Source organism: Pseudomonas thivervalensis (assembly GCF_001269655.1).
Lineage (GTDB): Bacteria > Pseudomonadota > Gammaproteobacteria > Pseudomonadales > Pseudomonadaceae > Aquipseudomonas > Aquipseudomonas thivervalensis.
Map to the genome: position 1 here is coordinate 228,420 of NZ_LHVE01000012.1, position 57,671 is coordinate 286,090.

Annotated in this window: 44 protein-coding genes, 1 tRNA gene and 2 pseudogenes (1 of these 47 only partly in view); 21 read left to right on the forward strand and 26 right to left on the reverse strand. The window is 62.9% G+C overall.

Annotation, left to right across the window (positions count from 1 at the left end; all coding sequences use genetic code 11):
* Window positions 1-195: 195 nt before the first annotated feature.
* Both gltX and uvrB read right to left on the reverse strand, forming a co-directional pair.
* Window positions 196-1,677, reverse strand: a complete 1,482-nt coding sequence (gene gltX / locus AD659_RS17440) for a glutamate--tRNA ligase (RefSeq protein WP_053123486.1) — start codon at window positions 1,675-1,677, stop codon at window positions 196-198.
* A 229-nt stretch (window positions 1,678-1,906) separates the two neighbouring features.
* Window positions 1,907-3,922 carry an excinuclease ABC subunit UvrB gene (gene uvrB / locus AD659_RS17445; RefSeq protein WP_053123488.1) on the reverse strand — a complete coding sequence of 672 codons (2,016 nt, stop codon included), beginning with the start codon at window positions 3,920-3,922 and terminating at the stop codon, window positions 1,907-1,909.
* A 332-nt stretch (window positions 3,923-4,254) separates the two neighbouring features.
* Here uvrB and AD659_RS17450 point away from each other — a divergent pair, with 332 nt between their 5' ends.
* Entirely contained in the window at window positions 4,255-5,451 is a 1,197-nt protein-coding gene (locus tag AD659_RS17450; RefSeq protein WP_053123490.1) for an amino acid aminotransferase, read from the forward strand.
* A 256-nt stretch (window positions 5,452-5,707) separates the two neighbouring features.
* On the opposite strand, the gene AD659_RS17455 is transcribed toward AD659_RS17450, so the two are convergent.
* Window positions 5,708-5,935 carry a hypothetical protein gene (locus AD659_RS17455; RefSeq protein WP_053123492.1) on the reverse strand — a complete coding sequence of 76 codons (228 nt, stop codon included), beginning with the start codon at window positions 5,933-5,935 and terminating at the stop codon, window positions 5,708-5,710.
* A gap of 235 nt (window positions 5,936-6,170) precedes the next feature.
* Here AD659_RS17455 and AD659_RS17460 point away from each other — a divergent pair.
* From AD659_RS17460 to AD659_RS17470, 3 genes are all read left to right on the forward strand, one after another.
* A tRNA-Asn gene (locus AD659_RS17460) sits at window positions 6,171-6,246 on the forward strand.
* A gap of 246 nt (window positions 6,247-6,492) precedes the next feature.
* Window positions 6,493-6,687 carry a hypothetical protein gene (locus tag AD659_RS17465; protein WP_003203896.1) on the forward strand — a complete coding sequence of 65 codons (195 nt, stop codon included), beginning with the start codon at window positions 6,493-6,495 and terminating at the stop codon, window positions 6,685-6,687.
* A gap of 89 nt (window positions 6,688-6,776) precedes the next feature.
* A complete protein-coding gene (locus AD659_RS17470; RefSeq protein WP_053123494.1) occupies window positions 6,777-6,959 on the forward strand; it encodes a hypothetical protein in 183 nt (60 codons plus the stop codon).
* On the opposite strand, the gene AD659_RS17475 is transcribed toward AD659_RS17470, so the two are convergent.
* The gene (locus tag AD659_RS17475) at window positions 6,956-8,017 is read right to left on the reverse strand and encodes an AI-2E family transporter (protein ID WP_053123496.1); all 1,062 of its coding nucleotides are present in this window, start codon (window positions 8,015-8,017) and stop codon (window positions 6,956-6,958) included. The two genes, AD659_RS17470 and AD659_RS17475, sit on opposite strands and share 4 nt — an antisense overlap.
* A 148-nt stretch (window positions 8,018-8,165) precedes the next feature.
* On the opposite strand from AD659_RS17475, the gene trhP reads away from it, so the two are divergent.
* Window positions 8,166-9,497 (forward strand): prephenate-dependent tRNA uridine(34) hydroxylase TrhP, encoded by a 1,332-nt coding sequence (gene trhP / locus AD659_RS17480; RefSeq protein ID WP_053123499.1) that lies wholly within the window; start codon window positions 8,166-8,168, stop codon window positions 9,495-9,497.
* A gap of 320 nt (window positions 9,498-9,817) precedes the next feature.
* On the opposite strand, the gene AD659_RS30560 is transcribed toward trhP, so the two are convergent.
* The 7 genes and pseudogenes from AD659_RS30560 to AD659_RS17510 all read right to left on the reverse strand — a co-directional run bounded on the left by AD659_RS30560 (window position 9,818) and on the right by AD659_RS17510 (window position 15,919).
* Window positions 9,818-10,639 (reverse strand): methyl-accepting chemotaxis protein, encoded by an 822-nt coding sequence (locus AD659_RS30560; protein ID WP_370873826.1) that lies wholly within the window; start codon window positions 10,637-10,639, stop codon window positions 9,818-9,820.
* Window positions 10,640-10,723: 84 nt separating this feature from the next.
* Window positions 10,724-11,497, reverse strand: a pseudogene (locus tag AD659_RS30565) (cache domain-containing protein); the annotation flags it as partial.
* A 227-nt stretch (window positions 11,498-11,724) separates the two neighbouring features.
* On the reverse strand, window positions 11,725-13,041 hold the full coding sequence (locus AD659_RS17490; RefSeq protein WP_162277314.1) for a Na+/H+ antiporter family protein: 1,317 nt from the start codon (window positions 13,039-13,041) through the stop codon (window positions 11,725-11,727).
* A gap of 280 nt (window positions 13,042-13,321) precedes the next feature.
* Window positions 13,322-14,635: a sensor histidine kinase gene (locus AD659_RS17495; protein WP_053123505.1), complete on the reverse strand. Its 1,314-nt coding sequence runs from the start codon at window positions 14,633-14,635 to the stop codon at window positions 13,322-13,324.
* Entirely contained in the window at window positions 14,632-15,300 is a 669-nt protein-coding gene (locus AD659_RS17500; protein ID WP_053123507.1) for a response regulator transcription factor, read from the reverse strand. Before AD659_RS17500 ends, AD659_RS17495 begins: the two co-directional genes overlap by 4 nt.
* Window positions 15,300-15,611 carry a PepSY domain-containing protein gene (locus AD659_RS17505; protein WP_053123509.1) on the reverse strand — a complete coding sequence of 104 codons (312 nt, stop codon included), beginning with the start codon at window positions 15,609-15,611 and terminating at the stop codon, window positions 15,300-15,302. The genes AD659_RS17500 and AD659_RS17505 overlap by 1 nt, the downstream gene beginning before the upstream one ends.
* Entirely contained in the window at window positions 15,611-15,919 is a 309-nt protein-coding gene (locus AD659_RS17510; RefSeq protein WP_053123511.1) for a PepSY domain-containing protein, read from the reverse strand. The genes AD659_RS17505 and AD659_RS17510 overlap by 1 nt, the downstream gene beginning before the upstream one ends.
* A gap of 227 nt (window positions 15,920-16,146) precedes the next feature.
* On the opposite strand from AD659_RS17510, the gene AD659_RS17515 reads away from it, so the two are divergent.
* The 5 genes from AD659_RS17515 (at window position 16,147) to codA (ending at window position 21,548) form a co-directional block, all read left to right on the forward strand.
* The gene (locus AD659_RS17515) at window positions 16,147-17,226 is read left to right on the forward strand and encodes a hypothetical protein (protein WP_053123513.1); all 1,080 of its coding nucleotides are present in this window, start codon (window positions 16,147-16,149) and stop codon (window positions 17,224-17,226) included.
* An 82-nt stretch (window positions 17,227-17,308) separates the two neighbouring features.
* Window positions 17,309-17,665: a 6-carboxytetrahydropterin synthase QueD gene (queD, locus tag AD659_RS17520; protein WP_053123515.1), complete on the forward strand. Its 357-nt coding sequence runs from the start codon at window positions 17,309-17,311 to the stop codon at window positions 17,663-17,665.
* Between the two features lie 247 nt (window positions 17,666-17,912).
* Window positions 17,913-18,740, forward strand: a complete 828-nt coding sequence (locus AD659_RS17525; protein WP_053123517.1) for an alpha/beta fold hydrolase — start codon at window positions 17,913-17,915, stop codon at window positions 18,738-18,740.
* A gap of 276 nt (window positions 18,741-19,016) precedes the next feature.
* The gene (gene codB / locus AD659_RS17530; RefSeq protein WP_053123519.1) at window positions 19,017-20,288 is read left to right on the forward strand and encodes a cytosine permease; all 1,272 of its coding nucleotides are present in this window, start codon (window positions 19,017-19,019) and stop codon (window positions 20,286-20,288) included.
* Between the two features lie 12 nt (window positions 20,289-20,300).
* On the forward strand, window positions 20,301-21,548 hold the full coding sequence (codA, locus tag AD659_RS17535; RefSeq protein ID WP_053123521.1) for a cytosine deaminase: 1,248 nt from the start codon (window positions 20,301-20,303) through the stop codon (window positions 21,546-21,548).
* 203 nt (window positions 21,549-21,751) lie between these two features.
* Here codA and AD659_RS17540 read toward each other — a convergent pair whose 3' ends face one another.
* Entirely contained in the window at window positions 21,752-22,744 is a 993-nt protein-coding gene (locus tag AD659_RS17540; RefSeq protein WP_053123523.1) for a DeoR family transcriptional regulator, read from the reverse strand.
* Window positions 22,745-22,927: 183 nt separating this feature from the next.
* On the opposite strand from AD659_RS17540, the gene AD659_RS17545 reads away from it, so the two are divergent.
* A complete protein-coding gene (locus AD659_RS17545; RefSeq protein ID WP_053123525.1) occupies window positions 22,928-24,079 on the forward strand; it encodes an MFS transporter in 1,152 nt (383 codons plus the stop codon).
* 247 nt (window positions 24,080-24,326) lie between these two features.
* Here the strand turns inward: AD659_RS17545 and AD659_RS17550 are convergent, their stop codons facing one another.
* The 4 genes from AD659_RS17550 to AD659_RS17565 form a co-directional block, all read right to left on the reverse strand.
* A complete protein-coding gene (locus tag AD659_RS17550; protein WP_053123526.1) occupies window positions 24,327-26,765 on the reverse strand; it encodes a TonB-dependent siderophore receptor in 2,439 nt (812 codons plus the stop codon).
* A gap of 97 nt (window positions 26,766-26,862) precedes the next feature.
* Window positions 26,863-27,846: a FecR family protein gene (locus AD659_RS17555; protein WP_053123528.1), complete on the reverse strand. Its 984-nt coding sequence runs from the start codon at window positions 27,844-27,846 to the stop codon at window positions 26,863-26,865.
* A 37-nt stretch (window positions 27,847-27,883) separates the two neighbouring features.
* Window positions 27,884-28,384, reverse strand: a complete 501-nt coding sequence (locus AD659_RS17560; protein WP_053123530.1) for a sigma-70 family RNA polymerase sigma factor — start codon at window positions 28,382-28,384, stop codon at window positions 27,884-27,886.
* A gap of 216 nt (window positions 28,385-28,600) precedes the next feature.
* Window positions 28,601-29,731, reverse strand: coding sequence for an MFS transporter (locus AD659_RS17565; RefSeq protein WP_053123532.1), 1,131 nt, complete (start codon window positions 29,729-29,731; stop codon window positions 28,601-28,603).
* Between the two features lie 95 nt (window positions 29,732-29,826).
* Between AD659_RS17565 and AD659_RS17570 the strand changes: the two genes are divergently transcribed.
* Complete coding sequence (locus tag AD659_RS17570; protein WP_053123534.1) at window positions 29,827-30,591, forward strand: AraC family transcriptional regulator; 765 nt, start codon at window positions 29,827-29,829, stop codon at window positions 30,589-30,591.
* Window positions 30,592-30,603: 12 nt separating this feature from the next.
* Here AD659_RS17570 and AD659_RS17575 read toward each other — a convergent pair whose 3' ends face one another.
* The 8 genes and pseudogenes from AD659_RS17575 to AD659_RS17610 all read right to left on the reverse strand — a co-directional run bounded on the left by AD659_RS17575 (window position 30,604) and on the right by AD659_RS17610 (window position 40,917).
* Window positions 30,604-31,044 carry a carboxymuconolactone decarboxylase family protein gene (locus tag AD659_RS17575; RefSeq protein ID WP_053123536.1) on the reverse strand — a complete coding sequence of 147 codons (441 nt, stop codon included), beginning with the start codon at window positions 31,042-31,044 and terminating at the stop codon, window positions 30,604-30,606.
* A gap of 326 nt (window positions 31,045-31,370) precedes the next feature.
* Window positions 31,371-32,813 (reverse strand): mechanosensitive ion channel family protein, encoded by a 1,443-nt coding sequence (locus AD659_RS17580; RefSeq protein ID WP_053123538.1) that lies wholly within the window; start codon window positions 32,811-32,813, stop codon window positions 31,371-31,373.
* A gap of 191 nt (window positions 32,814-33,004) precedes the next feature.
* Window positions 33,005-33,871: a pirin family protein gene (locus tag AD659_RS17585; protein WP_053123540.1), complete on the reverse strand. Its 867-nt coding sequence runs from the start codon at window positions 33,869-33,871 to the stop codon at window positions 33,005-33,007.
* A gap of 254 nt (window positions 33,872-34,125) precedes the next feature.
* Window positions 34,126-34,740, reverse strand: a complete 615-nt coding sequence (locus tag AD659_RS17590) for a response regulator transcription factor (protein WP_053123614.1) — start codon at window positions 34,738-34,740, stop codon at window positions 34,126-34,128.
* A gap of 114 nt (window positions 34,741-34,854) precedes the next feature.
* Window positions 34,855-35,290 (reverse strand): annotated as a pseudogene (locus AD659_RS17595) (response regulator).
* A 254-nt stretch (window positions 35,291-35,544) separates the two neighbouring features.
* Complete coding sequence (locus AD659_RS17600; RefSeq protein WP_053123616.1) at window positions 35,545-38,757, reverse strand: transporter substrate-binding domain-containing protein; 3,213 nt, start codon at window positions 38,755-38,757, stop codon at window positions 35,545-35,547.
* Window positions 38,758-38,953: 196 nt separating this feature from the next.
* Window positions 38,954-40,288: a lysine N(6)-hydroxylase/L-ornithine N(5)-oxygenase family protein gene (locus tag AD659_RS17605; RefSeq protein WP_053123544.1), complete on the reverse strand. Its 1,335-nt coding sequence runs from the start codon at window positions 40,286-40,288 to the stop codon at window positions 38,954-38,956.
* Between the two features lie 146 nt (window positions 40,289-40,434).
* Entirely contained in the window at window positions 40,435-40,917 is a 483-nt protein-coding gene (locus AD659_RS17610) for a sigma-70 family RNA polymerase sigma factor (protein WP_053123546.1), read from the reverse strand.
* Window positions 40,918-41,343: 426 nt separating this feature from the next.
* On the opposite strand from AD659_RS17610, the gene AD659_RS17615 reads away from it, so the two are divergent.
* From AD659_RS17615 to AD659_RS17630, 4 genes are all read left to right on the forward strand, one after another.
* On the forward strand, window positions 41,344-42,492 hold the full coding sequence (locus tag AD659_RS17615) for an efflux RND transporter periplasmic adaptor subunit (protein ID WP_053123548.1): 1,149 nt from the start codon (window positions 41,344-41,346) through the stop codon (window positions 42,490-42,492).
* Window positions 42,493-44,463, forward strand: coding sequence for a MacB family efflux pump subunit (locus tag AD659_RS17620; protein ID WP_053123550.1), 1,971 nt, complete (start codon window positions 42,493-42,495; stop codon window positions 44,461-44,463). It begins immediately after the preceding gene.
* A 10-nt stretch (window positions 44,464-44,473) separates the two neighbouring features.
* The gene (locus AD659_RS17625) at window positions 44,474-45,868 is read left to right on the forward strand and encodes an efflux transporter outer membrane subunit (RefSeq protein ID WP_053123552.1); all 1,395 of its coding nucleotides are present in this window, start codon (window positions 44,474-44,476) and stop codon (window positions 45,866-45,868) included.
* 491 nt (window positions 45,869-46,359) lie between these two features.
* Entirely contained in the window at window positions 46,360-46,686 is a 327-nt protein-coding gene (locus AD659_RS17630; RefSeq protein ID WP_053123554.1) for a DUF6124 family protein, read from the forward strand.
* A 320-nt stretch (window positions 46,687-47,006) separates the two neighbouring features.
* Here the strand turns inward: AD659_RS17630 and pvdP are convergent, their stop codons facing one another.
* The gene (gene pvdP / locus AD659_RS17635; RefSeq protein WP_053123556.1) at window positions 47,007-48,623 is read right to left on the reverse strand and encodes a pyoverdine maturation tyrosinase PvdP; all 1,617 of its coding nucleotides are present in this window, start codon (window positions 48,621-48,623) and stop codon (window positions 47,007-47,009) included.
* 247 nt (window positions 48,624-48,870) lie between these two features.
* On the opposite strand from pvdP, the gene pvdM reads away from it, so the two are divergent.
* The 5 genes from pvdM (at window position 48,871) to AD659_RS17665 (ending at window position 56,918) form a co-directional block, all read left to right on the forward strand.
* A complete protein-coding gene (pvdM, locus tag AD659_RS17640) occupies window positions 48,871-50,247 on the forward strand; it encodes a pyoverdine-tailoring dipeptidase-like protein PvdM (protein ID WP_053123558.1) in 1,377 nt (458 codons plus the stop codon).
* Entirely contained in the window at window positions 50,244-51,524 is a 1,281-nt protein-coding gene (gene pvdN, locus AD659_RS17645) for a pyoverdine-tailoring periplasmic protein PvdN (protein ID WP_053123560.1), read from the forward strand. The genes pvdM and pvdN overlap by 4 nt, the downstream gene beginning before the upstream one ends.
* A gap of 23 nt (window positions 51,525-51,547) precedes the next feature.
* Complete coding sequence (gene pvdO, locus AD659_RS17650; RefSeq protein WP_053123562.1) at window positions 51,548-52,423, forward strand: dihydropyoverdine dehydrogenase; 876 nt, start codon at window positions 51,548-51,550, stop codon at window positions 52,421-52,423.
* A 291-nt stretch (window positions 52,424-52,714) separates the two neighbouring features.
* Window positions 52,715-54,364, forward strand: a complete 1,650-nt coding sequence (locus AD659_RS17660) for a cyclic peptide export ABC transporter (protein WP_053123566.1) — start codon at window positions 52,715-52,717, stop codon at window positions 54,362-54,364.
* Between the two features lie 103 nt (window positions 54,365-54,467).
* On the forward strand, window positions 54,468-56,918 hold the full coding sequence (locus AD659_RS17665) for a TonB-dependent siderophore receptor (RefSeq protein WP_053123568.1): 2,451 nt from the start codon (window positions 54,468-54,470) through the stop codon (window positions 56,916-56,918).
* A gap of 268 nt (window positions 56,919-57,186) precedes the next feature.
* Here AD659_RS17665 and AD659_RS17670 read toward each other — a convergent pair whose 3' ends face one another.
* Window positions 57,187-57,671: the 3' portion of an alpha/beta hydrolase gene (locus tag AD659_RS17670; RefSeq protein ID WP_053123570.1), read on the reverse strand. The gene runs 478 nt beyond the window's last position; the window shows 485 of its 963 coding nt (coding positions 479-963); its start codon lies off the right edge, out of view — the gene reads right to left on this strand; its stop codon occupies window positions 57,187-57,189.

Here is a 57,671-nt window from a genome sequence, read left to right on the forward strand (position 1 = left end):
TTTTTGCCGGGATAACAATCACTTACCATCTTCCCCAATAAAACTGGGGCCTCGCCTGTTTCGTAGGAGCTGTGTAGGAGCTGACGAGTGCAACGAGGCTGCGATCTTTACCCAGCTAATTGAATCTCAAGCGAAAGATCAAAAGATCGCAGCCTCGCTTCGCTCGTCAGCTCCTACACAGCGCCTACAGGCTATTTAGGCGATCGCGCCCAGCAGTTTTTCCCACTCCTTGTTTTCCTTCTTCGACACGCCACCGAGCAGATCGATGGCCTGGCGCAGACGGAAACGGGTCAGGTCCGGGCCGAGGATTTCCATCGCATCGAGCACCGACACCGAGCTGGCCTGGCCGGTAATGGCGGCGAACATCAGCGGCATGGCGTCGCGCAATTTCAACTCCAGCGACTCGACCACGGCCTGGATGGTCGCGGTAATGCTGTCCTTCTCCCATTGACGCAGGCTTTCGAGCTTCCACAGGATCAACTGCATCAACTGGCGCACCTGATCGCCGGAGAGCTTCTTGGATTCGAACAGCTTCGCGTCCGGCGTCACACCACCGGCGAAGAAGAAGCCGGCCAGCGGGGCGATCTGGCTGAAGGTCTCGACCCTGCCCTGCACGTGGGGAGCGATCTTCATCATGTACTCGGGGTTAAACGCCCACTTCTGCACACGGGCAGCGAACTCTTCCACCGGCAGGTCCCGCAGCCATTGGCCGTTGAGCCACGACAACTTCTCGACGTCGAAGATCGGCCCACCCAGGGAGACGCGCGACAGATCGAAGTGCTCGACCATTTCCTGCAGCGAGAACTTCTCGCGCTCGTCCGGCATCGACCAGCCCATGCGGCCTAGGTAGTTGAGCATGGCCTCGGGCATGAAGCCCATGCGCTCGTAGAACGTCACCGAGGTCGGGTTCTTGCGCTTGGACAGCTTGCTCTTGTCCGGGTTACGCAGCAGCGGCATGTAGCACAACTGCGGTTGTTCCCAGCCGAAGTATTCGTAAAGCAGGATGAGTTTCGGTGCCGACGGTAGCCACTCTTCACCGCGCAGGACATGGGTGATGCCCATCAGGTGATCGTCGACCACGTTGGCCAGGAAGTACGTCGGCAATCCGTCGGTCTTCATCAGCACTTGCATGTCCATGCGGTCCCACGGGATCTCGACATCGCCACGCAGCATGTCCGGCACCACGCAGACGCCTTCGCTCGGCACCTTCATACGGATCACATGGGGTTCGCCAGCCGCCAGGCGACGGGCGACCTCTTCCTTGGACAGCAGCAGCGCCCGGCCGTCGTAGCGCGGGGTTTCACCGCGGGCCATTTGCTCGGCGCGCATCTGGTCCAGTTCTTCGGCGGTGCAGAAGCAAGGGAACGCATGCCCCATGTCCACCAACTGCTGGCAATACTGCTTGTAGATCTCGCCACGCTCGCTCTGGCGGTACGGACCGTGGGGACCGCCGACGTCCGGCCCTTCGCTCCAATCGATCCCCAACCAGCGCAGGGCGTCGAAGATCTGCTGTTCGGACTCGCGGGTCGAACGCAACTGGTCGGTGTCCTCGATCCGCAGGATGAACTCGCCGCCATGCTGCTTGGCAAAGCAATAGTTGAACAAAGCGATGTAGGCGGTGCCGACATGGGGATCGCCAGTGGGCGAAGGCGCGATGCGGGTGCGGACGGTGGTCATGGCATGTCTCGGAAAGAATATAAAAGCGAAGATCGAACAGGGGGCGAATGGTAACAGGCGATGGCGGGCGGGCTCCAGTGAGAGGCCGATTTGAGTAAAGCCTACCAGACCGAGTCGCCCTCATCGCGAGCAGGCTCGCTCCCACAGGAAACCGAGTTGTCTGGACTGGATGCGGTCCAATGTGGGGGCGAGCCTGCTCGCGATGGGGCCTTTGAAGCCACTGCAATACTCAGACAGTCAGCAACCGCTCCCGCAACTTGCCAATCTCATCACGCAACTGCGCCGCCGCTTCGAATTCCAGGTCTCGGGCCAGTTGGTACATCTTCTCTTCCAATTGCCGGATACGCTTGGTGATCTCACTTGGCGAGCGCAGTTCGGCCTCGTAGCGGGCGCTCTCTTCGGCGGCCTTGGCCATGCCCTTGCGCTTCTTGCTGCGCGAGCCGGGCACGGTGGCGCCTTCCATGATGTCGGCGACGTCCTTGAACACGCCCTTGGGGGTGATGCCATTGGCCAGGTTGAAGGCGATCTGCTTGTCGCGACGGCGCTCGGTCTCGCCGATGGCCCGCTCCATGGAGCCGGTGATGCGATCGGCATACAGGATCGCCCGGCCATTGAGGTTACGCGCCGCGCGACCGATGGTCTGGATCAACGAACGCTCGGAACGCAGGAAACCTTCCTTATCGGCGTCGAGAATCGCCACCAGCGACACTTCCGGCATGTCCAGGCCTTCACGCAGCAGGTTGATGCCCACCAGCACATCGAAGGTGCCCAGGCGCAGGTCGCGGATGATCTCGACCCGCTCCACCGTGTCGATGTCCGAGTGCAGGTATCGCACCCGCACGCCATGGTCGGCCAGATAATCGGTGAGGTCTTCGGCCATGCGTTTGGTCAGCGTGGTGACCAGCACCCGCTCCTCCACCGCCACGCGCTTGGTGATTTCCGAGAGCAGATCATCGACCTGGGTCAGCGCCGGACGCACCTCGACTTGCGGGTCGACCAGCCCGGTCGGCCGTACCACTTGCTCGACCACCCGCCCGGCATGCTCGGCCTCGTAGTTGCCGGGGGTGGCCGAGACAAAAATCGTCTGTGGGCTGACACTTTCCCATTCATCGAAGCGCATCGGCCGGTTGTCCAGGGCCGAGGGCAGGCGGAAGCCGTACTCCACCAGGGTTTCCTTGCGCGAACGGTCGCCTTTGTACATGGCGCCGACTTGGGGCACGCTGACGTGGGACTCGTCGATCACCAGCAAGGCATCGGCTGGCAGGTAGTCATACAACGTGGGCGGCGGCGCACCCGCCGGGCGACCCGACAGGTAGCGCGAGTAGTTTTCGATGCCGTTGCAGTAGCCCAGCTCCAGGATCATCTCCAGGTCGAAGCGGGTCCGTTGCTCCAGGCGTTGGGCTTCCACCAACTTGTTATTCGAACGCAGGTACTCCAGGCGCTCCTGCAACTCGACCTTGATCCCTTCGATGGCGTCCAGCAGGGTTTCCCGGGGCGTCACATAGTGGCTCTTGGGGTAGAAGGTGAAGCGTGGCAACTTGCGGATCACTTCGCCGGTCAGCGGGTCGAACGCCGAAATGCTCTCCACTTCATCGTCGAACAGTTCGATGCGGATCGCTTCCAGGTCCGATTCCGCCGGATAGATGTCGATCACATCGCCGCGCACCCGGAACGTCGCCCGGGCAAAGTCCATGTCGTTGCGGGTGTACTGCAAGTCCGCCAGGCGCCGGAGCAAGGCGCGCTGATCGAGTTTGTCGCCGCGGTCCACGTGCAGCACCATCTTCAGGTAGGTTTCCGGGCTGCCCAAGCCGTAGATACACGACACCGTGGTGACGATGATCGCGTCCTTGCGCTCGAGCAACGCCTTGGTCGCCGACAGTCGCATCTGTTCGATGTGGTCGTTGATCGAGGCGTCCTTCTCGATGAAGGTGTCCGACGACGGCACGTAGGCCTCGGGCTGGTAGTAGTCGTAGTAGGAAACGAAGTACTCGACGGCGTTATTCGGGAAAAACGCCTTGAACTCACCGTACAACTGCGCCGCCAGGGTCTTGTTCGGCGCCAGCACCAGGGTCGGGCGCTGCACCTGGGCGATCACGTTGGCGATGCTGAAGGTCTTGCCCGAGCCGGTCACACCGAGCAACGTCTGGTGCGCCAGCCCGGCCTCGATGCCTTCGACCATCAGGCGGATGGCTTCCGGCTGATCGCCGGCGGGCTGGAAGCGGGTGACTAGCTGGAATTCAGACATGACATAACCTCTGGATTCACCCCTGTCGGCCAGCCGACAGGAACGAGAAAGACCGAAACGACTGATGTCGCCCGAGGAAAAAGCTGGGATGCACACAATGTGGAGGTGAATGCCTTCGCTTTCAAGACGAACGTCCTACACGCCTTGCAGACTTTGACGCTGCGAAGGGACTAACGGTCGAAAAAAATCGAAAATACTTACGGTAAACACCGAATAGCCTGTCGCCGTGCCGGGTGATGGCCTCTATACTAGCTCCCCGTTTGTGCACCGCTCTAGTGCATTCGGCTGGAGCGCGACACGTCCCCTCATTCTCCATTCAGAGCCGCGCACTAATGAGCCTGTTTTCCGCTGTCGAATTGGCACCACGCGACCCCATCCTGGGCCTCAACGAAGCTTTCAACGCCGACACCCGTACCAATAAGGTCAACTTGGGCGTGGGTGTTTACTGCAACGAGGAAGGGCGTATTCCATTGTTGCGCGCCGTTGTCGAAGCCGAGACGATTCGCGTGGCTCAGCACGTTTCCCGTGGTTACCTGCCGATCGACGGCATTGCCGCCTACGACCAGGCTGTGCAGACCTTGCTGTTCGGCAAGGACTCGGCGCTGATCGCTTCCGGCCGCGTCATCACCACCCAGGCCGTGGGCGGCACCGGCGCGCTGAAAATCGGCGCCGACTTCCTCAAGCAACTGCTGCCTGACGCCGTCGTCGCCATCAGCGACCCGAGCTGGGAAAACCACCGCGCCCTGTTCGAAACCGCCGGCTTCCCGGTGCAGAACTATCGCTACTACGATGCCGCCACCCACGACGTGAACCGCAGCGGCCTATTGGAAGACCTCAACGCCCTGCCCGACCGTTCGATCGTTGTGCTGCACGCCTGCTGCCACAACCCGACCGGCGTGGACCTGAGCCCGGAAGACTGGAAAAACGTGCTGGCCGTGGTCAAGGCCAAGAACCACGTACCGTTCCTGGACATGGCTTACCAGGGCTTTGGCGAAGGCATCGACGAAGACGCGGCGGCCGTGCGCCTGTTCGCCGAGTCGGGCCTGACCTTCTTCGCCTCCAGCTCGTTCTCCAAATCGTTCTCGTTGTACGGCGAGCGCGTTGGCGCCCTGTCGATCGTCAGCGAGTCGAAGGAAGAAAGCGCCCGCGTGCTGTCCCAGGTCAAGCGCGTGATCCGCACCAACTACTCCAACCCGCCGACCCACGGCGCCAGCATCGTTGCCGCCGTGCTCAACAGCCCGGAACTGCGGGCCCAGTGGGAAGCCGAGCTGGCCGAGATGCGCCTGCGGATTCGCGGCATGCGCGACCAGATGGTCGACATGCTGGCCAAGGCCGCCCCGCAGCATGACTTCAGCTTCGTCGCACGCCAGAGCGGGATGTTCTCCTACTCCGGCCTGACCGTTGAACAAGTGACGCGCCTGCGCAACGAGTTCGGCATCTATGCCCTGGACACCGGCCGCATCTGCGTGGCCGCGCTGAACCAGAACAACATCGATGCGGTGACCAAGGCTATTGTTCAGGTGATCTGACGCCTCGACGCTGTATGAAAAAACGGGAAGCCATTGGGCTTCCCGTTTTTTTTGACCTGATGTTTTTGTGGCCTGCTTCTGTGGCGAGGAGGCTTGCTCCCGCTGGGGCGTAGGAGCTGTGTAGGAGCTGTCGAGTGCAACGAGGCTGCGATCTTTTCACTGCCAATTGAGTCTGGAGCGAAAGATCAAGATCGCAGGCTTCGCCAGCTCCTACAGAGCCCAGCGGGAGCAAGCTCCCTCGCCACAAAAGCAGAGGCTACAACTCCGTCGCCCGCTGGCTCGCCGCATCGTCATAGATGACATACAACGACTCGGCCACCTGGCTCTTGATCGCCTTGGTGCTTTCCAGCCCCAGGACAAACCCCTCGGCCTTGCCACCGGCGCGATTCAGCTCCTCGGCGGTGCCGGCCTGGGTAATGGCGTCGTACAGTTTCTCGGCATGAGGCCCCACGCCCTTGGGCAAACTGATCTGGGCGGTACTCACAAGAGCACCTCGGTACGGCGGGCTGTGTGAAGGGGTAACAGATGGTTCATGGCGCGTACCTCAATGTCGGCGAATGGCCGGCAGCGCGTCCTGCCACTTCCGGGCAACCATGGTAGCCCTCTCCCGCCGTTGCGGTAACTGCCAATCGTTGATTGCCCCTCAATGGGCATCAGGAATGCACCGACCGGCAATAGACGCTTGACTTCTCTTTTCCAATCAGTAACATACGCGCCATTCCGCGATAGCTCAGTTGGTAGAGCAAGTGACTGTTAATCACTGGGTCCCTGGTTCGAGTCCAGGTCGTGGAGCCAGACAGCAACATCCAAAAGCCCCTGAATCGAAAGATTCAGGGGCTTTTTTGTGAGCGAAAAATAGCTGGATGGCCGTATAAGCCCGCCCGAGGTCGCTACCGGAACAATAATCCGGCGCCAAAAAGGCAATATGGTCCGGATCCTGCTTTATTTTCCAAAAATCCAAGCTGTCACGTGAGCGTCATGACAGGACCGCAAACTGGCACTGTCCGCCAACAACAGCTTCATAACAACAAGGACGAAGGTATGCCCACACAAAACCCCCATCGCATTGTCGGCCTGTGCACTTCCAGCAAGGTGTACAACGTACTGACCGAACTCAAGCAGCTGGAAGGCCACCGCAGCGCCAAATTCCTTTCCCTGCTGGCGGAAAACCTGGTGCGCAAGGGCCTGCTCAACGAGCAGGAAGTGGTGCACATGCTCGATCTGGTCGTCGATTGAGCGGCATCGATTCCCACTATTGAGCCAGTTGATTTTCCGTCCTTCCCCCTGAGTCGTAAGGTAACCCCATCGATTGATGGAGGTTTCCCATGCCCAAGGTTCAAATCATGTCTGTCATTGGCAGCGCCGTCCCCGCCCCACTCCGCGAGCTCGGCTTGCTGGTCTGCTGGTATCTGGTGCAGGACGGCGTGACCATCAGCGGCCCGCTGACTTCACTGCCCGCCGCCCAGGCCCTGTCGCAACGCATCGGCCCCTACCTGCTGAGTGCCTAGGGCAACTGCACACGCGGCGAGCTCTCGACGAACAACGCCCAGCAGGACATGAACAGCGCGGCGATCAGCGGCCCGATCACGAAGCCGTTCAGCCCGAACACCGCCAGCCCGCCCAGTGTCGAGACCAGCACCATGTAGTCAGGCATCTTGGTGTCCTTGCCCACCAGGATCGGCCGCAGGAAATTGTCCACCAGGCCAATCACGAACACCCCGAACAGCGTCAGTACCACGCCCTGCCAGATCGCCCCCGAGAGCAGGAAATACACCGCCACCGGTGCCCAGACAAGGCCCGCCCCCACCGCCGGCAATAACGAAAGGAACGCCATCAGCACCGCCCAGGGCAATACCGTCGGGATTCCCAGGATCCAGAAGATCAGCCCGCCCAGCGCTCCCTGGGTAATGGCGACCAGCAGGTTGCCTTTCACCGTGGCACGCACTACCCGATTGAATTTCAACTGCAGGCGGCGTTTTTGATGTTCCGCCAAGGGAATCGCCGCGCGCACCTTGCGCACCAGCTCCGCGCCGTCGCGCAGAAAGAAGAACAGCAGATAGAGCATCACGAAGAAGCTGACCAGGAACTGGAAAGTGCCTTGACCGAAACTGAAGGCCTGGGTAGCGAAGAACTCGCTGCCCTGCATCGCGCTCTTGACGATCTTGTCGCGCAAGCCGTTCAGGTTGCCCAGGCCGAAGCGGTCCAACAGGTGCTGGAAGTACGGCGGCAAGGCCTCCTTGAAGCGGGCCAGGTAATCGGCAATGTCCAGCTCTCCGCTCTCCAGGCTCTTGTACAGCGCCGCGCCTTCCTGGACCAGCAACATGCTGATGACGATCACCGGCAGGATCGCGATGACCACACAGATGCTCAAGGTGAACAACGACGTGACATTGCGGTGCCAACCAAACTTGAACTGCAGGCGGCGCTGCATGGGCGCAAAGACGATGCCCAGGATCACCGCCCAGAACACCGCGCCGTAGAACGGCAGCAGAATCCAGATGAAGGCGACCGTGACCAGCACCAGCAACAACATCTGGGCTTTGTTTTGCAGCATCTTTCGATTCATCAGCTTTCCATGTCCAAAGGCGGGATACACATTAGTCAGCCAGGACTCGTCGGAGTGCCGTCCCGTTCGCGCCGCGCATTTGATCCAGGTCAATAAGCGCCGGCCGCCCCTGGCGTACTCTCCGCGCTTTTTGCGACCTGACCCCACCATGACCCTCGCCGCCCCCGAACTGCTGGCGCCCGCCGGCACCCTGAAAAACATGCGTTATGCCTTCGCCTACGGTGCCGACGCGGTGTATGCCGGCCAGCCGCGCTACAGCCTGCGGGTGCGCAACAACGAATTCGACCACGCGAACCTGGCCTTGGGCATTGCCGAGGCCCAGGCCATGGGCAAGCGCTTCTACGTGGTGGTGAACATTGCCCCGCACAACGCCAAGCTGCGGACCTTCCTCAAAGACCTCGAACCGGTGATCGCCATGGCGCCGGACGCGCTGATCATGTCCGACCCGGGGCTGATCATGCTGGTTCGCCGACATTTCCCGCAGATGCCAATTCACCTGTCGGTGCAGGCCAACACGGTGAATTGGGCGAGCGTCGAGTTCTGGCAGCAGCAGGGCTTGAGCCGGATCATCCTGTCCCGGGAACTGTCCCTGGAGGAAATCGCTGAGATCCGCCAGCAGGTGCCAGCCATGGAGCTGGAAGTGTTCGTCCACGGCGCGCTGTGCATGGCGTATTCGGGGCGCTGTCTGCTCTCGGGTTATCTGAACAAGCGCGACGCCAACCAGGGCAGCTGCACCAACGCGTGCCGCTGGAAATACTCGGCTCAGCCGGCGATGGAAAACGCCGTGGGCGACATTGTGCAAACCTGCCAGCCCGAACCGACCCTGGGCCTCGGCGCGCCCACCGACCAGGTGTTTCTGCTCCAGGAAGCCAATCGCCCGGACGAATCCATGCCGGCCTTCGAGGACGAGCACGGCACCTACATCATGAATGCCAAGGACCTGCGGGCCGTGCAACACGTCGAGCGCCTGGCGCACATGGGCGTGCATTCCTTGAAGATCGAAGGCCGGACCAAGTCGCACTTCTATTGCGCGCGCACCACCCAGGTGTATCGCCGGGCCATCGATGACGCGGTGGCTGGCCGGGAATTCGATCGCAGCCTGATGACCGACCTGGAGTCCCTCGCCCAGCGCGGCTACACCGAAGGCTTTCTAAGACGCCATGTGCACGACGAGTATCAGAACTACCAGAACGGCAGCTCGGTCTCGGAGCGTCAGCAGTTCGTCGGCGAACTGACCGGCGAACGGCGCGAACGCCTGGCCGAAGTGCGGGTGAAGAACCGTTTTGGCCTGGGCGATCACCTGGAACTGATGACCCCCAAGGGCAACTTCCACTTCGACCTGCATCAGTTGCAGAACATCAAGGGCCAGGCCATCGACGTGGCGCCGGGGGATGGGCATGTGGTCTATGTGCCGATCCCGGATGCGGTGGATTTGCGGTTTGGGTTGTTGATGCGGGATGTAGGACCGACGCCCACTTGAGATCGATTCGTGGCGAGGGAGCTTGCTCCCGCTGGGGCGTAGGAGCTGTCGAGTGCAACGAGGCTGCGATCTTTTCCCAGGCACTTGAATCTCAAGCGAAAGATCAAAAGATCGCAGGCTTCGCCAGCTCCTACAGAGCCCAGCGGGAGCAAGCTCCCTCGCCACAAGGGTGTATGACTTGAATAAGTGGAGCGACTTGCCCGGCAGAAACTGCCGAAGGCTGCGATCCTCCGCTTCCGATAGGGCCTGGTAGCCCAGGCGAAAACATCTGGATCGGGAGCGAAAGATCGCAGCCTTCGGCAGCTCCTGCTGCCCCGGGGTCAGATCCGGAACTGCCCCACCAGTTGGCCCAGGCGCTGGCCCAGGTCGGCCAGGCTGCGGGAGGTCTGGGCGCCAAGTTGGGTTTCGTCGGCCACGCTATCCACGGCCACGGCGATCTGATGCACGCTGCGGTTGATTTCTTCGGCCACCGCGGTCTGTTCTTCGGCGGCGCTGGCGATCTGGGCGTTCATCGAGTTGATGGTGCCGATCAGCTGCGCCATGGTGTCCAGGGACGCGCCCGCCTCGTTGGCCCGTTCCGAGGTGCCATCGCCGGCCTCGCTGGAACGACGCATCGCTTCCACCGCCGCATGGGTGCCGGATTGCAGGCGGTCGATCATGCCCTGGATTTCCTGGGTGCTCTGCTGGGTCCGGCTGGCCAGGGCCCGTACTTCATCGGCCACCACCGCGAACCCACGCCCCGCCTCACCGGCGCGCGCGGCCTCGATGGCGGCGTTGAGGGCCAACAGGTTGGTCTGTTCGGCGATCGAACGAATCACCCCGAGCACACTGACAATCGAGGCCACGTCCTGCTGCAGGCTGTCCAGGGACACGCCGCTGCTGCGGATATCGTTCACCAATGCATGAATCTGCTGGATGCTGCCGGCCACCACGCGCTTGGCGGACTGACCTTCTTCGTCGGTCTGCTGGGCCGCGACGGCGGCGCCCTGGGCACTGCGGGCGACTTCCTGGGCTGCCGAAGACATCTCGTTGATCGCCGTGGCGACCTGATCGGTCTCATGGCGCTGACGTTCCATGGCCTGCTCGGAGCGCTGGGCCTGCTCGGAAACTTGGGTCACCAGGCCGGTCAGTTGCGAGGTCATGTCAGTGATCTGTCGCACCAGGCCGTGGATCTTGTCGACGAAGCGGTTGAACGACCCGGCCAGTTGGCCGAGCTCGTCCTGGCTGGTGATGGCCAGGCGACGGGTCAGGTCGCCCTCACCCGCGGCGATGTCGTCGAGGTTGTTCTTCATCAGGTGCAGCGGACGCAGGATCGTGTTGGCGAGCACCAGGCCCACCACTGCAATCACCAGCAACACCACCACGGCGATCCCGACGATGCTCAAGATCACCCCTTGCAGGCGATCATGGACCTTGGCTTCCACCAGCGCCACCTGGGCTTCGATGCCGTCCAGGTTGACCGAACTACCGACCGCCAGGTCCCACTTGGGCAGGTACTCGGTGTAGCCGAGCTTGGGCACCAAGTCCTTGCTGCCGGGCAACGGCGAGCTGTATTCCAGGTAATGCGTGCCGTCCTTGGCGACTTTCACCAGGTCACGGTTGACATAGACCCCGTTCGGGTCGCGATTGTCCTTGAAGCTCTTGCCCACGCCATCGGGGCTGTTGGCCTTGAACAGACGAATGGTTTCGGAGTCGTAGCCGAAGAAATAGCCGTCCTTGCCGTAGCTGATGTTCGACAGCAGCTTGATCGCCTGGGCACGCGCCTCGTTATCGCCAGGCGCCGCGGCATCGTAGAGCGGCTTGATCGCAGTAATACCCACCGCCACGTAGTTCTGCAGCGTGGCCTTGGCCTCGCTGAGCAGGCGCTCGCGGGTCTGCAGGACCTCTTTGCTCGCTTGTTCCTTCAAGATGAAAGCCGTGGTCAGGCTGATGATCACGGCGGACAGCAATACCGGCAGTATCGCAAGGGACAGGACTTTAGCCTTCAGGCTCAGGCGCATGCTGTTCACTCTTGTAGGTGTTATTGGCGTGGTTAGCTGTATTAACGGCAGCGCACGGCAAAACTGTAGGACAAGGTGAATAGGGCTTAGGGAAGGATTGAATTTAAGGGCCTCATCGCGAGCAAGCTCGCTCCCACAGGGGTTCGGTGGTGTTCACAACACTTGTGTCCACACCGATTCCCTGTGGGAGCGAGCCTGCTCGCGATTGAGGCGACTCGGTCTTGAAGCTACAACACCATCGCCGCCACCCAACCAAACGCCAGCAGCGGCAGGTTGTAATGGATGAAGGTCGGGACCACGGTGTCCCAGATGTGGTGGTGCTGGCCGTCGATGTTCAGGCCGGAGGTCGGGCCCAGGGTCGAGTCCGAGGCCGGCGAGCCGGCATCGCCCAGGGCGCCGGCGGTGCCGACGATGCAGACGATCGCCAGCGGGCTGAAGCCCAGTTGCAGGCACAGCGGCACGAAAATCGTCGCCAGGATCGGCACCGTGGAAAACGACGAGCCGATGCCCATGGTCACCAGCAGCCCCACCAGCAACATCATCAGCGCGCCGATGCCCTTGTTGTGGCCGATCCAGGCCGCCGAGGTTTCCACCAGGCTCTGGACTTCACCGGTGGCCTTCATCACTTCGGCGAACCCTGAGGCGGCGATCATGATGAAGCCGATCATCGCCATCATCTTCATGCCTTCGGTGAACAGGTCGTCAGCCTCGCGCCAGCGCACCACCCCTGACAGCGAGAAAATCAGGAACCCGACCAGGGCGCCGATGATCATCGAATCCACCAACAGCTGGATCGCGAACGCCGCCGCCACCGCCAGCCCGGCCACAATCAGGCTCAGCGGGTTGTAGCGCACCGCCACTTGCTCGGCCTTGGCGATCTTCTTCAAGTCGTAGACGCGCTTCTTGCGATACGTGACGAACGACAGCGCCAGGCCAAACACCATGCCCAGCGCCGGGATACCCATGGCGTGGGTGATATTGATGCCACTGACGTCGACGCCACTGCGAGCGACGTTGGCCAGCAGGATTTCATTGAGGAAGATGTTGCCGAAGCCCACCGGCAGGAACATGTAGGGGGTGATCAGGCCGAAGGTCATGACGCAGGCGATCAGGCGGCGGTCCAGTTGCAGCTTGGTCAGTACGTAGAGCAGCGGCGGCACCAGCAACGGGATGAAGGCGATGTGGATCGGCAGGACGTTCTGAGAAGCGACCGCGACCGTCCCCAGCAGACCGATCAGCACCCATTTGACGCTCGTGCCGCCAGCGGCATCCTGGCGATCCACCAGGGCCAGGGCTTTGTCCGCCAGGGCGTGGGCCATGCCGGACTTGGCAATCGCCACGGCGAAGGCACCGAGCAAGGCGTAGGACAACGCCACCGTCGCACCGCCGCCGAGGCCAGCATTGAACGCCTTGAGCGTGGCCTCGATCCCCAGGCCGCCCGTCAGGCCACCCACCAACGCGCCGATAATCAGCGCGATCACCACATGCACGCGGGACAGGCTGAGCACCAGCATGACGCCAACCGCGGCAATTACTGCATTTATCATCGTTACCTCAGAGCACAGCGATGGAAAGCCACCGGACAAAAAGGTCGCGACTTTGCAGCAAGCGGCGGCAAGCTGCAAGGGCCGTGGGGCGGGTTTTCAGTGACTCGCAACTCTTGAGTTCACCATCACACCTTGTGGGAGCGAGCCTGCTCGCGATAACGGTCTGTCAGTAGACATTGATGTGGCTGACCAGACGCCATCGCGAGCAGGCTCGCTCCCACAGGGGGACCAAGTCAGACAGAGGATCTGTGGCGCAGCTATAAAGAGGGGGCAGGCTTCAGCGCTTGGGCAACTCGATCACCACCTTCAACCCACCCCACTCGCTGTCGTCCAACGCCAGCATCCCGCCCCAGGTGTCGACGATGTCCCGCACGATGCCCAGGCCCAGGCCGTGGCCATCGGTCTGTTCATCCAGCCGCGTGCCCCGGCTGAACACCTGGTCGCGGCGGTCCGCGGGGATGCCCGGGCCGTCGTCCTCCACGGCCAGGCTGAATCCTTCGCCTGTTTCTGTCATGGTCAGGCGTACTTCGGCGTCGGCCCATTTGCAGGCGTTGTCCAGCAGGTTGCCCAGCAGTTCCAGCAAGTCTTCACGGTCCCAGGGCAGGTGCAGGCCTGGCGGGGCGACGTAGCTCAGGTGCAGGTGTTCGCCGTGGATCATGTTCAGCGTGGCCAGCAAACCAGGCAGTTCGGCGTCGCAGTCCAGGTGGGCGCCGGGCAAGGCATCGCCGGACAGGCGGGCACGGTTGAGTTCGCGGTTCAGGCGCTGGCGGACCTGTTCCAGTTGATCGAGCAACAGTTTGCGCAGCTCGGGATACGGGTCGAGCTTCTCGTTCGACGCCAGGCTTTGCAGCACCGCCAGCGGGGTCTTCAAGGCGTGGCCGAGGTTGCCCAGGGCATTGCGCGAACGCTTGAGGCTGTCTTCGGTGTGGGCCAGCAGATGGTTGATCTGCGTCACCAACGGTTCCAGCTCCCGTGGCACCTGTTCGTCGAGTTGCGTCCGCTGCCCGCGTTGCAACTGGGCAATCTGTTCCCGGGCCCGGTCCAGCGGACGCAATGCACGGCGCACGGTGATGCGTTGCAGCAACAGAATCAGCAGCAGCCCCGCCAACCCAAGCCCGAGGCCGACCTGTTGCATCCGGCGGAAGCTGTCACGCACCGGCGTGTAGTCCTGGGCCACACTGATGGAGATCGCCTGGCCCAACCGCCGATAATCGGTCCGCAGCACCAACAGCTTCTGCCCCTCCGGCCCCAGTTGCAGGTTGCTGTGCAGGCCCGGGTGGTCGAGCCGGGGCAATTCCTGGTCCCACAGGGAGCGGGAGCGCCAGTGCGCATCGGCAAAATCGATGCGGAAATAATGCCCGGAAAACGGCCGCTGATAGGCCGGCGACAGGCGCCGCTCGTCCAGTTGCAAGCCCTGTGGGCCGCGCACCAGGGCCACCAGAAGGTTCTCGCTGTCGTTACGCAGCCCGGCTTCCAGGTAACGCTGCAAGCCCAGCTCGAACAACCACAGGCTGGTTTGCGCCAGGACCAGGCCGACCACCACCATAACACCGATCAGGCCCAGGCTCAGGCGCCGCTGGATGGATCTCACTGCGCCTGCCCGCCGAACAGGTAACCCTGGCCGCGACGGGTTTCGATCACGCTGCGGCCCAGTTTGCGCCGCAGGTGGTTGACGTGGACTTCCAGCACGTTGGAATCGCGCTCGGTCTCACCGTCGTACAGGTGCTCGGCGAGATGGCTCTTGGAAAGGATCTGCTCGGGATGCAGCATGAAATAGCGCAACAGGCGAAATTCGGCCGCCGTGAGCTGGATGTCGGTGCCATCGCGGACCACGCATTGGCGACTCTCATCCAGGTGCAACCCGGCCGCCTTCAGCGTCGGCTGGTTGACCTGGCCATGGGAGCGGCGCAGCAGCGCCTGGATCCGCAAGTGCAGCTCTTCAGGGTGAAAGGGTTTGGTCAGGTAGTCGTCGGCCCCGGCCTTGAGGCCCTCGATGCGCTCGGCCCAAGAGCCGCGGGCGGTGAGGATCAGTACCGGCGTGGCCAGGCCGCCGGCGCGCCACTGGGCCAGCACGTCGAGCCCCGGCACGCCCGGCAGGCCGAGGTCGAGGATGATCAGGTCGTAGGGCTCGCTGCTGCCCTGGTACACCGCATCGCGACCATCGGCCAGCCAATCGACGGCGTAGCCTTGACGTGCAAGCCCGGCCATCAGTTCGTCCGCCAGGGGCACGTGATCTTCCACCAGAAGCAGGCGCATCAGTCTTCCTTATCTTTGAGTAAACGGCCGGTCGCGGCCTCCAGGTCCAGTTCGCGCACGACGCCGTCAGTGGCCAGCAGCTCGACCTCATAAATATAGACGCCGTGTTTCTCCTCCAACTCGGCTTCCAGCAGTTTGGCGCCGGGGTGCAAGTCCAGCGCTTGTTGCAGCAGTTGTTCGAGCGGCAGGATCACGCCCTGCTGGCGCAGTTGCAGGGCCTCGTCCTGGTCCAGGTCGCGGGCCACGGCCAGCGAACAGAACGCCAGCAGCGCCAGCGCCCATCGGCTGCGGGCGCATAAATTAAGCTTCATTACAGATCCTGATGATTCTTGAGTACCTCACCGTTGGTGGCGTCCAATTCCAGGTCCCACTCAATACCCTCCGCGTCGCGCAGGTCCACCTGGTAAATGTACTTGCCGTACTCTTCCTCCAACTCGGTTTCGGTCACGGTGGCGCCAGGGTGTTTGGCCAGGGCGGCGGCTTTGAGTTTCTCAAAGGACAGGATGGTACCAGCGTCTTGCAGTTTGCGGGTTTCGTCGTCGTTGAGGTCTCCTGCGTGAGCCAGGCTCGTACCGAGGGCCATGAGGGTCGCGATGAAAAAGGCAGTCAGGCGGTTCATGGGTTATCTCCTTTTTTATAATCTTTACCAGGGGACTGTATCGGGATGAACTTAACTGAAACTGAATCGCCATCATGGAACCCAAATCAATGTGGGAGCGAGCTTGCTCGCGATGGCGGTGGATCAGTCACGTCGATGTCTACAGACAGACCGCTATCGCGAGCAAGCTCGCTCCCACAGGTTTTTGTGTCGCTATAATCAGCCGCTTACCCGTATTCGAGACCGGTATGACCGCCATCCACATCAAGTTCCCCGCCCTCACCCTCAAGGCCGGCCCCCGTGCATTCGGGTGGATTCGCCAGGCTGGCTTGAACGCCGCCGACGTCGGCATCCTGCCGGGCGCCGCCGGCGGCCCCAAGGCCCTGGGCATCCAGGGGCTGGACCTGGCGCTGTTCGGCGAATGGCTGCCCGCCGTGCCCCGGGAGCGCTCGCTGATCGGGGCCTCGGTGGGGGCCTGGCGCTTCGCCAGCGCTTGCCTGCCGGACGCCGCCGAGGGGATCCGACGCCTGGGCACTTTGTACAACGAGCAAAGCTTCGCCAAAGGCGTGACCATGGCCGGCGTCAGCCAGAGTTCGCAACGCATGCTCGATGACTTGCTCGACGGCCGCGACAGTTCGATCCTCGATAATCCGCGCTACCGGCTCAACATCATGGTGGTCAAGAGCCACGGCCTGCTCGCCCAGGATCATCGCGGCCGGCTGGGCCTGGGGTTATCATCGGTGATTGCCGACAACCTGCGCGGCCGCGGGCGGCTGTCGCGGCATTTCGAACGTCTGATCATCCATGACCCCCGCCTCGCCCCACCCCTGCATCCGCTGAATGACTTTCCGTCGCGCTTCGTGCCGTTGGCAGCCGGCAACCTGCGCCAGGCCCTGCTGGCCTCGGGCTCGATCCCGATGGTCATGGAAGGCGTGCGCGACCTGCCGGGCGCCGGTGCCGGCACCTACCGCGACGGCGGTCTGCTGGACTACCACCTCGACCTGCCGTACAGCGGCGAGGACATCGTGCTGTATCCGCATTTCACCGACCGGGTCATTCCCGGCTGGTTCGACAAGGGCCTGCCGTGGCGCCGAGGCAATGTCGACCGCCTGCAAGACGTGTTGCTGCTGGCCCCGTCCCGGGAATACCTGGCGCGCCTGCCCTACGGCAAACTGCCGGACCGCAACGACTTCAAGCGTTTCATGGGCGATGACCCGAGCCGCCGCAAGTATTGGCGCACGGCGATGGACGAGAGCCGCCGGCTCGGTGATGAGTTCCTGGAGCTGACGGCCAACGGTGGGTTGGGCGAGCGTTTGCTGACCCTTTAGTCAGCACGGCCGCGCAACGCCGTTATCAAACTGATAAACTCCGCCGCCTGCCTCGCGACCGCTATCTAAAGAGCCCGAACCTGTGGAAATTTTCAAAGAGTTTACCTTCGAATCCGCCCACCGCCTGCCCCACGTGCCGGAAGGCCACAAGTGCGGCCGCCTTCACGGTCACTCGTTCAAGGTGGCGATCCACCTGAGCGGCGATATCGATCCGCACACCGGCTGGATTCGTGACTTCTCGGAGATCAAGGCGATCTTCAAACCGCTCTACGAGCGCCTGGACCACAACTACCTCAACGACATCCCTGGCCTGGAAAACCCCACCAGCGAAGTCTTGGCCAAGTGGATCTGGAACGAGTTGAAGCCGTTGCTGCCGGACCTCAGCGCCATCCGCATCCACGAAACCTGCACCAGCGGTTGCATCTACCACGGCGAATAATCACTCCCCTTGTGGCAAGTGAGCTTCCTGTGGCGAGGGGATTTAGCGAAACGTCGCACCGCCCCGCTGGGCTGCGCAGCGGCCCCCAAACCAGGCAACTCGGTGTGCCAGGAAGATTGAGTTCATTGCTTTAGGGCTGCTACGCAACCCAACGGGGATAAATCCCCTCGCCACAAGGGTGTCTCCCCTGCTGAATCGCATTGGCCTATGCTTGGTCCCCTGAGCCATTTTCAGGGGAGTACCGAGCATGACCAACTGGCCGCTGGATCAGACCTACGACTTCAACGGACACCCCATCCGCTACGCCATCCACGGCGATGGCCCGCCGCTGGTGTTCGTCCACGGCACTCCTTTCTCTTCCTACGTGTGGCACCGCATCGCCCCGCTGTTCTTCGCCACCCACCGGGTGCATTACTTCGACCTGCTGGGGTATGGCCAGTCCGCGCAACCGGATGCCGACGTGTCCCTCGGCGTGCAAAACCAACTGCTCGCCCAATTGCTGGAGCATTGGCGCCTGGATTGCCCGGACGTGGTGGCCCATGACTTCGGCGGCGCCACGGCCCTGCGCACCCACCTGCTCAACGGCAAGGACTATCGCAGTCTGACCTTGATCGACCCAGTGGCGCTGTCGCCCTGGGGCTCACCTTTTGTGCAGCACGTACGCCAGCATGAAGCAGCCTTCGGCGGCCTGCCCGACTACATCCAGCGGGCGATTGTGCCGACCTATATTCGCGGCGCGATCAAACGGGACATCCCGGACGCGGAACTGGCGCCCTACGTACAGCCGTGGCTTGGCGAGCCGGGCCAGGCGGCGTTCTATCGGCAGATTGCCCAGATGGATGAGCGCTATACCCGCGAGGTTGAGGGTCTGTACCCGACCGTACGCTGCCCGACGCAGATACTCTGGGGCGAGGATGACCAGTGGATCCCCATCGAGCGCGGTCGGGCCCTGCACCAACTGATTCCAGGCGCGCAACTGCACCCGGTGCCGAACGCCGGGCACCTGGTCCAGGAAGATGCGCCGGAAGCCGTCGTCGCGGCGGTGTTGCGGTTCCTGGCGTTGCCCTCAACCTGAAGCCCTCTGCATTCCACTGTGGGAGCGAGCCTGCTCGCGAAAGCGGTGTGTCAGAAATGTATCAGTAACTGACACACCGCTTTCGCGAGCAGGCTCGCTCCCACAAGGAAAACTGCATAAGTCACAGAACTGTGTTCCAACTTGAATCACCGCCGCACCGCTTTCGCCCCCTGCGCCCACCCAATCCCCAGGATTGTCTATAAATAACCTCGCACTCCCCCGTTTGGCACGGCCGCTGCACGCTTGCGACATCCCCTCCTCCGCAAGGACCGCCACATGACTCAGAACGATCCGGGCAATGACTATCCCCTGAGCGAAGTCCCGCTGCACGCTCGCAAGGGCCTGGCCTCAACGGCCATGGTGCTGCTGGGTTTCACCTTTTTCACCGCGACGATGTTCGCCGGGGGCAAGCTGGGGGTGGCGTTCGGTTTTGCCGAGATGCTCACGGTGATTATCATCGGCAACCTGCTGCTGGGCCTCTATGCCGCCGGCCTCGGTTACATCGCCTTCAAGAGCGGGCTCAATTCGGTCTTGATGGGTCGCTTCTGTTTCGGCGAGGTGGGCAGCAAGCTCAGTGATTTGATCCTCGGGCTCACCCAGATCGGCTGGTACGCCTGGGGCACGGCGACGGCCGCGGTGGTGCTGGGCAAGTATTTCGAATTGAGCGAGGGCACCGTGCTCGGGTTGATGGTGCTGTTCGGCCTGGGGTTCTGCGCCACGGCCTACATCGGCTATCGCGGGCTGGAAATCCTCTCTTACATCGCCGTGCCGGCGATGATGTTGCTGCTGATGCTGTCGATGTGGGTCGCCACGGTGAAAGTCGGCGGCTTCGAGGGCTTGCTGGCGGTGGTGCCCACCGGCAGCCTCGATGGGTCGACCGCCATCACCCTGGTGTTCGGCACTTTTGTCAGCGGTGCGACCCAGGCGACCAACTGGACACGGTTCTCACGCTCGGCGAAGGTCGCGGTGCTGGCGAGCCTGATCGGCTTCTTCCTGGGCAACGGCCTGATGGTATTGATCGGCGCCTACGGGGCTATCGTCTACCAACAACCGGACGTGGTCGAAGTGTTGCTGCTGCAGGGCTTTGCCATGGCGGCGATGGCAATGCTGCTGCTCAACATCTGGAGCACCCAGGACAACACCATCTACAACTTCGCCGTGGCCGGCTGCAACCTGCTGCGCACCCGCCGGCGCAGAGCCGTGACCCTCGGCGGCGCGGTGATCGGCACGCTGCTGGCCCTGCTGGGCATGTATGACATGCTCGTGCCGTACCTGATCCTGCTGGGCACGGTGATCCCGCCCATTGGCGGGGTGATCATGGCCGATTTCTTTTTCCGCTGGCGCGGTCGTTATCCGCGCCTGGCCGAAGCCCGGTTGCCAGCGTTCAACTGGCCGGGGCTGGCGGCCTATGGGCTCGGCACGGTCGTCGCATTCAATTCGCCGTGGGTCGCGCCACTGGTAGGAATCGCCACCGGCGCGCTAACGTATGTGCTATTGATCGGCGTACTGGGTACCCGCACCGCTGACGCGCCCCTACAAGACCTCTAAAGGATTCGCCCGATGCACATCATCAACGCCCGCCTGCGCAACCACGAAGGCTTGCATGAACTGCACCTGGAAAACGGCCTGATCGCCAGCATCGCCCGGCAGACCGAGGCCCCCAGCCTCGGCCCGCAAGACCTCGACGCCGGCGGCAACCTGGTGGTCCCGCCCTTCGTCGAACCGCACATCCACCTGGACGCCACCCTCACCGCCGGTGAGCCGCGCTGGAACATGAGTGGCACGCTGTTCGAAGGCATCGAGTGCTGGGGCGAGCGCAAGGCTACCATCACCCAGGAAGACACCAGCACCCGCGCCAGGAAAACCATCCAGGCCCTCGCCGCCCATGGCATCCAGCACGTGCGCACCCACGTCGACGTGACCGACCCCGAACTCACGGCCCTCAAGGCGATGCTGGAGGTGCGCGACCAAAGCCGTCACCTGATCGACATGCAGATCGTCGCGTTTCCCCAGGAAGGCATCGAGTCCTACCGCAATGGCCGCGAGCTGATGGAAGAGGCGATCCGCATGGGCGCCGACGTGGTGGGCGGCATTCCTCACTTCGAGTACACCCGCGACCAGGGGGTCAGCTCGGTGAAATTCCTCATGGACCTGGCCGAACGCACCGGTTGCCTGGTGGATGTGCATTGCGACGAAACCGACGACCCGCATTCGCGTTTTCTCGAAGTGCTCGCCGAAGAAGCCCGCAGCCGCGACATGGGCGCCCGCGTCACGGCCAGCCACACCACGGCCATGGGCTCCTATGACAACGCCTACTGCGCCAAGCTGTTCCGCCTGCTCGGGCATTCGGGCATCAGTTTTGTCTCTTGCCCGACCGAAAGCATCCACCTGCAAGGCCGTTTCGACACCTTCCCCAAACGCCGCGGCGTCACCCGGGTCAATGAACTGCTCGAAGCCGGGATGAACGTGTGTTTCGGCCAGGACTCCATCGTCGACCCGTGGTACCCGCTGGGCAACGGCAACATCCTGCGGGTGCTGGAAGCCGGGCTGCATATCTGCCACATGCTCGGCTACCGCAACCTGCAAAGCGCCCTCGACCTGGTCACCGACAACAGCGCCAAGGCCATGAACCTGGGCGAGCGCTACGGACTGGAACCCGGCCGCCCGGCGAACCTGCTGATCCTGTCGGCAGACAGCGACTACGAAGTGATCCGCAGCCAGGGTTTGCCGCTGTACTCGATTCGCAACGGTGAAGTGCTGATGAAGCGGCAGATGCCGGTGGTGGAGTTCGGCCCGCAGGTGGGCTGATTCCTTCACCACCTGTGGGAGCTTGCTCGCGATGGCGGTCTACCCGTTGATAGGGATGTGACTGACCCGCCGCTATCGCGAGCAAGCTCGCTCCCACAATGAATCGGTGTCGGATACAACATTTCTATCCACCGAAGATCCCCTGTGGGAGCGAGCTTGCTCGCGATGGCGGCATCAGCCACACCGCAATATGTTCAGAACCCCTAAGGCACAAGCCGCGCCATACCAAACAACCTGACCCGCACCAACTCGCCCGCCTCTTCCTCCAGCAAAATCGGCGCAGTACCACCGGGCATCACCACCCTGATCACCCCCGCCTTCACCCAACCCAACCGCCACGCAGCACTGGCCACCGCGCTGGCGCTGGTGCCCGAGGAGGCGGTAGGCCCCTCACCGCGCTCGAACACCCGGGCTGCGATTTGCCCTTCGGTTTCCAGACAGGCCCATTGCAGATTCACCCCCCTCGGACATGGAACACCAGCCCCACCGGGCGCCGCATAAGCAATGCGGGTCAGGCTCTGTGACAGCGCCGCAGTACGCATCTGCGCATTGCTCGGCAACGCCTCGGCACCCTCCACCAGCGTCACGCAATGCGGGTTGCCCATGCTCACGAACTGGCTGTTGCCCCACGCCGGGTTCAACCGTTCAAGCGCCGCCACACGGCTGACCTCGCGCTGGTGGAACATCACCCGCTCGACCTCCTGGGCGCCAACGGCCTGGGGCCCGAACAGCGGTTTGCCCAGGTCCAGCAAGAAACCTTGGTTCCCTTCAAATTCAGCGGCACGAACCGACGTTTGCAGCGGCGACAAGCCGTCGGGTTTATCGTGATGAACTTGCAGCACACAATCACCAGTCGCCGCCATCAAGCCTTGCTCTTGCAGGGCCTGGGAGAAAATCGTCAAACCGTTACCACTGCGCTCGGCCAGAGTGCCGTCGGTGTTGACGATCAACAGATCAAAGGGCGGCTCGTTCTGGAACGGGCCGATCAGCAAACCATCACTGCGATGGGCCTTGGCATGCGGCGGCGCTTCGCCCGGCGCCCAGGCGCAGAACGCGTGCACGGCAGCCGCAGCCCAGGATTCACGTGTCTGCGCACACTGGGCGGCAGACTGGGGCAGAGCAATGCCGTAATCACGGACCTGCTGCGGGGAAACGACTCCATAGATATTGCCGCGTGCATCATAAAACTGCGTCATGAACCGGTCCTGGTATCAGCCAGCAAGGGGCCGCTACTTTATGCCGGCCAAGGTCGCGGGAGCAAAGCCTGCTGGCAACCCGGACATTCCCGTCGGCACCTTGGGGTCGCGGTGCGGTCAGTGGATATGCAAGCATAGGCCCCTGCCTGCACCACCGCACCGCACGAAAGCCAAGGACGTTTCATGACTGCCATTACGCCCCCACCCACCTTTATCCCCGGACGCCTGGAACAGATGTCCACCCGCATCGCCTACCTCATCGCCGGCATCGGCATCGCCGCCTGGGCGCCGCTGGTGCCGTACGCCAAGGTCAGGGCCAACCTGGATGAAGGCACCCTCGGGTTGCTGCTGTTGTGCCTGGGGGTCGGGTCGATCCTGGCGATGCCGATTTCCGGCGCGCTGGCGACGCGCTTCGGCTGCCGTCGGGTGCTCAGCGGCGGCACGATCCTGATCTGCCTGGCGTTGCCGTTGTTGGCGACGATGACTTCCCTGCCCTGGCTGGTGGCCGCGTTGTTCCTGTTTGGCGCCGGGCTCGGCACCGTCGATTCGACTGTGAACCTGCAAGCGGTGATCGTCGAGCGGGCCAGTGGCAAGACCATGATGTCGGGTTTCCACGGCATGTTCAGCCTCGGCGGGATCATTGGCGCGGCCGGCGTGAGCGCGCTGCTCGGCCTGGGGCTTTCGCCGCTGGGGGCGACGCTGGTGGTCAATGGGGTGCTGCTGGTGGCGCTGTTCAAGGCGGCGCCGCACCTGTTGCCCTATGGCAGTGAAAGCTCGGGACCGGCGTTTGCCATTCCCCATGGCGTGGTGCTGTTTATCGGCATCCTCTGTTTCATCGTGTTCCTGGCCGAAGGCGCGGTGCTGGACTGGAGCGCGGTGTTCCTGACCACCGAGCGCGCGGTGGATACCGCCTATGCCGGGTTGGGTTATGCCGCGTTCGCGCTGACCATGACCGTCGGCCGCCTGACGGGCGACGCGGTGGTGCATCGCCTGGGGGCCAAACGCGTGATCATCTATGGCGGGTCGATCGCCGCCGCAGGGTTCCTGCTGGCGACGCTCGCTCCGATGTGGCAAGCCGCACTGCTGGGGTATGCGTTGGTGGGCGCCGGGTGCTCGAACATCGTGCCGGTGTTGTACACCGCCGTCGGCAAACAGACCCTGATGCCCGAAGCGATCGCCGTACCGGCCATCACCACCATCGGCTACGCCGGCATTCTCGCCGGCCCGGCGCTGATCGGCTTCGTCGCCCACGGCAGCAGCTTGAGCATTGCCTTCGGGCTGATTGCGCTATCGCTGGTGGCGGTGGCGGCCAGTGGCAAGGTGTTGAGGGTTTGAGGCCTTCAGGGAACCTTGGCTAGCAGATAAACCTGTGGCGAGGGAGCTTGCTCCCGCTCGGCTGCGCTGTAGGAGCTGCCGAAGGCTGCGATCTTTTGATCTTTCGCTTGAGACTCAAGTGTCTGGGGAAAGATCGCAGCCTCGTTGCACTCGACAGCTCCTACACAGCTCCTACGACCCAGCGGGAGCAAGCTCCCTCGCCACAGGGTTGTATTTCAGATCACAGGATCGCGCCGCCTGCTTATCATCAAAACCCCACACTCGCCTGCACAAAAAACGTACGCGGTGCGCCGACGTAGATGCCCGAGTTGTTGTCGCTGGAGCGGGTGTAGTACTGGTGGTCGAACAGGTTCTTCACCCCGGCGCCGACTTTCAGGTTCGACAGTTGCTCACCGAAGTCATAGCCAGCGCGCACGTTCCAGAGCACATAGCCCGGCATGTCGCCGTACTGCCCGTCGGCGGTGCCATCGGTGATGTAGTCGCCGCTGAAGCTGCCATCGGCGTTCACGCTGTTGCCTGGGGAACGCTGCTTGGACTGGGCAAAGGCATCGAGGTTGTAGGTCCAGCGGTTGACGTCGTAGCGCAGGCCCACGTTGGCCACCTGGCGGGAATAGAACGGCAGGTCACGGCCCTTGAAGCTCGGGATCTCGCCTTCGTAGGTCGCGCGGGTGTAGGTAAAACCGGCGTTGGCGGTGAGGCCTTCGAGGCGTGGGTCGAGCGCGGCCATGTCGTAGTGCACCGAAGCTTCCAAGCCCTGGTGCTTGGTCGCCCCCATGTTGGTCCAACCCACGTCGTTGCTGATGTATTGCAGTTCGTCGTCGAAGTCGATGTAGAACAGCGTCACTTCCCCGCCCCACACGTCATCGTTGTAGCGCGTACCAATCTCGTAGGTCTTGGCCTTTTCCGGGCTCAAGCCATTGGCGGTGTTGTTGCCGTCGCCGCCCTGGCCGAGCTGGAAATATTGCAGGCTGCCGAACGAGGTCTCGTAGTTGGCGAACAGCTTCCAGGCGTCGGACAAGTGATACATCACGCTCAGGGCCGGCAGCGGTTCGTTGCTGTCGATGCTGCGGCGTTTTTCCTGCACGGGACGGCCGGCGGTGTCGAGCACCGGGCGGTCGTGCCATTCGGTGCTGATGCGTTCGAAGCGGATCCCCGGGGTGATGGTCCATTGGCCGACATCGATCTTGTCATCAATGTAGACGGCGTGGGCTTCAGTGCCGCCGGTGCGGTCCTGGTAGACGTGGCCGTCGGAACCCGGGCGCACCACCGGTTCGTTGTTACGCAACGCCAGGCGGCTGGCCTCTTCGTGCATGCCTTCCTTCAAGTAGCGATAACCGACGCTGGCTTCCTGGGTGGTCGGGCCGAGATCGAACACGTGGGACACCCGCGGCTCGATGCCGAAGGTGTAATAGGTGCGCGGGTAGGACACCAGGTTGCGCTGGTCCCGGGAAGCAATGGTGCTGCCCCGGTAGCTGTCGGAGTAATAGGTCAGCACTTCGGCCTGGGTGCGCTCATCGATCTCGCGGATCCACTTGAACGACACGTCCTTGCGTCGGCCGCTGAAATTGTCCCAGTCGCGGTCGGACTGGTACGGGTCCGCATCGTATTGGGCCTGTTTCAGACCACCGGGCATGTCGGCCTTGGCGTCGTAGTAGTGGAAATTCAGCGAGAAATCGTCGACATCGGTCGGCGCCCAATGGGTCTTGAGGATCACGTCGTCGATGTCGTTGCCGTTGTTGCTCTGGCGATAGCCGTTGCCATTGACGCCCGAATACAACAGCGCCACGCCCAGGCCGTTGTCGGCGGTGCCGCCGAGGAAGGCTGTGTCGATGTGTTTCCAGCCGCCGCGCTGGGAGGTTTCCAGGGTGGTGCCGATTTCACCGGTGGCCTTTTCCGGGATCGCGCGGGTCACGAAGTTGATCACCCCGCCGACGTTCTGCGGCCCGTAGCGCACCGACCCGGCGCCGCGCACCACGTCGATGCTGTCCAGGTTGCCCGAGGAAATCGGCGCCATGGACAGTTGCGGCTGGCCGTAGGGCGCGAACGCCGCCGGCACGCCGTCGATCAACACCGTGGAGCGCGGCGACAAGCGCGAGGTCAGACCGCGCACGCCGACGTTCAGGGAAATGTCGCTGCCGCCGGTGCCGTTGGCGTCTTGCACCTGTACCCCCGGGACTCGTCGCAGTACGTCGCCGACGTTCATGGCGCCCTGCTCCACCATCGCTTCGCGGCGGATCACCGTACGCGCGCCGGGGTGGTTCTGCACCACTTCGGCGTTGGCATCGCCGAGCCAGTCGCCGACCACCTGGATTTCAGTGGCGCCCAGCTCCAACGGGCCAGCGCTGGAGGCCGAGGGCGCCGGCAACACGGTCGCCGAACCCTTATCGATCTGGTATTGCAGGCCGCTGCCCTGGAGCAATTGGCGCAAGGCCGCTTCCGGGGACAGGTTGCCGTCCACGGCAGGCGCTTGCTTGCCAGCCACCAGCTCCGGACTGAAGAACACCTGCAACGTAGTCTGCTGGCCGAGCTGGCTCAAAGCCTGGCCCAGCGGCTGCGCCTGGATGTGAATGACGGTAGCGGCCTGGTCAGCGAACGCCTGGGGCGCCGCGGCACTGACCGCCAGGGTCAGGGCCAGTGGCAGCCAACGTGCGGGGGTACGGTTGTGGCGTTTGGCGGTTTTGTTCACGTCGAACCTTGTCCTGTTGATCGCAAGAATACGCGTCTGTTAATGCAAACCAGTTGCAGTTGGACAAGAAGACGAAGAACTCGAAAAAAACCTGAATTTATTTCGCAATTATTTCCTGGCTACCATCATTCAGCGTGCGCACGGCCACCGGCAGGATGTTCGGCAGCGCCTTGAGCAGCGCGTCGGGATCGTCTGCACGAAATACGCTGGTCAGGCGCAGGTTGCCCACCGCCGCGCTGCCAACCCGCAGGGGCTGGGTGCGATAACGGGAGACTTCTTCAACCACGTCCTTGAGCGGCGCGTTGTCGAACACCAGTTTGCCGCTGCGCCAGGCAGTGAGCGCCTCGGTGTTGACCGCGTAAGGCGTGGCGACCTGGCCCTGGGCATCGATCTGGGTGCCGAGGCCCGCTGTCAGGCTGACCACCTGAGCCGGGAGCGCTCCGCGTCCCTGGACCTTGACACTGCCTTGCGCCACCGCGACCCGGGTCTTGTCGGCGTCACGGCGCACATCGAAGCGCGTCCCGGTGACCGTCACCTGGCCGTTGCCCGCCTCGACGGTGAAGGGCCGGCCGGCGTCATGCTCGACCGTGAACAAGGCCTCGCCTTCGGCCAGCTCCACCCGACGTTGATGGTGTGCGAACTGAATACGCACCCGGCTGCGGCTGTTGAGGTCGATCACCGAACCGTCCGGCAAGGCGATATGCCGACGTTCGCCGAGGGCGGTGGCGTATTCGCCGCTGTAGTCGGTGGAGGAACTCAAGCCGCTGAACAGCCCCAACCCCAGGGCCACCGCGAACAGCCCGGCGGCGACGGCGTAGCGCAACAGCGGCCGGCGCTTGGGCCGTTCGGCAGGTGGTTCGCACAGCGCTTGCAGGCGTTCCTTGGGCAGCAGGTCCGTGGCGCTCCAGATGCCCTGCAGCAATTGGATCTCGTCGCGATGGTTGGGGTGTTCGTCCAGCCAGGCTTCGAAACCCTGGCGCTCCTCGACACTCATGGCGGGCGCTTGCAAACGCACGAACCAATGCGCCGCCGCGTCGCGAACCCTGTCCTGCCCGCACGGGCATTCACGGCTATCCATCATGGAAGGTCCTGTGGCTCAGGTGGAAGAAGGCGACGGATCATTGGCCAGGCCCGTCCAGGCGATCGCGCAGATGCCGCAGGGTGCGGATCATATACTTTTCCACCATGTTTTTTGACAGGCCCAGGCGCTCGGCGATTTCCGCCTGGGTCAGGCCTTCGATCTTCTGCCAGACGAACACCGTGCGGCAGTTGGCTGGCAGCTCGGCAAGCGCCCGCTCGATGGAGTCCGCCAGTTGGATCGCGTGCATGAAATGCTCCGGGTCGCCCGAAAACGACTGACCAGGGTCGATGACAGCCTCCTCCATGGCCCCCCGTCGATCTTCGCGCCGATAGCCATCCACTGCAATGTTGCGCGCCGTCTGATGCAAATAGGCCCGCGGCTGCTCGACTCCGCTCGAATCGGACTCAAGCACCCGCACGAAGGTATCGTGGGCCAGGTCCTCGGCCTGCGCGCGATTGCGCAGACGACGGGTCCAGGTGCCGATCAACTCTTCGTAATGCTCGAAAAAGCCGGGTCTGCGGGGCAGCTTGGGGGTCATCGCGGCGCGCTGTGGAAACGGGGCGTGAATAGTAATTGTTACTATTCATGAGAAGCAAACCTATTCCGGTGCCCGTCGTCCGAAGCCTTGAGGTAAGGATCAATCTTTGTGGGAGCGAGCTTGCTCGCGATGGCGTCAGCACATTCAACAAAAAATGTTGATTGAAAGATCGCTATCGCGAGCAAGCTCGCTCCCACAGGGTTTGCGTCGAATCAATCAGGCCAGCCGAGCCTGCCGCACCGTCAAGCACACCGCCAGCGCGCCACACAGAATCAAAGTCCAGCCCAACGCCTGGGACCAGGCAGTAAGCAGCAAGGCACCGCCGATCAGCAAGTAATAGAACAAGCCAAACAACGCGCCGGCGGTACCCAGGCAGTCACGATAGCCAGCAAGCGCCGCGCCGAGCACGTTAGGGATTGCCATACCGAACGCCAGGACGATCAACAACATCGGCACAACAAAACCACTCCTGTCGAGCAAACCCTGAACGCTCACTCCCCCGACCAGCAACACCACAGCCGCCACCGCCGACAACTGACCGCCGCCGAAGCCCTGCGCCAGCAGACGCTTATTCAGCCAAGCCCCCAGGCCTGAGCCCAGCGCCAGGATGACACCGCTATAGCCGAACAACTCAGGGCTCAATCCGAGCCGTTCGAACTGGAACGGCGCGAGGTTGTAGTAGCTGAACAGGGCAACGTTGAAAGCCGCGACCAGAAACGATGAGCGCCAGATAGCCGGATCCTTGAGCATCCGCCACGCCGTTTTCAATAACGGTGGCGGTGGCAGGCGGGCCACCAGGGTTTCCGGCAAAGAACGCGCGCACCACACCAGCAGCATAAGCGACAGCATCAACAGGCCGCCAAGCACACCCTGATAACCAAAGAACCGCACCAGGACGGCGCCACTGAACAAACCGATCGCCGGACTGGCCGCCAACGCGATGCCGATCACCGAAAAAACCTGGCCCAATTGTGCACCCTCATAACGGTCCCGCAGGACCGTCTGGGTCACCACCGAACCGACCGCAGCACCGAACGCAGCCAGTGCCTGGACGGCCAGCAGCGCTGCGAAGGTGTCGACGTTCAGTCCCAACATCGTCGCTGCCGCGTACAAGGCGATGCCACCCAACATGGCAGGCCGACGCCCGATACGGTCACAGACTCGTCCCCACGCCCACACACCCAAGGCGAACCCGAGAAAATAGACGGATAAGGTCTGCGCCGCCATTTCTGCACTGACGGCAAAACTCAAACTGATGTCTGCCAACGCAGGGCTGTAGAGCGTCTGGGCAATCTGGGGAAACATCACCAAGGCAATTGCCAGGCGGAGGAAACGTCGCGACGTCATGGGCAAGCTCGCTCGAAAAAAGGCGAGCAGTCTACGAAGCCACGACTGTCGTATTATCTAAAGCCTGACAAATCATCCTTTAAATCGGACAACTTATGGCTTGGCTCGACGCTCATGCCGTCTTCGACCCCGACCGACATAACGCCCCGGTGATTGGTATCGCGTCAACGCTGGGGCACCATGATTCCGGCGTGCATCATCATCAGCGTGGCCAACTGTTGTTCACCCGCCAGGGCTGTACGCGCATCACTCTCGCCCAGCAATTGTGCCTGTTGCCGCCCTCGCGGGCGGCCTGGATCCCACCGTTGACGCCCCATCGCGCGGTGATGCAACAGAACGTGGATTATCGATCGATCTACCTGAGGGCATCACTGTGCGCCGACCTGCCTTCACACGTGTGCATCATTGCTGTCTCGCCGCTGCTGCGCGCCGTACTCGAACCGATCACCGACGCGGCGTTCGACACTGACTGGACGCAAGGCCGCAATCTGCATCTGCTGGGGTTGTGCCTGAATGAAATCCGCGAGGCACCGCAACAGCCGATGCTGCTGCCGTTGCCTCAGGACAAACGCCTGGCCCCCCTGCTCGCGGCACTGCAGCATTTGCCACCGACATTGAACGTATTGGAAGAGCAAATCGGAGCCAGTGGCCGGACCATCGGACGGATTTTTCAACGGGAAACCGGCATGGGTTATCAGCAGTGGCGGCAGCAATGGCGTCTGATGCGCGCCATTGAACTGCTCGCCACCGGTCGCAGCCTGAGCTACAGCGCCTTTGAACTGGGCTTTGCCAGTGACAGCGCCTTCATCGCTTTCTTCAAGCATATGACCGGTAGCACACCGAAAGCCTATCTGGGCTGATGGCGGGTGGAGTCAAGCCTCAGGCATCTTGCGAAAGCCCACCGCCAAACGGTTCCAGCCATTGATGGCGTTGATTGCCACGGTCAGGTCGACCATTTCCTTGGGGCTGAAATGCTCGCTCAGCAAGGCATAGTCGGCGTCCGGCGCGTGGGTGTCGCTCAGGCGGGTCAAGGCTTCGGTCCAGGCCAGCGCGGCGCGCTCGCGGCCGGTGAAGAACGGCGCTTCGCGCCAGGCGGTCACGGCGTACAGGCGACGTTCGGTCTCGCCGTCCTTGCGGGCATCAGCGGTGTGCATGTCGATGCAGAAGGCGCAGCCGTTGATTTGCGAGGAACGCAGCTTGACCAGTTCCAGTAGGGACTTCTCCAGGCCCAGGTTCGAGGCGGCGTTTTCCAGGGCCAGCATGGCTTTGAAAGCGTCGGGGGAAGCGGTGTAGAAATCGATGCGCGGTTGCATGGTGAACTCCAGGACAATTGGGTGTAGCGCTACGTTAGCCGTGCAGTGGCGCGGTACAAATAGCCAATTGTTGGGAAGTTCGGGTGGCCAATGGCAGGCCGCTGGACGCAGCCTATGGGCGGCAGAGAAATGCTTCCGTGGCGAGGGAGCTTGCTCCCGCTCGGCTGCGCTGTAGGATCTGCCGAAGGCTGCGATCTTTTGATCTTTCGCTTGAGACTCAAGTGACTGGAAAAAGATCGCAGCCTCGTTGCACTCGACAGCTCATACGACCCAGCGGGAGCAAGCTCCCTCGCCACAGGGGGGATGCGGGGGCTTCGAGGTGAGCTTCAGGCCCGGCTGCGCAACCATTGCAGAAAGCGTTTCTTGACGATCGGCTTGGGGACTTCGCGGGTCAGGTTCTGGGCCAGGTGCATGCGCACGTCCAGCAGGTTCTTCATCGCGTCGTTGATGTCGCGACGGGCCTCGAGGCACGGCTTGAGGTAGCTGTTCTCGATGCGGTACAGGGTGCAGAAGGTCTTGGCGGAAAAATTCGCCAGGGCCGCCTGGTCGGCGACGATCCCGGCCTCGCCGATCACTTCCCCCGGCCCCATGCGCCCGCCCTCGAGTGGCTGGCCGTTGCGCATGAGGGTCACGCTGACCACCCCGGACTCGATGATGAATAGATGATCGCTGACCTCCCCGGCGGCCAGGATCACATCGCCAGCGCGGAAGGTCTGCAGGGTCATGTTCTGGCTGAAGGTGTCTTTCTCATCCTGACGCAGGGTGGAGAAAATGTTCGAGCTTTCCAGCAATGCCCGGGGCCGCGACACCACCTGGGGCGCGGCGCTTTCGCTGGTGGACAGCAAGCTCACGCCCGACGCCTGCAAATGCCGGAACGCCAGATCGAACAACTGGTTGCGCACCGTGCGTTTCAGGGCCATGGAGGCGACGAACCCGCTGATTTCATACTCCGCCCCGCCGCTGCCGCTGCTTTTGAGGGCGACGCTGGGGGCCGGGCTGGCGAGCAGGGAACGACAGCCGATCATGGCCCGCTCAAGCGCGTCGATCACGGTTTGTGGTCGCGCATGAGGGCTGACCTGAATGCTGATGGACAGGCCATGGACATCGCTCGGGCGGCTGAAGTTGATGACCTTGGCCTTGGCCGCCAACGAGTTGGGAATCACCGCCATGCTGCCCTGGGCGGTCTGCAAGCGCGTGGCCCGCCAGTCGATATCGGTGACCCGGCCTTCGGTGCCGTCGATGGAAATCCAGTCATCGAGCTGATAGGGCTTGGTGGTGTTGAGCACGATCCCGGAGAACACGTCGCTGAGGGTGCTCTGCAAGGCCAGGCCGACGATGATCGCCATCGCGCCGGACGTGGCCAACACGCCCTTGACCGGCAAGTCCAGCACATAAGCCAGTGCCGCGATGACGGCGATGAGGAAAATCACCGCGCCGAGCAAATCCTGCAACAACCGCCCGGTGTGACCGACCCGTTGCATCATCGCCGCTACGATCAGCACCGTCAGGGTTCGCGCGGCAAACAACCACCAAGTGATCTGCAAACCAGTAGCCGCCAGGTGCCGCGGCACATCGTCGACCCACTGCGCCGGCACCATGGGGTTGAGGCCTTCGTTGAACAACAGCACGCTGAACAGCGAAAAAATCACCAGCCTCGTCCCGACTTTCCAATAGATCCGATCCGCGCTGACCAGGTGCCACATCAACAGGTCGAGCATCAGCAGCGCCAGGGCACAGAGCAACGGGTGCTCGGAGATCAGAAACAGCATCGGGACAGCTCCAGAGGGCGATTGGCGAAGATTGGCACAGATTTGACGAGAGTGTACCGAACGCCCAAATCCTTGTGGGAGCGAGCCTGCTCGCGAATGCGGTGTAACAGTCAATCCATTATTGAATGTCCTACCGTATTCGCGAGCAGGCTCGCTCCCACAATAGATTCGTGTTGCTGCTTAGTTAGCGTTCAGTCTTGCATCCGGCCAAAACGCCCGGAATGGAAATCCTCAAAGGCCTGGTGGATTTCCTGTTCGCTGTTCATCACGAACGGACCATGGCCGACGATAGGCTCGTCGATCGGCTCGCCGCTGAGCAGCAGCACCACTGCGTCGTTGTTGGCTTGCAGGCTCAATTGATCGCCGGCCCGGTCGAACAGGGCCATCTGCCCGGCCTCGACCCGTTCGCGGCCATTGACCTGGACCGAGCCGCGCAGCACCACCAAGGCGGTGTTGTGCCCTTCGTGCAGGTCAAGGGTAAGGTTTTTATCGGCATTCAAACGGATGTCCCAGACATCGATGGGCGTGAAGGTCCGCGCCGGGCCTTGATGCCCTTCGAAGCGCCCGGCGATCAGGCGCAGGCTGCCGGCGTTGTCCTTCAGGGCAATGTTCGGAATGTCGCCCTTGAGGATCGTCTGGTAGCCGGCCGGGGCCATCTTGTCCTTGGCGGGCAGGTTGACCCACAGCTGGACCATCTCCATGAACCCGCCCTGCCGGGCAAAGGCTTCGGAGTGGAACTCTTCGTGGATGATGCCGGACGCGGCGGTCATCCATTGCACGTCGCCGGGACCGATCTTGCCACCGCTGCCGGTGGAATCACGGTGCTCCAGTTCGCCCTGGTAGACGATGGTCACGGTTTCGAACCCACGATGAGGATGTTGGCCGACGCCACGCCGCTCGGTGGTCGGCGTGAATTCGGTGGGGGCGGCGTGGTCCAGCAACAGGAACGGGCTGATGTGCTTGCCCAGGTTGTCGTAGGAAAACAGCGTGCGAACCTGGAAACCATCGCCGACCCAATGGGGTCGCGGGCTGGTGTAGAGGCCGATGATGTTTTTCATGCTGTGTCTCCAAAATCAGGTACTGCGATTCAATGGACACAGCTTAGAACCGACACCTTTGCAGCACTAGACTGCAAAAATCGGCTTTAGCGTTCTATCCGGAGAACAATGAAGCACCTGGAAAACTGCATGTAACCACAGTCACCCTGTGGGAGCGGGCTTGCTCGCGAATGCGGAGTATCAGTGAAGTAAATGCTTGCTGACACACCGCATTCGCGAGCAAGCCCGCTCCCACAGGTTCTGGTGTCACTCATTCAAAGGTGATTACGCTTGGCAAACTCCGACAACCCCACCAAGGATTGCAAGCCGAGTTTTTCCAACAGGCGGCTCTTGTAGGTGCTGACGGTTTTCGGACTCAGGAACAGGCTTTCAGCGATGTCCTTGCCGCGCATGCCCATGGCCAGCATGCGCAAGATGGACAGCTCGCGGGTAGAGAGGCTTTCCAGGGCCTGTTGTTCGCTGCGCTGCTGGAAATCCAGCCTGACGGACATCTGGGGGAAATAGGCATAACCGGACTTCAATGCCTGGATCGCCTTGGTCAGTTCCTTGAGGTCGCTTCTCTTGGTCACGAAGCCCCGGGCTCCAGCCGAGATGCAGCGGTTGCAAAAGTGCTGCGCATCCTGGGAGGTGAACACCAGCACGCTGCATGCAGGAAACTGGGCCATGATCCAGACCAGCAGGTCCAGGCCATCGAAACCGTTCATTACCAGGTCCAGGATCACCAGGTCTGGCGCACGCTCCTTGATGAGGGCCCGGGCATCGGCCGCGCCACTGGCGTCCCGGATACGGGTGAACGCTTCGTTCTGGCAGATAAGCCGCAACGCCCCTCGTATGACAGGGTGGTCATCCACGATCAACACGTCTTTCAAGGCAATTCCCCAAGTCAATACAAACGGCACCGGCGCCATGACCACACCGGACTCTTGCACAAGCACCAGGCCATGCCACCTGTCAGACCTGACAGTGCAGACCAACGGTTCAAATCAGTTGCCATGACCCTGCCTGAGGGGACGCGCCCCAAGGTTGCAACGGCTCATGGCACGGAGGATCAACCCATTCCATCAGGCGTCGCAGTGAAGCGAGATCAGGCAGTGGCGCCTGGCTCGAGTGCAGGTTCGATCGGTGCGCGGCAGGCATCGGCGACTGACTGGCCGGTTGCGCGTTGTAGATCATCCCGTGACGTACCTGCGGGTTGTCGATCACAAAATCGTGCAGGTCCAACGCCCCACCGGCCAGTTGCGCGTTGACGACAATCAGGTCGAACGGCTCGCTGCCGTACTCCACCAGCGTCAGCAATTCCCGCAAATGACTCACAGGAACAATCCGGTGGTAGCCCTGTTGGTTGAACAGACGTTCCAGCACGACTCGATGGGTCTGTTGGGGGTCGGCAATCAGGATACGGAGTGCTTTGTTCGACATGGCAAGCTTTCCAATAGCAGCGCGCCGGGTAGGCACCGGCTCAAGAACATCAAGGGCGCTCAGGCTAGAGGAAGCGTTTGAAGGGCGATGTAGGACTATTCCCAAAATAAGGACAGACGTAGCCCTTGTAGAGAGGGGATTTATCCGCGGCTCGGCGCCTTCGTAGGCGCTGGCGAAGCCTGCGATCTTTTGATCTTTCGCTTGCAACTCAAGTGTGAGGGGAAAGATCGCAGCCTCGTTGCACTCGTCAGCTCCTACAGCTCCATGTAGATTTTCAGTTGTTGCGCCAAGTGTTCGATGGCTTGGCGAAGGTTTTCCACGGCTTCGGTGAGCAGCACCGAGTCGTGCCCTCGACAAGCGCTTTCCAGCGCCTCGCAGGCGGCGATCAGGCGTTGCGCCTGGATGATCCGCGCCCCGCCCTTGATCCGGTGCGCCAGGTCCGCCAGGCCTGGCAAGTCTTGGCGGGTGGCCAAATGCAGCAGGCGCGCTTGATCTTCGGCATTGCTGCTGACCAGTTCCTCCAGCAGCGCCCTGATGGCACCCGCGTCGCCACCGGTCAGTTGCTCCAGGCCGACCAAGTCGATGCCATCGCTGGGCTGGGGCGCTCGCGCATCCGGCGTGACCGAAACCAGGCACGCGCCGAGCTCTTTGAGGCCGATGGGCTTGAACAGGCAATCGTTCATCCCGGCTTCGGCGCAGCGCTCCCTTTCCTCGGGCTGGGCGTTGGCCGTAAAGCCCAGGATCATGACCGGCGACAGCTGGCGGTCGCGCTCTTCGTCGCGAATGGCCCGGGCCAGTTCGTAGCCGCTCATCAAAGGCATGTTGCAGTCGGTGATGACCACATCGAAGCGTTCGCTGCGCCAAGCCTGCAGGCCGTCGACACCGTTCTGCGCTTCCTGGACACGATGGCCCAGGTAGTTCAACTGCTGGGACAGCAGCAAGCGGTTGGCCGGGTAGTCGTCGACTACCAGGATGCTCAGCGCCCGTATCGGCGGCGCTGCCTCGTCCCTGGCCGGCGGCGATACGGGCAGCGCATCGAGCACCGGCAACTCCAGCAGGACATCGACCTGAGTGCCCTCCCCCGGCACGCTGCGCAACGCCAGGGTGCCGCCCATCATTTCGCACAACGTGCGGCTGATGACCAACCCCAACCCGGAACCGCTGCGAGCCGACTGCGGGTGCTGGCCGGCCTGGGTAAAGGGACTGAACAGGCGGCGCTGATCCTCGGCGGCAATACCGCAACCGCTGTCCTCGACCCGCAGGCAAAGGCTCAGGCGTTCGTTTTTCCCTGGGGCCAGCTCGCCGCGCACGCTGAGGCGCACTTCGCCCTGGTCGGTGAATTTGATGGCGTTGCTCAGCAGGTTCGAGACGATCTGCTTGAAGCGCAATGGGTCAATCAACACGTCGCGATTGACCGCAGCGTCCAGCACCCAGTGCAAGCGCAGCTGTTTCTGCCAGGCCAGGCCCTCGAAAATCCGCGCCACCGATTCGATCAACCCGTGCAGATTGGCCCGTTGCGGCGCCAGCGACAGCTTGCCCGACTCGATCCGAGCGATGTCGAGGATGTCGCCGATCAAGTCCAGCATGCCATGGGCAGCCCCCGACGCGACTTCAATGGCGAACCGGTCCACGACGCCCTGCTCGGCTTTTTTCAGGGCCAATTCCAGCAGGCCGATCACCGCATTCATCGGCGTGCGAATCTCATGGCTCATGGTCGCCAGGAACGTGGTCTTGGCCCGATTGGCCTCGTCGGCGCTTTCCTTGGCCACGCGCAACTGCTCCAGCAAGCGCCGTAGATAAACGCCCCAGCCCAAGGCCACCAGCAACAGCAGCGCAGCCACGGCGAATCCCTGGAGAATCGTGCTGCGGTTGCGCAGCCAATAACTGTCGTCGATCACCACTTCACTGCGCCAGCGGTTGGTCAGTTCGTCCATCTCTTCGGGCGTGATGCTCAACAGCGCCTTGTCCAGGATCGAGTGAAGCGCCAATGCGTCCCGGTTCGTCGCCAGGGCAACGTGCGCAGGCAAGGTGCCCACGGTGCTGGTGACTTGCAGGGTGTCGCGGTACTGGCGGGAGATCATGTAGCGGGCGCTGATCAGCGGATTGATCGCCGCGTCCGCCGTGCCGGCGGCGACCATGGCCATGGCGTCGGCGCCATTCTGCGCCACCACCAACTGCACCCGGGGAAACTGTTCCAGCAGGAATTCACGCAGCACGTTGCCGCGCACCAGCGCCAGGCGCTTGCCGGCCATTTGGTCCAGGGTCAGCGTCTTGGCCCTGAGCGGCACCACCAGCACGAACGGGTTCGCCAGGTAGGGTCGGGTAAAACGCAGCTCATCTTCGAGTTCGGCGCTGGGGATCGCGGTGGCCAAGACGTCGGCTTCGCCGCGCTTGATCTGCCCGATCAGATCATCAACCGAGTCGCCCCGCTGCACGTCGAATTTCAAACCGGTGCGCAAGCTGATCCTCGCCAGCACATCGGCGCCAATGCCGCGCAAATGGCCTTGCTCATCGAAGAACGTCAGTGGCAGGAAGTTCTCGTTGGCGGCGACTTTGATCCGGGGATGGGCATCCAGCCAACGCTGTTCGTTGACGCTGAAATGCAGCGCCTGCTGACCCGGCATGCTCGCCCCGCCGGCACTCCAACGCCGCAGGATGATCATGCGTTCGCTAGCGGGAATGGCGTGCAGCGCGGCGTTGACGATGCGCAACACCCGCGCATTGTCGCGGCTGATCGCAAAGGCGAACGGCTGCACTTCCATTCGCGAGAAATCGGCCAGTTGGACATTGTTCAGGTAATTCTTGCCGATCAGGTAGTTGGAACTGATCGAATCCCCCAGGTAGACGTCGGCCTGGCCAAACGCCACGGCACCGATGGCGCTCAAGGTCGAGGGGAACAATTGAAAGGAAGCGTCGGGATAAAACGCCTCGACCGTCTCCGGCGGCAAGTAGTGATACAGCATCGCCACGCGCTTGCCGGCCAGGTCTGTGGGCAAGTCCTGGCTGTCGTCGATGCGGGCCACGAGGGTCGGCAAATCATCGGCATAGGGCTGGGACATCGCTAGGTCCGGATCGGCGGCTTCGAAGCCGTTGGCGGTGCCGAGCAGGTCGATTTCACCGCCGCGCAGGGCCTGGAGCGATTCGGCGTGGAACCGATAGCGCTGGACCTGCACCTTGATGTGCAGGAGTTGCCCGAGCAATTGCGCATAGTCGGCGGTCAGGCCCTCGTAATCGCGACCATTGCCGGTGATGTTGAAAGGCGGATAGTCCGGCGCCGAGGCGCCCAGCAGCAACGTACCCTTCTGGCGCAACCAGGCCCAGTCGGCGGCGTCGAGGGACACCGAATAATCATCCACATGAGAGCGCCCGAGCACCTGCAACGACTCAGGCGCCGCGCCCGCCTGTGGCGCCACGCTCAATGAGCCCAGCAACAGCGCCACCAGGCCTGTGCGTAGAAGCAGCATCATCTGGTCAGGGTGTTTCGCTTGGCGGAGTCGGCCCGGAACACCACCGACGTCAGTCAGGGTGACCGGTTGGGGGTTCAGACTGCCAATACGAGGGAACAGCGAACCGTCGATGCGCCTGTCGAACAGACGCATGACATGAGTGTAGGAAGTTTCTGAAGAATTTCCTGGCGGGCTTGCGGTTGTTTTGTAGGAGCTCCTACACGGCGGCGAGCAACCGATCGCGCACCGCACGAGCCTGCCCGCGATGGTTCCCGTGCTCATACAACGAGCCGGCAATCTCATCGGCACGCACCGGCAGGATCGACAGCAGGGTGTCGCTCAGGCCATGGCTGGCCTGGCAGAAGCCCTGCATGTAGATCGCCGCCTTGCAGCGCTCGTCGGTGATCAGCTTGTAGTTGCGATCCACCTCGAAATCCCCCAGGTACTGCGCCAGTGGCTCCAGCAGGGTGCGGTGCATCTGCCGTTCGTAACCGGTGGCCAATACCACGGCGTCATAACGGCGCACCGTCAGCTCGCCGGTGGCGTTGTTGCGCACCGCCAGTTCCACGCCGGCGTCGGTGGCCGTGGCTTTCTCGATCGTGGTGAGAGTGCGGAACGCATGACGGGCGATGCCGGAGACTTTCTGGCGATAGAAAATCCCGTAGATGCGTTCGATCAGGTCGATGTCCACCACCGAATAGTTGGTGTTGTGGTACTCGTTGACCAGGCGCTCGCGCTCGCTGTGGGGTTGCTGGAACACCAGGTCGGTGAACTCCGGCGAGAACACTTCGTTGACGAACGGGCTGTCATCCGCCGGCTTGAGGGCCGAGCCGCGCAGGATCATGTCGACCTGCACCGAAGGGAAGCTGTCGTTGAGGTCGATGAAGGCCTCCGCCGCGCTCTGCCCGCCGCCGATGATGGCGATGTTCATCGGCTGGCCCTGCACGCACGGCTGGCTCGCCATGCGCTCCAGGTACTGGGAATGGTGGAACACCCGCGCATCATCCTTGAATGCCTTGAACGCCTCGGGGATGCGCGCGGTACCGCCGGCACTGACCACCAGCGAGCGGGTGGTGCGGACCAATTCTTCGCCCTGGGCACCGCGGGAAATCACCCGCAGGGCTTCGACCTGCTGGTTATGCAACACCGGTTCGATACGCAGCACTTCCTCGCCATAGCGGCTCTGTTCGGTGAAGTGCCCGGCCACCCAGCGCAGGTAGTCATTGAACTCCATGCGGCACGGGTAGAAGGTGCCGAGGTTGATGAAATCCACCAGGCGGCCATGGTGCTTGAGGTAATTGACGAACGAATACGGGCTGGTGGGGTTGCGCAGGGTCACCAAGTCCTTGAGGAAGGAAATCTGCAACTCGCTCTGGGTCACCAGGGTGTTGCCGTGCCAGCGGTAGTCGGCCTGCTTGTCGAGGAACAGCACGTCCAGTTCACCCTGGACCGGCCCCCGCTCCTGCAGCGCGATGGCCAGCGCCAGGTTCGAAGGGCCGAAGCCAATGCCGATCAAGTCGTGAACGATGGGCGATGCAATTGCCTGTGTCATGTCCAGTGTCCTCTGGAAAAGCCCCTCAACAGGGCACGAAAAGCCTGGGGAACCTGACCGGCGTTCGAGGCGCCGACAAGTCGTCTGTTGAGAGGAACGAGGACAATGAAAAAAAATTTACCGCCGGGTGACCGGCGACGATCGAATCAGGGCGCGTCCCACTGTCGCACGCGAACGCGGCAGTGCTTCATGGCGTTGACGATGTGCTTTTCCACCAGCGCCCGGGAAATGCCCAGGCGCTCGGCGATCTGCGGGTGGGACAGGCCTTCGAGCTTGCGCAACAGGAAACTCTCGCGGCACAGCGGCGGCAGCTCGGCCAGGGCACGCTGCAGCATGTCCAGGCGCTGGCCATGGTCGAGGCTGATGTGGGGCGACGGGGTGAAGAAGCGCTCTTCACTGTCCAGCACATCGAGGGATTCGACCTGGCGCAGCGTATTGCGCCGGTGCCCATCGATCACCAGGTTCAGCGCCGTGCGGTAGAGGAACGCCCGGGGCTGTTCGATAGGCGTATCGCTGGCGCGCTCCAGCACCCGCACATAAGCGTCATGCACCACATCCTCGGCCGCCTGGCGGTTGCCTAGCCTGGCGTTCAGGAAACACACCAGCTCGCGATAGTAGTTTTCCAACATGACTCCCGTGCGCAGTGACTGCGACAGCTATCCCTGTGCCACCCGGCATGCCTGAAAAGGCATGGCACGATAGTGGCAGATTCAATCGCGTAATTTATAGTAATTCTCATATAGATTTAAAGCGTTGGTTTGTATCAAGGCAGATTCGTTCATTTCTACTGGTGCCGAGCCAATCGCTTTTGTGGCGAGGGAGCTTGCTCCCGCTGGACTCGGTAGGAGCTGTCGAGCGAAGCGAGGCTGCGATCTTTCCGCTGCCAATTGAGTTCGAAGCGAAAGATCAAAAGATCGCAGCCTCGCTTCGCTCGACAGCTCCTACAGTAAGTATTTCATCCCGCTAAATTCCCGCCCGGAACGCTCGTCTACCAGAACAGCCTCCCGTCCCGGCCCTCCGTGCGACGGGCCCGATATCACCGGCCGGAACCCTGCATGAAACGTCCCCGCCCTACCCGACGCGCCTGGCTTCTCACCTTCGCCCTGCTTCCGGCCGTGGCCTTCGCCGCGTGGCAGGCAGTCGCGCCAAGCCGTGAGTCCCTGGTCACTGCCCCCGTCACCCGGGGCGATATTGAAAACAGCGTCACCGCCCTGGGCACTTTGCAACCGCGGCGTTATGTCGACGTCGGCGCCCAGGCGTCCGGACAGATCCAGAAGATCCATGTGGAAGCTGGCGACGAAGTGCGTGAAGGCCAACTGCTGGTGGAAATCGACCCGTCCACGCAAAAAGCCAAGCTCGACGCCGGGCGCTTTTCCATCGAGAACCTCAAGGCCCAGCTCCAGGAACAGCGCGCCCAGCACGACCTGGCGCAGCAGAAATTCCGTCGCCAGCAGCAGCTCAAGGCCGGCGGCGCCACCCGCGAGGAAGATGTGCAGACCGCTCAGGCCGAAGTACGGGCGACCCAGGCACGCATCGACATGTTCCAGGCCCAGATCCGCCAGGCCCAGGCCAGCCTGCGCAGCGACGAGGCCGAGCTGGGCTACACGCGCATCTATGCGCCGATGAGCGGCACCGTGGTCGCCGTCGGCGCCCGGGAAGGCCAGACCCTCAACGCCCAGCAGCAAACCCCACTGATCCTGCGCATCGCCCGGCTGTCGCCGATGACGGTCTGGGCCGAAGTCTCGGAAGCCGACATCGGCCACGTCAAGCCAGGCATGACCGCCTACTTCACCACCCTGGCCGGCGGCAACCGGCGCTGGAGCAGCACCGTGCGCCAGATCCTCCCGGTGCCGCCGCGCCCGCTGGAAGCCAGCCAGGGTGGCAGCCCCACCGGTGGGCGCAGCGGCAGCGAGCGGGTGGTGCTCTACACCGTGTTGCTGGATGTCGACAACGCCGACCGCGCCTTGATGACCGACATGACCGCCCAGGTGTTTTTTGTTGCCGCCCAAGCCAAGGACGTGTTGACCGTGCCCATCGCCGCCTTGCAGGAGGCCGGCCAGGTGCAGGTGCTGGCCGACAATGGCGATGTCCAGCCACGCACCGTTCGCACCGGCGTGAGCGATCGGCTGCGTACCGAAATTCTCGACGGCCTGAGCGAAGGCGACCAGGTGCTGATCGGCCCGGCCAGCGGCAGCGGAGGCTGAATGAACACGCCCCTGATCGAACTGCGGGACATTCGCAAGGCCTACGGCGGTGGCGACAGCCCTCGGGTGGAAGTGCTACGCGGCATCGACTTGTCCATTCATGCTGGGGAATTCCTGGCAATTGTCGGGGCGTCCGGCTCCGGTAAATCCACCTTGATGAACATCCTCGGCTGCCTCGACCGCCCCACCCGTGGCGAGTACCGTTTCGCCGGCGAAGACGTCGCCGGCCTCGGCAGTGACGAACTGGCTTGGCTGCGGCGCGAAGCCTTCGGTTTCGTGTTCCAGGGTTATCACTTGATTCCTTCCGGCACCGCCCAGGAAAACGTCGAGATGCCGGCCATCTATGCCGGCACCTCCGCCGCCGAGCGCCACGCCCGAGCCAGCGCCCTGCTCGAGCGCCTGGGCCTGGCCAGCCGCACTGGCAACCGCCCGCATCAGTTGTCCGGCGGCCAGCAGCAGCGGGTGTCGATTGCCCGGGCCTTGATGAACGGCGGCCACATCATCCTCGCCGACGAACCCACCGGCGCCCTCGACAGCCAGAGCGGCATCGAGGTCATGGCGTTGCTCGACGAACTGGCGAGCCAAGGCCACGTGGTGATCCTGATCACCCACGACCGCGAAGTGGCGGCCCGGGCCAAGCGCATCATCGAGATCCGCGATGGGTTGATCATCAGTGACAGCGCCACCGCTTTGCCCCACGACGTGCAAGCCAATCCAAAGGCATTGCAAGCCGTGGACCTGCGCCAGCGCCTGAGCGCCGGCAGCGAACACAACGGCGCCTGGAAAGGTGAGCTGGTGGACGCGGTGCAGGCGGCATGGCGGGTGATGTGGATCAACCGCTTTCGCACCGCCCTGACCCTGCTCGGCATCGTCATCGGCGTGGCCTCGGTGGTGGTGATGCTGGCCGTGGGCGAAGGCAGCAAGCGCCAGGTCATGGCCCAGATGGGCGCGTTCGGCTCGAACATCATCTACCTCAACGGCAGCGCGCCCACGCCGCGCGCCGCCAAGGGCATCATCAGCGAATACGACCTGGCCGCCCTCGCCGCCCTGCCCGAAGTGCAGCGCATCATGCCGGTCAACGGCGCCGAAGCCAGCGTGCGGTTCGGCAACCTCGACCACACCAGCTACGTCGGCGGCAACGACACCAATTTCCCGATCATCTTCAATTGGCCGGTGGCCGAGGGCAGCTACTTCAGCGAGGCCGACGAACGCAGCGCGGCGGCAGTGGCGGTGATCGGCCACAAGGTCCGGCAGAAACTGCTCAAGGACGTCGCCGACCCCATCGGCCGTTACATCCTGATCGAGAACATGCCGTTCCAGGTGGTCGGCGTACTGGCGGAAAAAGGCGCCAGCTCCGGGGATTCGGACGCCGACAATCGTGTCGCCATCCCTTACTCCGCCGCCAGTGTGCGGCTGTTCGGCACCCGTCATCCCGAGTACGTGGTGATTGCCGCGCGGGACGCCGGCAAGGTCAAGGAGGCCGAACAGGCGGTCTCCCGCACCCTGTTGCGCCTGCACGACGGCAAGCAGGATTTCGAGCTGACCAACAACGCCGCGATGATCCAGGCCGAGGCCCGCACCCAAGGCACGCTGTCGCTGATGCTCGGGGCCATCGCGGCGATTTCGCTGTTGGTGGGCGGCATCGGCGTGATGAACATCATGCTCATGACCGTGCGCGAACGCACTCGCGAGATCGGCATCCGCATGGCCACCGGCGCCCGCCAGCGCGACATCCTGCGCCAATTCCTCACCGAAGCGGTGATGCTCTCGGTGGTCGGCGGCCTCGCCGGCATCGGCCTGGCCCTGCTGGTGGGCGGCGCCTTGCTGCTGGGCAAGATCGCCGTGGCCTTCGAATGGCTGGCGGTGTTCGGCGCCTTCGGCTGCGCCCTGGTCACCGGCGTTGTCTTCGGTTTCATGCCCGCCCGCAAGGCCGCCCGCCTCGACCCGGTCGCGGCCCTCACCAGTGAATGAACCCTACTTTATGAAAGCGCACCTGACCCTCCTGGCCGCCAGCCTGTTGCTGGCGGCCTGCGCCACCCCGGCGTCGGCACCGGACAGCGGCATCCAGCCGCCATCGACCTGGCAGAATCTTGATACGCCCAGCGCCCGAGCGGATAACCAGCAATGGTGGACACACTTCGGCAGCCCGCAATTGAACCGTTTGATCGAACAAGCGCGCCTGGACAGCCACGACCTGGCCGCCGCCATGGCCCGGGTGCGCCAGGCCCAAGCCAGCGCGGTGATTGCCGGCGCGCCGTTGTTGCCAGCCGTCACGGCCGGGCTCAACGGCAATCGCCAGGAATTGTTGCGCGGCAAGGGCTACAGCCAACTGGACGTCGACCGGGATAACCGCACCATCGATTACTACGACGCCAACCTCAGCGCCACCTATGAGCTGGATTTCTGGGGTGGCAAGCGGGCGGCCCGGGACAGTGCGCTGAAGACCTTGGCGGCCAGCCAGTTCGACCGCGCGACGGTGGAGTTGACCCTGCTCAGCGGCATCGCCAACAGCTACACGCAGGCGCTATCCCTGCGCGAGCAACAGCGCATCGCCGAACAGAACCTGGACAACGCCCAGCGTGTGCTCGACCTGGTCCAGACCCGCTACGACGCCGGCAGCGCCACGGCCCTGGAACTGTCCCAGCAAAAAAGCCTGGTGGCGGCCCAAGAGCGCCGGTTGCCCCAGGTGCAGCAACAGGCCCGCGAAGCGTTGATCACCCTGGCGACGCTGCTGGGGCACCCGGTGCAGTCGGTCACACTCGACGACGATAATTTCGACCGCCTGCACTGGCCCGCCATCGATGCCGGCGTGCCCAGCGACTTGCTGCGCCGCCGCCCGGACATCGCCGCCGCCGAAGCACGCCTCGCCGCCGCCCAGGCCGATATCAGCGTGGCCCGCGCCGCCATGCTGCCCACCATGACCCTGGGCTTGAGCCTCGGCACGGGTGCCGACATCGCCGACCAGTTGCTGCGCAACAACGTCTACAACCTCACGGCCGGCGTCGCCGCTCCGATCTTCAACAACGGCCGCCTGAAGGCCGAACGGGACAAAGCCACCGCCCGGCAAGAGGAGCTGCTGGAGCTCTATCGCGCCGCCATCATCAACGGCTTCGCCGACGTCGAAAAAGCCCTGAACGGCATCCACGGCCTGGACCGTCAGCGGCAATGGCAAAGCGAAGAACTGCACCAGGCCCAGACCGCCTTCGACATCGCCCAACGCCGCTACCAGGCCGGCGCCGAGGACCTGCTCACCGTACTGGAAACCCAACGCACGCTATATGCCGCCCAGGACATGAACGTGCAATTGCGATTGGCGCGGGTGCAGGCGAGTGTGGCGTTGTACAAGGCGTTGGGTGGGGGTTGGCGGGTGATGTAGGCCCCAGGCTCATCTTTCGATCGTTCCCACGCTCCGCGTGGGAATGCCTCTACGGACGCTCTGCGTTCGGCTCTCTGGGACGCGGAGCGTCCCCGGCTGCATTCCCACGCGGAGCGTGGGAACGATCAGTAATGGTGTTCGGCTTTGGTTCTGTTTATCGGGCCATGTAGGACTCCCGAGCGAGGCTACGTTGCCTTGCGTCATTGCCTACAACTACGCCAGAATCCGCCGGCTTGTGCGCTTGGCACCCCATCGATAACTTGTTCCCTGTCACTGCCCATCAGTGATCGGGTCTGCAAGCCCGACGAAATACCAGGCGCATAGCCACAAGCCAATCGACACATCCGTGTCGCTCAATGGCGGCTGTGTGCGGGAGACCTTCGGGTCTGCCGGGTTCCTGGTTTCCCGGTCTTGCAGACCCGCGCATAGCTGCCACCCATCATCTGCAAGTGATGTATGGCAGCGCCCTTTGAATAATCAGGAGCTGCACCATGTTCAAGATCACCCCCAATCCCCCCGAAGACGATTCCAAAAAACTCGACGAAGCCGCCGACCGCGCCCTCTCCTACTACCTCGACCCCAAGCCTGAAAAGCCCACGCCATCACCGGGCCAGTTGTTCACCGTTGCAGAGAGTGCGGATTTGGAATGCCTGCTGGCCAACCTCAGCGAAACCCTCGCCTCGGTCAACGTCATGGCCAACGAACTGGCCTTTGATCTGGAAGGCGCACGGCGGAGTTTTGCCTTGGGGATCCAGCAGATGGTCGAGCTGAGTGAACTGCTGGCGAACCGGGCCCTGGACATCGCCGCGCCGCGCTAAGCACCCGCCTCATTGTGCTGAGCTACGTCCCGTAGGAGCTGACGAGTGCAACGAGGCTGCGATCTTTCCCCTGACGCTTGAGTCCCAAGCGAAAGATCAAAAGATCGCAGCCTTCGGCAGCTCCTACAGGGTACAGCCCAGCGGGAGCAAGCTCCCTCGCCACAAAAGCAGCCATCTATACAGCCCGAGCTTGATCGTTCCCACGCTCCGCGTGGGAACGCAGCCAGGGACGCTCTGCGTCCCAAAGAGCCGAACGCAGAGCGTCCGTAGAGGCATTCCCACGCAGAGCGTGGGAACGATCAGTATCCAGCTAGGAAGGGTTAAACCGGCTTGGACTTGAGATTACGCGCATACCAAGGCCGCTGCGGCACGCGGCGGAACAGTTCGGAGAGCTTCTTGTCATCGCTGCCGAAGGTGATGCGCAACGCCAGCTTCATGGTTTCCGGGTCCATCTCCACCGAGCGGCCCACCTGCAGCCCCGGCGTGGTGCTGCAACCGTGGGTGTCCGGGCCCAGCCAGGGGTCGGCGATTTCGACCCAGCGGCCCGGGGCGAACCAGGGCACGCCGTTGACGTCGAGCCGGCTCACTTCTCCCGGATGGAAACGGTCGTGGGCACGGAACCAGTCTTCGAGGCGGTCGTCGATCCAGCCGTGGAAGGCCCAGAACACCGGGCTCACGTGGGAGGAAAACGGATCACCGAGGAAGTCGTTTTCCGGGGCATACCAGCGCGCGGCGAAGTCCGCCGGGTCGCGGGCGAACGGCACCGGGTGGCCGTTGGACGGGTCACGGGGCACCGAGGCCCAACGCATGTGCAGCCAGTCGTGCAGGCCCAATTCCACTTCCGAACCGAACTGGCCCAGGGTCAGTTTCGACAGATAGCGCGGGTCGCGGTAGCGCGATTCCCAGACCTGGAAATTGCTGTGATAGGTCTCGGCGGTCTTGATGTCGCTGACCCACTGGGCGTACTGCTCGTCGCCATCGGCCAGCCAGGTCGGCGGCAAGGCCGTGCCGTCGTGGTTGTCGAGGTAGCGGGCGAACCCCAGGCGATCGCGTTCCAGTTCCGGTTGCGGCAAGGGGAAGCGCGGCCACGACGGCAGCGGTTGGAACGAGCGTGCAGTGCCGAGCATGTGCCGGTGCATGAAAAAGAAGTCCACGCCCGAGCCGTTGCGATCCTTGCGCGGGCCGCGGGCGTCACGTTCCTGATCCCGTGGGCCGGGCTGCCAGCCGATGCCACGCAGGGCATTGCGCTTGTCCTCGTCCAGGGTGTGCCATTTGTCCCGCGAGGCGTGCCAGAGCTGGTGAAACAGCCGATGCTCGGGCGATACCAGCCAGGCCAGCAACGCCGGATTCAGCGGCGTGCGTTCCCGGGCCTCGGGGAAGCGCTGCTTGACGGCGATGAAATGATTGTCCTGCTCAGGCAACGCCAAGGGACGGTCCAGGCGCAACACGCGACCGCTGAGGGTAGCGCTGCCGGCATTGCCGAAACCGGCCCAGACTTCGTCCAGGGTCATGATGAATTCATAGTCCGGCGCATCGCGTTGGGTTCCTATCAGCCGCCAGCCCAGTTGCTTCGGGTCGGTGCCGGCCAGGTCGCCCAGCACCCGGTAACGTGGTTCATCGGCACCGCGCAAGCGTTCAGCGGTGTCGAGGTAACCCACCAGGCCACGGCCCCTCTGGCCGATATCGAGGAAGACCTGCAGGTCGTCCCGGGGCAAACCTTCGAGGCCGGCGTCGCGGCCGGTGAAACGGATCGTCCAGATACCCCGCAACGTATCGGCCCGGCGCTGGCCCGCCACGTCGGCCACGTCGAACGAGGCCTCGCCGGGGGTGATGGTCGGGTCCGGTCGGGTCAGTTCGCGATGCCCGTAATACACCGCAGGCACGGCGGCACCGGTCAGCGCCAGGCCTGCCATGAACCATCGTCGAGAAATCGTCATTGCCTTACCTGTGTCCAGCCCTGGAGCGGGCTTTATCCAAGCTAGAACGAGGGGTGGGCTGACAAATTTATAGGCAGCTGTGAGGGCCTCATCGCGAGCAGGCTCGCTCCCACAGTGGATTTGAGTACCTTCGCCAGAAATGGGTGGGTTTCAAGGCCGCCTAAATTTCCCGCCCGATCACTCGTTCTCCCCAGATAGCAAAGGCCCCGCGCCTGTCCTTCCAAGGCGAATCTGACTGAGATCGGCAATGACAACACCTCGTTCGAAAAAGGCTCTTTTCATCGGCCTGCCCCTGGCCCTGGCCCTGGCGTTGGCCGTAGGTGCTGGCGTCGCGGCTTGGGACCATTGGTGGCGGGACAACCCCGGCTACCCGGTCAAAGTGATGAAGGAGGCCAGGGAGTTGCACGAACGCTTGCTGTCCTTCGACAGCCACATCACCGTGCCGCTGGATTTCGGCACCGCCGGCAATGAAGCCGACAAGGACGGCAGCGGCCAGTTCGACCTGGTGAAAGCCAATCGCGGCCATCTCTCTGGCGCCGCGCTGACGATCTTCGGCTGGCCCGAGCTGTGGAACGGCCCCAACGCGCCGCACAAGCCCACCGCCGGTTTTGTCGAAGAAGCACGCAACCAGCAGGAAGTGCGCTACAAGATCATCACCGGCCTGGTCCGGGACTTTCCCAACCAGGTCGCCATCGCCTACACCCCAGATGATTTCCGTCGCCTGCACGGCGAAGGCAAGTTCGCGATCTTCATCAGCATGCTCAACGCCTATCCCCTCGGCCACGACCTGAGCCTGCTGGACCTGTGGACGGCGCGGGGCATGCGCATGTTCGGCTTCAGCTACATCGGTAACAACGACTGGGCCGACTCCTCCCGTCCGCTGCCGTTCTTCAACGACTCGCCCGACGCCCTCGGCGGCCTGTCGGACATCGGCAAGCAAGCGGTGACGCGCCTGAACGACCTGGGCGTGATCATCGACGTGTCGCAGATGTCGACCCAGGCCCTGGAGCAAGTCGCGCAACTGAGCCGCACGCCACTGGTGGCCTCCCATTCGGCGCCACGGGCGATGGTCGACATTCCGCGCAACCTCAGCGACAAGGAAATGCAACTGATCAAGGCCAGTGGCGGCGTAGTACAGATCGTCGGCTTCTCCCAGTACCTGCGCCCGCTGACGCAAAAGACCCAGGACAAGCTCAACGCCCTGCGCGAACGCTTCGACCTGCCGCCGCTGCCCAACCTGGCGATGGCGCTGATGCCCGGCGATCCGATCATCGCCGCGTGGCCGGAACAGAAGTTCGGCGAATACGCCGGCCAGCTCTACGGCATCCTCGAAGAGGAACCCAAGGCCAGCCTCAAGGACCTGGGCGACGCCATCGACTACACGGTGCGCAAGATCGGCATCGACCACGTCGGCATCAGTTCGGACTTCAACGAAGGCGGCGGTGTGAAAGGCTGGGAGAACGTCGGCGACATCCGCAACGTCACCGCCGAACTGCTGACCCGCGGCTACTCCGAAGCCGACATCGCCAAACTGTGGGGCGGCAATTTCCTGCGGGTCTGGGACCAGGTCCAGAAAGCCGCCCGCCCCGCCCTCGCCTCGACCCAGAAGGCGGTCCAGCCATGAATGAGCGTCGCACGTTCCTGAAGCAGGCCGGGATCCTCGCCGCCGGCCTGCCGCTTGTTGCCAGCCTGCCCGCCACGGCCAGCGCCGATCCCCTGCCACCGCTGCCCAAGGACAAATGGGCGCAGTTGCGCTCGTTGTTCAACCAGGACCCGGACTACCTGCATTTCTCCAATTTCCTGGTCACCACCCACCCGCGCCCGGTGCGCGAGGCCATCGAAAAGCACCGCGCAGCCCTGGACAAGAACCCGGGGCTGTTGATGGACTGGGACCTGGGGGTCACCGAAGAGCGCGAGGAAAACGTCCGTACCTGGGCCGGCCGCTACCTGCAAGCGAGCCCGAAGCAGATCGCCCTCACCGGCAGCACCACCGAAGGCCTCTCGATGATCTACGGCGGCGTCCACGTGGCGGCCGACCAGGAAATCCTCACCACCGCCCACGAACACTACGCCACCCACACCATTCTCGACCTGCGCACCCAAAGGACGGGAACACGAGTGCGCAAGATCAAGCTGTTCGAAAACGCCCACGACGCCAGCCACGAACAGATCCTCACGGCCATCGACCGCAACATCCGCCCCGAAACCCGCGTGCTGGGCATGACCTGGGTGCACTCGGGCAGCGGCGTGAAGTTGCCGGTCGACAAGATCGGCGCCCTGGTGGACAAGCACAACCAGGGCCGCAGCGACGAACAGCGGATCATTTACGTGGTGGACGGCGTGCACGGTTTCGGCGTCGAAGACCTCAGTTTCCCCGCCATGAATTGCGACTTTTTCATCGCCGGCACCCACAAGTGGATGTTCGGCCCACGCGGCACCGGCCTGGTGTGCAGCCGCAGCGAAGAGCTCAAGTACGTCACGCCGATCATTCCAACGTTCTCCGAGGCCACGGCGTTTTCCACCGTCATGACCCCGGGGGGCTACCACGCCTTCGAGCATCGCTGGGCAGCCGACGAGGCGTTCAAGTTGCACCTGCAACTGGGCAAGGCCGAGGTGCAGGCGCGCATCCATGCCCTCAACAGCTACTTGAAGAAACAGCTGCTGGCACAACCGCAGATCGAACTGGTCACCCCGCTGAGCCCGGACCTGTCCGCCGGTTTCACCTTCTTCCGGGTCAAGGGCCGCGACAGCGATGAGGTCGCCGCTTACCTGATGAAAAACCGCGTGGTCGCCGACGCCGTGCATCGCGACGCGGGACCGGTGGTCCGGACCGCGCCGGGGCTGCTCAACACCGAAGCCGAGATCGATCGCTTCATGGGGTTGCTGGGCAAGACACTCTGAACCTGACTGATCGAGAGAGATGGATGAACAGTTTTTCGCTGAAGCTATTCCCGGCACTGGCCCTCACCGCCCTGCTGCCCTCCGGCGCCGAGGCGTCGCAACCGGGCCAGGTCTTTCGCGACTGCAAGGACTGCCCGGAAATGGTCGTGCTGCCCACCGGCACCTTCCAGATGGGCACCCCGGACGACGAAGTGGGACGCGAGCCCGACGAAGGCCCGCTGCACCCGGTGACGTTTGCCAAGCCGCTGGCGATCAGTCGTTTCCAGGTGCTCAAGGGCGAATGGTTCGCCTACCTGCGCGACACCGGCTACACGATGCCCGACGGCGATGAGCGCCCCGGTCGGGCGTGCAAGGCCGGCATCCCGGACTACCAGGGCAGCGACCCGCGCAAGCAGTACACCGACCGACACCCGGCGGTGTGCATGGATTTCGCCGAGGCCAATGCCTACGTGGCGTGGTTGTCGAAAAAGACTGGCAAACAGTACCGGCTGGTCAGCGAATCCCTACGCGAGTATGCAGCTCGTGGCGGTAGCACCGGGCCGTTCCCCTTCCCGTTCGATGAAGGCAAGGACTACAGCATCGCCCAGCACGCCAACACCTACGGCGCGGCCGACGGCTACAACTTCACCGCCCCGGCCGGCAGCTTCGCGCCCAACGCCTTCGGCGTGTACGACATGCACGGCAACATCTACGAATGGACCGCCGATTGCTACAACGAAAACTACGTGGGCGCCCCGAGCGATGGCAGCGCCTGGCTGACCGGCAAGTGCGAATTCAAGCGCATCCGCGGCAATGATTGGGGCGAAGCGCCGGTGTTCTCCCGCTCCGGCAACCGCAACGCGCTGGTGCCAGGCAATCGGGGGGACTGGATTGGTTTTCGGGTGGCGCGGGATATGTAGATCAACCTGCCACCTGAAAACCCGCTTTTGTGGCGAGGGAGCTTGCTCCCGCTGGGCCGGTCCGACGCTTCGGGCGCAGCGACCCCAAGATTTTGCGGTCGCTGCGCAACCGAGCGGGAGCAAGCTCCCTCGCCACAATAATGTGTATCAGGCAGCTCCTCGCTAAATCCCCTTCCTTCCCAATCGTTCTACAGGTGGGCGCGCCCCAACCCGGCGCGCCGCCGTCCTCCAGCCTTGCGGTGAATGTCCCGCGATGGCGTTCGCCCTTTTTCATCTAGCAGGGAAACCTCCATGAGCCAACCAAAACGCGGGGTGATCAATGAATTGTTCACCCTGCTCAAACCCTTCCGGCTGATTGTCATCGGCGCCATCCTGCTGGGCATGGTCGGTGGCCTGAGCGTGACCGTGCTGCTGGCGACCATCAACAAAGTGCTGCACGCCGAAGGCGGGCTGAGCCACACCGTGGTGGGCGTGTTCGCCGGGTTGTGCCTGCTGGCCCTGGTCAGTTCCATCTGTTCCGACATCGGCACCAACTACGTCGGCCAGAAGATCATCGCCAAGCTGCGCAAGGAGCTGGGGGAAAAAGTGTTGTCGGCACCGATCCAGCAGATCGAACGCTACCGCAGCCATCGCCTGATCCCGGTGCTGACCCACGACGTCGACACCATCAGCGATTTCGCCTTCGCCTTCGCCCCCCTGGCCATTTCCCTGACCGTCACCCTGGGGTGCATGGGTTACCTGGCGATGCTGTCGTGGCCGATGTTCCTGATGATGGTCGTGGCGATCGTCATTGGCACCGTGGTGCAGTACATCGCCCGCGGTCGTGGGATCAAGGGTTTCATGGAGGCTCGCGATTCCGAGGACGAATTGCAGAAGCACTACAACGCCATCGCCGAGGGCGCCAAGGAACTGCGCATCCATCGCCCCCGTCGGCAACGCATGTTCGTCTCGGGCATCGAGCGCACCGCCGACAAGATCTGTGACACGCAGATCCGCTCGGTGAACATTTTCGTGATCGCCAAGACCTTCGGTTCGATGCTGTTTTTCGTGGTGATTGGCCTGGCCCTGGCCCTGCAATCGCTGTGGCCGAGCGCCGACAAAGCGGTGATGAGTGGTTTCGTGCTGGTGTTGCTGTACATGAAAGGCCCGCTGGAGCACCTGATCGGCACCCTGCCGATCGTCAGCCGCGCGCAGATCGCCTTCCGCCGCATCGCCGAGCTGTCGGAACAGTTCTCTTCGCCGGAACCGCACCTGCTGCTCAACGACCAGGGCCAGCCGAAAACGCCGGTGCAGACGCTGGAACTGAGCAATGTGGCCTACAGCTTCCCGGCGGTGGAAGGCGCCGCGCCGTTCCGCCTGGGGCCGGTGAACCTGAAGATCGACCAGGGCGACATCGTGTTCATCGTCGGTGAAAACGGCTGTGGCAAGACCACGCTGATCAAGCTGCTGCTGGGCCTGTACGCGCCGCAGCAAGGGGAAATCCGCCTCAACGACCACGCCGTGACGGCCGTGACCCGCGACGACTATCGCCAGTTGTTCACGACGATTTTCGCCGACTACTACCTGTTCGACGACATCGTTCAGGGCGACACCCATATCCCGGACGACGCCAACCAATACCTGCAACGCCTGGAGATTGCCCACAAGGTCAGCGTGCGCGACGGCGCCTTCACCACCACCGACCTGTCCACCGGCCAGCGCAAGCGCCTGGCGCTGGTCAATGCGTGGCTGGAAGAACGCCCGGTTCTGGTCTTCGACGAATGGGCCGCCGACCAGGACCCGACCTTCCGGCGGATTTTCTACACGGAGTTGCTGCCGGATCTCAAGCGCCTGGGTAAGACCATCATCGTGATTTCCCACGACGATCGTTACTTCGACGTGGCCGACCAATTGGTGCGCATGGAAGCCGGCCGCATCATCACCGAACTGCAATCTGCGTAAATAATCACGATTCTCATTCTGGTTTTTCTTGGGTCGTGCGTCCTAATTAAGAATTGATCACAACTACACCCTATTAAAACTAAAACCTGCAAGAGTGAAACACATGCCAGCAACTCCGGGGATTCCACGTTTTACCAAGGCACTGATCATGCGCCGCCTGCTGCAACCAGGCTTCAGCGCCACCGCGTTCAGCCTGGCACTGGCCATGCCGTTCAGCGCACAGGTCCAGGCACAGGAAGTCGATCTCAACATTCCGGCGCAGTCGCTGGCGAGTGCCCTGCAGGCGTTGAGCAATCAATCGAACATGCAAGTGCTCTACAGCGCCGATGATGTCCAGGGCCTGCGCAGCCAGCCGGTGAGCGGCCGGTTGTCGCCGGCGCAAGCGCTGTCGCAGATGCTGGTGGGGACCGGCGTCATGTTCACCATCCAGGGCAACACGGCCAGCGTGCGCGCCAGGACGGCGGGTGATTCGCTGGAACTGGGCGCCACGACCATCACCGGTAAATCCGCGGAGTCCGCCTATGGCCCGGTGGACGGCTATGTCGCCACCCGCAGCGCCACCGGCACCAAGACCGACACACCGATCCTCGAGATCCCGCAGACCATCAACGTGGTCACCGCCGACCAGATCGCAACCCAGGGCGCACGCAACCTGACCCAGGCCCTGCGCTACACGCCGGGCCTGAACACCGGCGGCTTCACCGACCGCAACGCCATCGCCGACGAAATCACCAGCCGCGGTTTCTCGCCAACCCCGTTGTACCTCGACGGTGCCTACCTGCCCTATGCCGGCAGCCTGGGTGGCGCGCCGCAAATCGACCCGTACACCCTGGAGCGCATCGAAGTGCTCAAGGGCCCCTCGTCGGTGCTGTATGGGCAGAACCAGCCCGGCGGCCTGATCAACATGGTCTCCAAGCGCCCGACCACTGAACAGCGCAGCCAGATCAAACTGGGCGCGGGCAGCTACAACCGGGTCAACGGCGCGTTCGACACCAGCGGCCCGATCGACGACCAGAAGGAATTCAGCTATCGCGTCATCGGCGTGGCGAAAAAAGGCAACCAACAGGTCGATCACACCCACAGCGAACGCATGCTGCTGGCACCGAGCCTGACCTGGGCGCCCAACGAAGACACCTCGCTGACCGTGCTGGCGCAGATCCAGAAGGACGACGGCCTGGAAGACTACCAGGCGCTGCCGCGGATCGGCTCCCTGGAGCGCGGCCCCAACGGCCAGCGGATCGACCGGGACTTTTTCTCCGGCGACACGCGGTGGAACGACTACAAGCGTGACCAGTTCATCCTCGGTTACGACTTCAGCCACAACCTCACCGACGACCTGAAATTCCGTTCCACTGCCCGTTACACCGATGTGCGTGACCAGTACAAAGGCTTCTACCTGCGCAGTTTCGTCACCACCGGTGGCGTGACCGACCAGACCCAGGCCAACCGCGTAAAACTCGACTGGCGCCAGCACAACACCGCCTATACCGTCGATAACAACGTGGAATACAAATTCAACACCGGCGCCTTGGAACACACCACCCTGGCGGGCGTGGACTATCGCCATTTCAACCGCAAGTACGACGGTTACAACGCCTACAACGTTGTTCCGATCAACCTGTACGGCAATAACAACAACTACGACACCGGCAGCGTGACCCCGACGCTGGACACCCAATGGGACAACACCGTGCGCCAGACCGGCGTCTACGTGCAGGACCAGATCAAGCTGGACAAGTGGATCCTGACCGTGGGTGGCCGCCAGGACTGGGCCGAAGTGGACAACAAGGACCTGCTGGCGGGCACCGTCTCCTCGTTGCGTGACAACAAGTTCACCGGCCGGATCGGCCTGACCTATGTCACCGACTTCGGCCTGGCACCCTATATCAGCTACTCCGAGTCCTTCCTGCCGACCGTGGGCACCGACGCTGCTGGCGAGTCGTTCAAGCCAACCGAAGGCGAGCAGTACGAAGTGGGTGTGAAGTACCAGCCGTTCGACAAGACGATGATTACCGCCTCGGTGTTCCAGATCAAACAGAAGAACCTGGTCACCGCCGACCCCTCCGATCCGCAGAACTCGATCCAGTCGGGCCAGGTGCGTTCACGGGGCGTTGAGCTGGAAGTCAAATCCACGGTCGACAACATTGACGTGATGGCCGCCGCCACCTACCTCGACTCGTTCTACACCAAGGACAACTACGGCAACGAGGACAACCGCAGCGAGCAACAGGCACCGTTCTCCGCCACGCTGTGGGTCGACTACCACTTCACCCAGGCCGTCCTCAACGGCCTGACCTTCGGCGCAGGTGCCCGCCACACCGGCCGCAAGCCGGGCGACGCGGCCAACTCGTTCGACGTACCGGCCTTCACCGTGTTCGACACCACCATCAGCTATGACATGGGCAAAGCCAGCTCGAGCCTGCGTGGCGTCACCACCAGCCTGAACGTGCAGAACGTCTTCGACCGCGAGTACGTGTCCCACTGCAACTACTCGTTCGGCTGCTACTACGGCCAGGAACGCGTGGCCTCGCTGGACGTGACCTACGACTTCTAAGCAACACCGCACACAAAAAAACCGGGCCTGGCCCGGTTTTTTTGTGCCTCCCAATAAGGTACATGGGCAATACCCTGTGGGAGCGAGCCTGCTCGCGATTCGGTGTTTCAGTCACTTCAGACGCCGGCTGCCCCACCGCTTTCGCGAGCAGGCTCGCTCCCACAAGGGATTTGTGGCGTATGCAAATCCTCAGACCACCCAAACACAACTGTGGGAGCAACTGTCTTGGATGGTTTATTTAGCCATCCTTTCCAGGGATCGCGGCGCTTCAGGCGGTCAGTGCAGCCCGCAAGGCTTGGCTCAATTGCGCATACACCTCGTCAATCTCCGGCACCACGCTCTGCAAGCGCAGGTAGTCGTGGATCAGGCCGGTGTATTCGATCAGTTCCACGCTCACCCCCTGCTCCTGCAGACGCCGGGCGTAGGCGCGGCCTTCGTCGAGCAGCGGGTCATGGCCGGCCAGGGCGATCAGGGCTGGGGCCAGGCCTGGGTAACCGGGCGCCAGCAACGGCGAGAAACGCCAGTCCAGGCGATCGGTGGGCTCATTGGCGTAGTGTCGGTAGAACCACTCAAGGGTTTCGCTCTCCAGCAGATAACCTTCGCCAAACAGCTCGGTGGACGGGCTGCTGGTGGACGCATCGGTCACCGGGTAGCAAAGCAATTGAAAGCACGGCTGGATCGCCAGGGAGGCGGGCTCCAAGGCCGCTTGCAGCGCCAGCACCGTCGCCAGAGTCGCGCCGACGCTGTCGCCGC

Coding starts and splice junctions, on each gene's coding strand:
- AD659_RS17540 (WP_053123523.1), bottom strand. CDS start 22,744: ATGACGCAGTTTTATGATGCACGCGGCAATATCTATGGAGTCGTTTCC.
- AD659_RS17560 (WP_053123530.1), bottom strand. CDS start 28,384: ATGACCCCCAAGCTGCCCCGCAGACCCGGCTTTTTCGAGCATTACGAA.
- gltX (WP_053123486.1), bottom strand. CDS start 1,677: ATGACCACCGTCCGCACCCGCATCGCGCCTTCGCCCACTGGCGATCCC.
- AD659_RS17660 (WP_053123566.1), top strand. CDS start 52,715: ATGAGCCAACCAAAACGCGGGGTGATCAATGAATTGTTCACCCTGCTC.
- AD659_RS17505 (WP_053123509.1), bottom strand. CDS start 15,611: ATGAAGCTTAATTTATGCGCCCGCAGCCGATGGGCGCTGGCGCTGCTG.
- pvdM (WP_053123558.1), top strand. CDS start 48,871: ATGACAACACCTCGTTCGAAAAAGGCTCTTTTCATCGGCCTGCCCCTG.
- AD659_RS17600 (WP_053123616.1), bottom strand. CDS start 38,757: ATGATGCTGCTTCTACGCACAGGCCTGGTGGCGCTGTTGCTGGGCTCA.
- pvdN (WP_053123560.1), top strand. CDS start 50,244: ATGAATGAGCGTCGCACGTTCCTGAAGCAGGCCGGGATCCTCGCCGCC.
- AD659_RS17610 (WP_053123546.1), bottom strand. CDS start 40,917: ATGTTGGAAAACTACTATCGCGAGCTGGTGTGTTTCCTGAACGCCAGG.
- codB (WP_053123519.1), top strand. CDS start 19,017: ATGACTCAGAACGATCCGGGCAATGACTATCCCCTGAGCGAAGTCCCG.
- AD659_RS17510 (WP_053123511.1), bottom strand. CDS start 15,919: ATGAACCGCCTGACTGCCTTTTTCATCGCGACCCTCATGGCCCTCGGT.
- AD659_RS17575 (WP_053123536.1), bottom strand. CDS start 31,044: ATGCAACCGCGCATCGATTTCTACACCGCTTCCCCCGACGCTTTCAAA.
- AD659_RS17475 (WP_053123496.1), bottom strand. CDS start 8,017: ATGAATCGAAAGATGCTGCAAAACAAAGCCCAGATGTTGTTGCTGGTG.
- AD659_RS17555 (WP_053123528.1), bottom strand. CDS start 27,846: ATGATGGATAGCCGTGAATGCCCGTGCGGGCAGGACAGGGTTCGCGAC.
- trhP (WP_053123499.1), top strand. CDS start 8,166: ATGACCCTCGCCGCCCCCGAACTGCTGGCGCCCGCCGGCACCCTGAAA.
- AD659_RS17465 (WP_003203896.1), top strand. CDS start 6,493: ATGCCCACACAAAACCCCCATCGCATTGTCGGCCTGTGCACTTCCAGC.
- AD659_RS17500 (WP_053123507.1), bottom strand. CDS start 15,300: ATGCGCCTGCTTCTGGTGGAAGATCACGTGCCCCTGGCGGACGAACTG.
- AD659_RS17630 (WP_053123554.1), top strand. CDS start 46,360: ATGTTCAAGATCACCCCCAATCCCCCCGAAGACGATTCCAAAAAACTC.
- AD659_RS17470 (WP_053123494.1), top strand. CDS start 6,777: ATGCCCAAGGTTCAAATCATGTCTGTCATTGGCAGCGCCGTCCCCGCC.
- codA (WP_053123521.1), top strand. CDS start 20,301: ATGCACATCATCAACGCCCGCCTGCGCAACCACGAAGGCTTGCATGAA.
- AD659_RS17570 (WP_053123534.1), top strand. CDS start 29,827: ATGGCTTGGCTCGACGCTCATGCCGTCTTCGACCCCGACCGACATAAC.
- AD659_RS17545 (WP_053123525.1), top strand. CDS start 22,928: ATGACTGCCATTACGCCCCCACCCACCTTTATCCCCGGACGCCTGGAA.
- AD659_RS17585 (WP_053123540.1), bottom strand. CDS start 33,871: ATGAAAAACATCATCGGCCTCTACACCAGCCCGCGACCCCATTGGGTC.
- AD659_RS17515 (WP_053123513.1), top strand. CDS start 16,147: ATGACCGCCATCCACATCAAGTTCCCCGCCCTCACCCTCAAGGCCGGC.
- AD659_RS17580 (WP_053123538.1), bottom strand. CDS start 32,813: ATGCTGTTTCTGATCTCCGAGCACCCGTTGCTCTGTGCCCTGGCGCTG.
- AD659_RS17665 (WP_053123568.1), top strand. CDS start 54,468: ATGCCAGCAACTCCGGGGATTCCACGTTTTACCAAGGCACTGATCATG.
- uvrB (WP_053123488.1), bottom strand. CDS start 3,922: ATGTCTGAATTCCAGCTAGTCACCCGCTTCCAGCCCGCCGGCGATCAG.
- AD659_RS17525 (WP_053123517.1), top strand. CDS start 17,913: ATGACCAACTGGCCGCTGGATCAGACCTACGACTTCAACGGACACCCC.
- AD659_RS17605 (WP_053123544.1), bottom strand. CDS start 40,288: ATGACACAGGCAATTGCATCGCCCATCGTTCACGACTTGATCGGCATT.
- pvdP (WP_053123556.1), bottom strand. CDS start 48,623: ATGACGATTTCTCGACGATGGTTCATGGCAGGCCTGGCGCTGACCGGT.
- AD659_RS17450 (WP_053123490.1), top strand. CDS start 4,255: ATGAGCCTGTTTTCCGCTGTCGAATTGGCACCACGCGACCCCATCCTG.
- pvdO (WP_053123562.1), top strand. CDS start 51,548: ATGAACAGTTTTTCGCTGAAGCTATTCCCGGCACTGGCCCTCACCGCC.
- AD659_RS17620 (WP_053123550.1), top strand. CDS start 42,493: ATGAACACGCCCCTGATCGAACTGCGGGACATTCGCAAGGCCTACGGC.
- AD659_RS17565 (WP_053123532.1), bottom strand. CDS start 29,731: ATGACGTCGCGACGTTTCCTCCGCCTGGCAATTGCCTTGGTGATGTTT.
- AD659_RS30560 (WP_370873826.1), bottom strand. CDS start 10,639: ATGACCTCGCAACTGACCGGCCTGGTGACCCAAGTTTCCGAGCAGGCC.
- AD659_RS17625 (WP_053123552.1), top strand. CDS start 44,474: ATGAAAGCGCACCTGACCCTCCTGGCCGCCAGCCTGTTGCTGGCGGCC.
- AD659_RS17615 (WP_053123548.1), top strand. CDS start 41,344: ATGAAACGTCCCCGCCCTACCCGACGCGCCTGGCTTCTCACCTTCGCC.